At 71.5% G+C, this 56637-nt stretch carries 49 protein-coding genes and 1 pseudogene (1 of these 50 only partly in view); 18 read left to right on the forward strand and 32 right to left on the reverse strand.

Annotated features, from left to right (window positions below; all coding sequences use genetic code 11):
* Positions 1-360, reverse strand: the 5' end (the start) of a protein-coding gene (locus ABZ707_RS07385) for an ATP-dependent Clp protease ATP-binding subunit (RefSeq protein ID WP_360169231.1). The gene continues 2220 nt to the left of window position 1, outside the view; 360 of the gene's 2580 nt are visible here — the first part of the coding sequence; the start codon lies at positions 358-360; its stop codon lies off the left edge, out of view.
* A gap of 444 nt (positions 361-804) precedes the next feature.
* On the opposite strand from ABZ707_RS07385, the gene ABZ707_RS07390 reads away from it, so the two are divergent.
* Positions 805-1995, forward strand: a complete 1191-nt coding sequence (locus tag ABZ707_RS07390; protein WP_360169234.1) for a lycopene cyclase family protein — start codon at positions 805-807, stop codon at positions 1993-1995.
* Positions 1996-2042: 47 nt separating this feature from the next.
* Positions 2043-3656 carry an FAD-dependent oxidoreductase gene (locus tag ABZ707_RS07395; protein WP_360169237.1) on the forward strand — a complete coding sequence of 538 codons (1614 nt, stop codon included), beginning with the start codon at positions 2043-2045 and terminating at the stop codon, positions 3654-3656.
* Positions 3657-3711: 55 nt separating this feature from the next.
* On the opposite strand, the gene ABZ707_RS07400 is transcribed toward ABZ707_RS07395, so the two are convergent.
* The 5 genes from ABZ707_RS07400 to ABZ707_RS07420 form a co-directional block, all read right to left on the reverse strand.
* Positions 3712-4716 (reverse strand): DUF5914 domain-containing protein, encoded by a 1005-nt coding sequence (locus ABZ707_RS07400; RefSeq protein WP_360169240.1) that lies wholly within the window; start codon positions 4714-4716, stop codon positions 3712-3714.
* Complete coding sequence (locus ABZ707_RS07405; protein ID WP_360169243.1) at positions 4713-5714, reverse strand: phytoene/squalene synthase family protein; 1002 nt, start codon at positions 5712-5714, stop codon at positions 4713-4715. The genes ABZ707_RS07400 and ABZ707_RS07405 overlap by 4 nt, the downstream gene beginning before the upstream one ends.
* Positions 5711-7240, reverse strand: a complete 1530-nt coding sequence (crtI, locus tag ABZ707_RS07410) for a phytoene desaturase family protein (protein WP_360169246.1) — start codon at positions 7238-7240, stop codon at positions 5711-5713. The genes ABZ707_RS07405 and crtI overlap by 4 nt, the downstream gene beginning before the upstream one ends.
* Positions 7241-7254: 14 nt before the next feature.
* A complete protein-coding gene (locus ABZ707_RS07415; protein ID WP_360169249.1) occupies positions 7255-8586 on the reverse strand; it encodes a polyprenyl synthetase family protein in 1332 nt (443 codons plus the stop codon).
* A gap of 485 nt (positions 8587-9071) precedes the next feature.
* Positions 9072-9521 (reverse strand): SRPBCC family protein, encoded by a 450-nt coding sequence (locus ABZ707_RS07420; protein ID WP_360169252.1) that lies wholly within the window; start codon positions 9519-9521, stop codon positions 9072-9074.
* A 340-nt stretch (positions 9522-9861) separates the two neighbouring features.
* On the opposite strand from ABZ707_RS07420, the gene ABZ707_RS07425 reads away from it, so the two are divergent.
* From ABZ707_RS07425 to ABZ707_RS07435, 3 genes are all read left to right on the forward strand, one after another.
* Complete coding sequence (locus tag ABZ707_RS07425; protein WP_360169255.1) at positions 9862-11208, forward strand: GAF domain-containing SpoIIE family protein phosphatase; 1347 nt, start codon at positions 9862-9864, stop codon at positions 11206-11208.
* Between the two features lie 281 nt (positions 11209-11489).
* Complete coding sequence (locus tag ABZ707_RS07430) at positions 11490-12587, forward strand: Dyp-type peroxidase (protein ID WP_360169258.1); 1098 nt, start codon at positions 11490-11492, stop codon at positions 12585-12587.
* Entirely contained in the window at positions 12568-13377 is an 810-nt protein-coding gene (locus tag ABZ707_RS07435) for a family 1 encapsulin nanocompartment shell protein (protein WP_360169261.1), read from the forward strand. The genes ABZ707_RS07430 and ABZ707_RS07435 overlap by 20 nt, the downstream gene beginning before the upstream one ends.
* Positions 13378-13435: 58 nt before the next feature.
* On the opposite strand, the gene ABZ707_RS07440 is transcribed toward ABZ707_RS07435, so the two are convergent.
* The 4 genes from ABZ707_RS07440 to htpX form a co-directional block, all read right to left on the reverse strand.
* Complete coding sequence (locus tag ABZ707_RS07440; RefSeq protein ID WP_360169264.1) at positions 13436-14674, reverse strand: threonine synthase; 1239 nt, start codon at positions 14672-14674, stop codon at positions 13436-13438.
* A 259-nt stretch (positions 14675-14933) separates the two neighbouring features.
* Positions 14934-15962 (reverse strand): class I SAM-dependent methyltransferase, encoded by a 1029-nt coding sequence (locus ABZ707_RS07445; RefSeq protein ID WP_360169267.1) that lies wholly within the window; start codon positions 15960-15962, stop codon positions 14934-14936.
* A gap of 256 nt (positions 15963-16218) precedes the next feature.
* Complete coding sequence (locus ABZ707_RS07450) at positions 16219-16803, reverse strand: hypothetical protein (RefSeq protein WP_360169270.1); 585 nt, start codon at positions 16801-16803, stop codon at positions 16219-16221.
* Between the two features lie 65 nt (positions 16804-16868).
* Positions 16869-17774 (reverse strand): zinc metalloprotease HtpX, encoded by a 906-nt coding sequence (htpX, locus tag ABZ707_RS07455; RefSeq protein WP_360169273.1) that lies wholly within the window; start codon positions 17772-17774, stop codon positions 16869-16871.
* 275 nt (positions 17775-18049) lie between these two features.
* On the opposite strand from htpX, the gene ABZ707_RS07460 reads away from it, so the two are divergent.
* Positions 18050-18655: a response regulator transcription factor gene (locus tag ABZ707_RS07460; RefSeq protein ID WP_360169276.1), complete on the forward strand. Its 606-nt coding sequence runs from the start codon at positions 18050-18052 to the stop codon at positions 18653-18655.
* Positions 18656-18671: 16 nt separating this feature from the next.
* On the opposite strand, the gene ABZ707_RS07465 is transcribed toward ABZ707_RS07460, so the two are convergent.
* The 4 genes from ABZ707_RS07465 to lanKC form a co-directional block, all read right to left on the reverse strand.
* Entirely contained in the window at positions 18672-20462 is a 1791-nt protein-coding gene (locus ABZ707_RS07465) for an ABC transporter ATP-binding protein (RefSeq protein ID WP_360169279.1), read from the reverse strand.
* Complete coding sequence (locus tag ABZ707_RS07470) at positions 20459-22285, reverse strand: ABC transporter ATP-binding protein (RefSeq protein ID WP_360169282.1); 1827 nt, start codon at positions 22283-22285, stop codon at positions 20459-20461. Before ABZ707_RS07470 ends, ABZ707_RS07465 begins: the two co-directional genes overlap by 4 nt.
* A 167-nt stretch (positions 22286-22452) precedes the next feature.
* Positions 22453-22581 (reverse strand): SapB/AmfS family lanthipeptide, encoded by a 129-nt coding sequence (locus ABZ707_RS07475; RefSeq protein ID WP_360169285.1) that lies wholly within the window; start codon positions 22579-22581, stop codon positions 22453-22455.
* A gap of 62 nt (positions 22582-22643) precedes the next feature.
* On the reverse strand, positions 22644-25256 hold the full coding sequence (lanKC, locus tag ABZ707_RS07480) for a class III lanthionine synthetase LanKC (RefSeq protein ID WP_360169288.1): 2613 nt from the start codon (positions 25254-25256) through the stop codon (positions 22644-22646).
* 170 nt (positions 25257-25426) lie between these two features.
* Here lanKC and ABZ707_RS07485 point away from each other — a divergent pair, with 170 nt between their 5' ends.
* The 3 genes from ABZ707_RS07485 (at position 25427) to ABZ707_RS07495 (ending at position 27319) form a co-directional block, all read left to right on the forward strand.
* Complete coding sequence (locus ABZ707_RS07485; protein WP_360169291.1) at positions 25427-26416, forward strand: iron-containing redox enzyme family protein; 990 nt, start codon at positions 25427-25429, stop codon at positions 26414-26416.
* Positions 26417-26484: 68 nt separating this feature from the next.
* Positions 26485-27138 (forward strand): HemK2/MTQ2 family protein methyltransferase, encoded by a 654-nt coding sequence (locus tag ABZ707_RS07490; protein ID WP_360169294.1) that lies wholly within the window; start codon positions 26485-26487, stop codon positions 27136-27138.
* The gene (locus ABZ707_RS07495; RefSeq protein WP_360169297.1) at positions 27119-27319 is read left to right on the forward strand and encodes a CDGSH iron-sulfur domain-containing protein; all 201 of its coding nucleotides are present in this window, start codon (positions 27119-27121) and stop codon (positions 27317-27319) included. The genes ABZ707_RS07490 and ABZ707_RS07495 overlap by 20 nt, the downstream gene beginning before the upstream one ends.
* Positions 27320-27420: 101 nt before the next feature.
* Here ABZ707_RS07495 and ABZ707_RS07500 read toward each other — a convergent pair whose 3' ends face one another.
* On the reverse strand, positions 27421-30141 hold the full coding sequence (locus ABZ707_RS07500; protein ID WP_360169300.1) for a carbohydrate-binding protein: 2721 nt from the start codon (positions 30139-30141) through the stop codon (positions 27421-27423).
* Positions 30142-30739: 598 nt separating this feature from the next.
* Here ABZ707_RS07500 and ABZ707_RS07505 point away from each other — a divergent pair.
* Positions 30740-32365, forward strand: coding sequence for a M4 family metallopeptidase (locus tag ABZ707_RS07505; RefSeq protein ID WP_360169303.1), 1626 nt, complete (start codon positions 30740-30742; stop codon positions 32363-32365).
* A 336-nt stretch (positions 32366-32701) separates the two neighbouring features.
* Positions 32702-34225 (forward strand): MFS transporter, encoded by a 1524-nt coding sequence (locus ABZ707_RS07510; protein WP_360169306.1) that lies wholly within the window; start codon positions 32702-32704, stop codon positions 34223-34225.
* 10 nt (positions 34226-34235) lie between these two features.
* Here ABZ707_RS07510 and ABZ707_RS07515 read toward each other — a convergent pair whose 3' ends face one another.
* The 4 genes from ABZ707_RS07515 to ABZ707_RS07530 all read right to left on the reverse strand — a co-directional run bounded on the left by ABZ707_RS07515 (position 34236) and on the right by ABZ707_RS07530 (position 37701).
* On the reverse strand, positions 34236-35429 hold the full coding sequence (locus tag ABZ707_RS07515) for an MFS transporter (RefSeq protein WP_360169309.1): 1194 nt from the start codon (positions 35427-35429) through the stop codon (positions 34236-34238).
* Between the two features lie 63 nt (positions 35430-35492).
* Positions 35493-36179, reverse strand: coding sequence for a hypothetical protein (locus ABZ707_RS07520; RefSeq protein WP_360169312.1), 687 nt, complete (start codon positions 36177-36179; stop codon positions 35493-35495).
* A 206-nt stretch (positions 36180-36385) separates the two neighbouring features.
* Complete coding sequence (locus tag ABZ707_RS07525; protein ID WP_360169315.1) at positions 36386-37099, reverse strand: hypothetical protein; 714 nt, start codon at positions 37097-37099, stop codon at positions 36386-36388.
* 2 nt (positions 37100-37101) lie between these two features.
* Positions 37102-37701, reverse strand: a complete 600-nt coding sequence (locus ABZ707_RS07530) for a sigma factor-like helix-turn-helix DNA-binding protein (RefSeq protein ID WP_360169318.1) — start codon at positions 37699-37701, stop codon at positions 37102-37104.
* A 363-nt stretch (positions 37702-38064) separates the two neighbouring features.
* Here ABZ707_RS07530 and ABZ707_RS07535 point away from each other — a divergent pair, with 363 nt between their 5' ends.
* Entirely contained in the window at positions 38065-38874 is an 810-nt protein-coding gene (locus ABZ707_RS07535) for an SAM-dependent methyltransferase (protein WP_360169321.1), read from the forward strand.
* Positions 38875-38979: 105 nt separating this feature from the next.
* Here ABZ707_RS07535 and ABZ707_RS07540 read toward each other — a convergent pair whose 3' ends face one another.
* From ABZ707_RS07540 to ABZ707_RS07555, 4 genes are all read right to left on the reverse strand, one after another.
* The gene (locus tag ABZ707_RS07540; protein ID WP_360169324.1) at positions 38980-40011 is read right to left on the reverse strand and encodes a hemolysin family protein; all 1032 of its coding nucleotides are present in this window, start codon (positions 40009-40011) and stop codon (positions 38980-38982) included.
* Entirely contained in the window at positions 40008-41342 is a 1335-nt protein-coding gene (locus tag ABZ707_RS07545) for a hemolysin family protein (protein WP_360169327.1), read from the reverse strand. The genes ABZ707_RS07540 and ABZ707_RS07545 overlap by 4 nt, the downstream gene beginning before the upstream one ends.
* Positions 41343-41541: 199 nt before the next feature.
* Entirely contained in the window at positions 41542-42423 is an 882-nt protein-coding gene (locus ABZ707_RS07550) for a YhjD/YihY/BrkB family envelope integrity protein (protein ID WP_360169330.1), read from the reverse strand.
* 150 nt (positions 42424-42573) lie between these two features.
* Complete coding sequence (locus ABZ707_RS07555) at positions 42574-43491, reverse strand: NmrA/HSCARG family protein (RefSeq protein ID WP_360169333.1); 918 nt, start codon at positions 43489-43491, stop codon at positions 42574-42576.
* Between the two features lie 105 nt (positions 43492-43596).
* Between ABZ707_RS07555 and ABZ707_RS07560 the strand changes: the two genes are divergently transcribed.
* On the forward strand, positions 43597-44169 hold the full coding sequence (locus ABZ707_RS07560) for a helix-turn-helix domain-containing protein (protein WP_360169336.1): 573 nt from the start codon (positions 43597-43599) through the stop codon (positions 44167-44169).
* Here ABZ707_RS07560 and ABZ707_RS07565 read toward each other — a convergent pair.
* From ABZ707_RS07565 to ABZ707_RS07585, 5 genes are all read right to left on the reverse strand, one after another.
* Positions 44141-44815 (reverse strand): DUF1796 family putative cysteine peptidase, encoded by a 675-nt coding sequence (locus ABZ707_RS07565; RefSeq protein WP_360169339.1) that lies wholly within the window; start codon positions 44813-44815, stop codon positions 44141-44143. The genes ABZ707_RS07560 and ABZ707_RS07565 overlap by 29 nt on opposite strands.
* 19 nt (positions 44816-44834) lie before the next feature.
* Positions 44835-46022, reverse strand: a complete 1188-nt coding sequence (locus tag ABZ707_RS07570; RefSeq protein WP_360169342.1) for a hypothetical protein — start codon at positions 46020-46022, stop codon at positions 44835-44837.
* A 189-nt stretch (positions 46023-46211) separates the two neighbouring features.
* The gene (locus ABZ707_RS07575; protein WP_360169345.1) at positions 46212-47276 is read right to left on the reverse strand and encodes a hypothetical protein; all 1065 of its coding nucleotides are present in this window, start codon (positions 47274-47276) and stop codon (positions 46212-46214) included.
* Between the two features lie 287 nt (positions 47277-47563).
* Positions 47564-47728, reverse strand: a complete 165-nt coding sequence (locus ABZ707_RS07580) for a hypothetical protein (protein ID WP_360169348.1) — start codon at positions 47726-47728, stop codon at positions 47564-47566.
* Between the two features lie 27 nt (positions 47729-47755).
* Positions 47756-48112 (reverse strand): PRC-barrel domain-containing protein, encoded by a 357-nt coding sequence (locus ABZ707_RS07585; protein ID WP_360169351.1) that lies wholly within the window; start codon positions 48110-48112, stop codon positions 47756-47758.
* 336 nt (positions 48113-48448) lie between these two features.
* Here ABZ707_RS07585 and ABZ707_RS07590 point away from each other — a divergent pair, with 336 nt between their 5' ends.
* Positions 48449-48937 carry a GNAT family N-acetyltransferase gene (locus tag ABZ707_RS07590; RefSeq protein ID WP_360169354.1) on the forward strand — a complete coding sequence of 163 codons (489 nt, stop codon included), beginning with the start codon at positions 48449-48451 and terminating at the stop codon, positions 48935-48937.
* A gap of 46 nt (positions 48938-48983) precedes the next feature.
* On the opposite strand, the gene ABZ707_RS07595 is transcribed toward ABZ707_RS07590, so the two are convergent.
* Together ABZ707_RS07595 and ABZ707_RS07600 are read right to left on the reverse strand one after the other, a co-directional pair.
* Positions 48984-49694 carry a phosphatase PAP2 family protein gene (locus ABZ707_RS07595; RefSeq protein ID WP_360169357.1) on the reverse strand — a complete coding sequence of 237 codons (711 nt, stop codon included), beginning with the start codon at positions 49692-49694 and terminating at the stop codon, positions 48984-48986.
* Positions 49691-50305, reverse strand: a complete 615-nt coding sequence (locus tag ABZ707_RS07600) for a phosphatase PAP2 family protein (protein WP_360169360.1) — start codon at positions 50303-50305, stop codon at positions 49691-49693. The genes ABZ707_RS07595 and ABZ707_RS07600 overlap by 4 nt, the downstream gene beginning before the upstream one ends.
* A 43-nt stretch (positions 50306-50348) precedes the next feature.
* Between ABZ707_RS07600 and ABZ707_RS07605 the strand changes: the two genes are divergently transcribed.
* A complete protein-coding gene (locus ABZ707_RS07605; RefSeq protein WP_360169363.1) occupies positions 50349-50819 on the forward strand; it encodes a BlaI/MecI/CopY family transcriptional regulator in 471 nt (156 codons plus the stop codon).
* Between the two features lie 42 nt (positions 50820-50861).
* Here the strand turns inward: ABZ707_RS07605 and ABZ707_RS07610 are convergent.
* Positions 50862-51269: pseudogene (locus tag ABZ707_RS07610) on the reverse strand (hypothetical protein); the annotation flags it as partial.
* Between the two features lie 390 nt (positions 51270-51659).
* On the opposite strand from ABZ707_RS07610, the gene ABZ707_RS07615 reads away from it, so the two are divergent.
* From ABZ707_RS07615 to ABZ707_RS07625, 3 genes are all read left to right on the forward strand, one after another.
* Complete coding sequence (locus ABZ707_RS07615; protein ID WP_360169366.1) at positions 51660-51977, forward strand: metalloregulator ArsR/SmtB family transcription factor; 318 nt, start codon at positions 51660-51662, stop codon at positions 51975-51977.
* On the forward strand, positions 51974-52828 hold the full coding sequence (locus tag ABZ707_RS07620) for an SRPBCC family protein (protein WP_360169369.1): 855 nt from the start codon (positions 51974-51976) through the stop codon (positions 52826-52828). Before ABZ707_RS07615 ends, ABZ707_RS07620 begins: the two co-directional genes overlap by 4 nt.
* Positions 52829-53040: 212 nt before the next feature.
* On the forward strand, positions 53041-54141 hold the full coding sequence (locus tag ABZ707_RS07625) for an acyltransferase family protein (RefSeq protein WP_360169372.1): 1101 nt from the start codon (positions 53041-53043) through the stop codon (positions 54139-54141).
* 96 nt (positions 54142-54237) lie between these two features.
* Here the strand turns inward: ABZ707_RS07625 and ABZ707_RS07630 are convergent, their stop codons facing one another.
* Positions 54238-56211 carry an ABC transporter ATP-binding protein gene (locus ABZ707_RS07630; protein ID WP_360169375.1) on the reverse strand — a complete coding sequence of 658 codons (1974 nt, stop codon included), beginning with the start codon at positions 56209-56211 and terminating at the stop codon, positions 54238-54240.
* Positions 56212-56637: the final 426 nt, after the last annotated feature.

A 56637-nucleotide genomic window follows, 5' to 3' on the forward strand; every position in this document is an offset into this window, starting at 1 on the left:
CGGGGTGACCGCGACGGCCTTCTGCAGCGGTCCCGTACCGACGCTGCGGTCGATGTCGGCCGCCAGCGCGTCCGGGTCCGCGCCGGCCCGCTCCACCAGACCGCGCGTCGGTTCGGCCGCGAGGGCCGCCCGCAGCAGGTGCTCGGTGCCGAGTTCCGCGCTTCCGTGGTTGGCGGCGTACGAGGCCGCGGCGGCGATCATCTCGCGGGCGGCCTCGCTCATCAGACGGGCGATGTCCGCCTGCTGCGGCACGGGCCGCGCCCCGCCGGAGGGCTCCGCGTCGCTGCTCAGGAAGCGGGCGAGGAAGTCGCCGAACGAGTCCGGGCGCCGGCCCTCGGGACCGGTGGATCCGTTGCTCATGAGTGTCCGTTCCGCTGCCACGGCGGCGCCGCGCCAACTGTGTCGCGGGGGCCCCGGGGCGTCCGCACCGGCTCGCCCGGCCGGACGTTGGCCATGGACCCGTAAGACCCCACCGCTTGAGGAGCTCTGTCCCGGTGGGCCGGGCGAGTGGCGGCCCGGGGCCGGGGCCGCGTCTCCCTCTCTTTACGTTACACATAGCGCTCAAAGGGGTATTTTTCGGAATCCGGCGATGTGATCTTGGAGCGCCGCCGTGACGGCGGCCGGAGACCGGAGCGGCCCGGTTTTCGCCGCTGCTGTCGGGGCGCGTGTCGCGCGCCGGCGTGAGCGGGGGAGCTGGGCGAGGATCGGCAGGGTCGCGACGCGCGCGTGGCGCAGTCCGCCCGGAGGGTGTCGCCTGCCAGAACTTTCGAAACACCCCCAGCACGGCGCGGGGAAGGAGACACGGTGCCGGACGCGGACATCGTCATCGTGGGTGCCGGCGCCGCCGGACTGTCGCTCGCCCACCGGCTCTGCGACCCCTCGCACCCCGGCCGCCGGCCCTCGGTGATCCTTGTCGACGCGCCTCGCGGCCCGCTGAGGCCGCCCCGGCGCACCTGGTGCTACTGGGAAGGGGCCGACGGCGAGTACGACTCCGTGCTCGCCGCCTCCTGGCCCTCTCTGCGCGTGCGGGGACGCGACGGGACCGCGACCGTCGGACACCCGGCGCCGCTGCGGTACAAGATGCTCCGGTCGGACGCCTTCGAGCGGCTCGTCGGCGAGCGGCTGGCCGGGCCGGGCGGCTGCCACCGGGTCGAGGCCGTGGTGGAGTCCGTACACGATGTGCCCGGCGGCGCCGAGGTGTCCGGGCGCGACACGGCGGGCCGCCGTACGGTTCTGCGGGCACGCTGGGCCTTCGACTCCCGGCCGCCCGCTCGCCTCCCACCGGCCCGCACGACGCTGCTGCAGCACTTCAGGGGCTGGTTCGTACGCACCAGCCACCCGGCGTTCGACCCGTCCGTGGCGGACCTGATGGATTTCCGCACCACCCAGCCCGCGCACGGACTCTCCTTCGGCTATGTCCTGCCGCTGAGCCCGCACGAAGCGCTCGTCGAATACACGGAATTCTCCCGTGAGGTCCTCGACAGCGCCGGATACGACCGGGCGCTGCGCCACTACACCAGGGACGTCCTGGGCCTGGGCGAACCGCGGATCACGGCGTGCGAACAGGGCGTCATCCCGATGACGGACGCGCGCTTCCCGCGCCGCGCCGGCCGTTCGGTGTTCCGCGTCGGCGTGGCCGGCGGCGCGACCCGTCCGGCCACCGGCTACACATTCGCCGCCGTGCAGCGGCAGACCCGGGCCCTGGCGGCCGACCTTCTGGCGGGCCGCCCGCCCAGGCCGCCGCCCCCGCACCGGGCACGCTCCCGGGCCATGGACGCCGTACTGCTCCGGGCCCTGGACAGCGGCCGGATCGACGGAGCGGAGTTCTTCACCGGACTGTTCCGCGACGTACCGACACAGCGGCTGCTGCGCTTTCTCGACGGCCGCTCCCGGATGGCGGAGGACCTCCTGATCGGCCTGCGCACCCCTGTGATGCCCATGCTGCGCACCGTCGCCGAACTGCCCCGCCTGCGCCGCCGCCCCGCCGCCCGGTGACGGATCCAGGCCCGTCCCGCGCCGTCCGACCAGGAAGGACAGAGCAGATGACCTTGCCACGCGTCGAAGAACGGGCCGAGGCGTCCGACCGCCACGGGCGGAACGGAGGCGCACCGGCGCGAGGCCGGGACCGGCGGGCGCGCCGGGTGGAACCACCGGGCGGCCGCCCCCGTGTCGTCGGACCCCCGCCCGACGTGGGAGTGATCGGCGGCGGCATCGCGGGCCTCGCCGCCGCCACCGCGCTGGCGGAACGCGGTGTCCGGGTCACCCTCTACGAACGTGAACCCACCCTCGGCGGACGGTTGGCCGGGTGGCCCGTACAGCTCGCCGACGGCTCGTCGGCGACCATGAGCCGGGGCTTCCACGCCTTCTTCCGGCAGTACTACAACCTGCGGAGCCTGCTGCGCCGGGTGGATCCGGGGCTGGGCATGCTCACCGGACTGCCCGACTACCCGCTGCGGCACAGCAGTGGGCTGTACGACAGCTTCGCGCGGGTGCCGCGCACGCCGCCGTGGAGCGCCCTCGGGTTTGTCGCGCTGAGCCCCGCCTTCGGCTGGCGGGACCTGCTGAGAATGAACCCGGCTGCCGCGCTCCCGCTGCTCGACGTCCGCGTACCGGAGGTGTACGAGGCGCTCGACGGACGCAGCGCCCGGGACTTCCTGGCGGAGATCCGCTTTCCCGAGGCGGCCCTCCATCTGGCGTTCGAGGTGTTCTCGCGCAGCTTCTTCGCCGACCCTTGTGAACTCTCCGCCGCCGAACTCGTGATGATGTTCCACATCTACTTCCTCGGCTCCAGCGAGGGCCTGCTCTTCGATGTGCCGGACGAGCCGTTCCCGCAGGCCCTGTGGGAACCGCTGGCCCGCCGCCTGGAGCGCCACGGCGCCGAACTGCGCACCGTCACACCGGTGGAGGGTGTCGAGCCCGCGAACGGCGGCGGCCTGACCGTCGCCGCCGGGGACCGGACGAGGCGTCACCATGACGGCGTGGTGCTGGCGCTGGACACCGAAGGACTGCGGCGTGTGGTCGCGGCCTCGCCGCGGCTGGGGGACGAGCGGTGGCGGGCCCGGATCGGCCGGCTGCGTACCGCGCCGCCTTTCCTGGTGTCCCGGCTGTGGCTGGACCGGCCGGTCGCCGCGGACCGGCCGGGATTCCTCGGGACCAGCGGCTTCGCGCCGCTCGACAATGTCAGTGTGCTGGAGCGCTGGGAGGGGGAGGCGGCCCGCTGGGCGCGCGGCACCGGCGGCTCGGTGGTGGAACTGCATGCCTACGCCGTCGGACCGGCCGTCGGCCGCGACACCGTACAGGAGCGGCTGGTCGCCCAGTTGCGGCGGGTCTATCCGGAGACCCGAGACGCGCGGATCGTCGACGCCCGGCACGAGTGGCGCTCCGACTGCCCGCTCTTCCCGGTGGGGGGATTCGCCGGCCGGCCCACGGTGCGTACCCCGGACCCGGCCCTGATGGTGGCCGGTGACCTGGTGCGTACGGAGCTGCCCGTGGCCCTGATGGAGCGTGCCGCGACAACGGGGTTCCTCGCGGCCAACGCCCTGCTGGAGCGCTGGGGCGTACGCGGCCAGACACTGTGGACGGTTCCCGGCGAAGGCCGCTCGGCCGCACTGCGGGGTCTGGCGCGGCTGGCGGCGCGCCGCTCCCAGGGCCGGTGATCCGACGACCGCAGCCGGTGGCAGTCGCTTGCGGCCGGTTGCCGTCGCGGCCGGCTCAGCCGGGGAGGCGGCCGGTGGCGCGCAGTTCCCAACGGCGCTCCGCGTAGGCGAGATCGTCCCGCCAGAGGCGTCCCGCCGCGGCGCGCATCAGCGGCCGCAGCAGCGGCGCGGTGGCCCGCGCGACGGCGAATCCCGGACGTGCGGAAGAGGCGACGACCGCCTCGGTGACGGCGGTGCGCGGCCTGCCTCCGGCGTCGGGACCGAGCGGGGTCGCGTGCGTCTCCACCACCGAACCGGCCCCCTCGCCCTCCGTGATCCGCATGACGACCGTACGGGGTTCCGGCGCCGTGAAGACGGCCCTGACCGGCACCACCAGCCGGCCCGCCACCTTGAAGGACACGTCCACGGCGAAACCGTCCTCGCCGCCGTCCCCGGGAGTGCTCACCACAGCGAGATCGACGAAGGAGTACGGGTGGAACCACGCGCCGTGCCAGGGATCGAGGCGATTGGCGACCACATCCTCCGGTTCGCAGACGCCCGTGCCCGTGTAGACGGACTCCACGGCTCCGGCCGGACGCGGCCGGGCCGGTACGACCGGCCGCTCCAGCGGGTCCTCGCCGCCCGCCCGGTCCAGGCGCACCCACACCAGGACCCCGTCGTCGTGGGCCGGGAACGGCTCCCAGCCGGCGAACGGACCACCCCGCAGGGCCAGTCCGTGCCAGTGGCAGACGAGGGTGCCGCAGCGCACCCTGCTGTCCTTGAGCGGCGCGCCGAGGTGCGGACAGGCGCCGGGACCGGCCAGCACCCGGCCCGCACTGTCCCGCCAGGCCACCACTTCCACTCCGGCGACGGTGCGGCCGAACGGCCGACGGTTCGTGATGTCCCGTGCCGAGCCGATCACGTACCAGTTGCCGGAAGGTCGGGCCAGGGCGTGCTTCAGGGCCTCGTCGATGAGCGCCGGCCTGGCCTCGCGCCAGGTGGGACGCTGGCGCTCCCAGGGCACGGCCCCCTGCCGCAGCCGCAGCAGCCGCAGCAGCCGCCTCCCGCCCCGGCCGGTCATCGCGTCGCCTGCCGTACGAGCGGCCGATCCGAGGGCGCCGGTGCGGGCCGGGCCGCCGTCGTACACGCCGCGCGGATCCGGGCCGCCGCCACCCGGGCGAGGCCGTCGAGCGCGACCGCCGCCCGTCGCCGCCGCCGCACCACGGCGCGGCGGTGCAGCACGGAGTATCCGTCGTCCTCGACGGCCCGCAGGATGCCGCCGTACAGCACGAACGCGGTACGGACGCACGGCCGGGACAGCGGATCCAGTATGGCCACACCGGGCAGTGCCTCGCGGTAGACGCCCCGGGTGAGGTCGGCGGCGGCGCGCAGCGCGGCGACGATACGCGGATCGCGGGCCCCCGTGGCCCTGCTCCACCGGAGCAGTTCCCGGTCGACTCCGTACGCCGCGATCAGATCGGCCGGCAGATAGACCCGGCCCCGGTCGAGGTCCTCGCCCACGTCCCGCAGGAAGTTGGTGAGCTGGAACGCGACCCCGAGGGCCGCCGCGTGCGGAGCCGCTTCCTCCCGGGGCCCCACGGTGCCCAGCACCGGCAGCATCTGAAGGCCGATCACGGCCGCGGATCCGTGCATGTAACGGCGCAGATCCTCGTAGGTCGGATAGTCCGTCACCTCCAGGTCGCTGCGCATGGCGGTCATGAAGTCGGCGAAGTGCCGGTGGTCGATGGCATAGACGGCCGCCGTGTGGGCCAGCGCCCGCACCACCGGTTCCGTGCTGTCACCGAGCCGCAGCCCCGTGTCCAGCCGCCGCTGCAACGCGCCGAGCGCGTCGCTCCGTTCTGCCGTGGTCGCGCCGCCGTCCAGGTCGTCGACGATGTCGTCGGCCCACCGGGCGAAGCCGTACAGGGCGTGCACGGCCGGCCGCCGTTCCACCGGCAGCAGCCGGGTGGCGAGGAAGTACGTCTTGCCGTGCCGGGCGTTGAGCCGGCGGCAGTGGGCGTAGGCGGTGCGCAGGGCGGGCTCGGTGATGCCCGCCGCGTCGAGTTCGCGTTCGGTCATGCCGGGGTGCCTTCCGGTGCGGTGCGGGCCGGCGCGGCGCGCGGTGTCCGGAGGCCGGTGACACGGGCCGCCGCGAGTTTCCCGGAGATCAGTACGGTCGGCACCCCGACGCCCGGAGTGGTACCGCATCCCGCGAGTACCGCGTTCTCGGTGCCGCGCACCAGGTTCCGGGGGCGGAACGGACCGGTCTGCGGAAAGGTGTGGGCGGCGGAGAACGGCGTACCGGCGGCGTGTCCCCGGGCCGTCCAGTCCGCCGGTGTGACAAGACACTCCTCCTCGATCGCGGCGCCGATCCCGGCGAGGCCCCGGCGTTCGAGTTCGCTGAGCAGGCTGTCGCGGTAGCGGGGCCCGAGTGCCCGCCAGTCCCGGGGGCCGGGGCCGATGTCGGTGTTCGGGCAGGGCGCCAGGACATAGTGCAGGTGGCGGCCGGGAGGTGCGAGAGAGGGATCGGTGGCCGTGGGCCGGGTGATGAGCAGCGAGGGGTCGGTCATCAGCCGTCCGGTACGGGTCAGCTCGCGGAAGGTGGACTTCCAGGCGGAGCCGAACGAGATGGTGTGGTGGCCCAGTCCTGGCCAGGTGCGGTCGGTGCCCGCGTGCAGGATCACGGCGGACGGCGAGTGACGCAGCCGCAGCGGGCGGCGCGGCCGGTGTCCGAGCAGCCGGTAGGCGACCGGCAGATCCGGCGTGAGCACCACCGCGTCGCAGGGGAGGCGTTCCCGGTCGGTGACGACGGCGGTGATCCGCTCGCCGGACCGCTCCAGCCGCACCACGTCGTGGCCGTAATGGAAAGTGGCCCCGGCGTCGGCCGCCGCGTCCGCCATGGCCCGCGGCAGCGCGTACATCCCGCCCCGGGGGAAGAACACCCCGGCGACCGTGTCCATATAGGCGATGACGGCGTACGCGGCGAGGGCGCGGGCGGGCGGCACCCCCGCGTACAGGGCCTGGAACGAGAACACCCGGCGCAGCCGTTCGTCGGAGACGAACCGGCCGATCCGGGCGTCGAGGCGGCCGAAACCGCCGAGCGCCGCGAGGCGGGCCAGATCGGGATGGAGGAGCTGGAGCGGGGAGTCGAAGTTCGCGTCGATGAAGCGGCGCATCTGGACCCGGTACAGCTCTTCGAGCCAGGCACGCAGCCGCCGGTAGCCGAGTGCCTCACGTCCGCCGGCCAGCCGTTCGACCTCCGCCTCCATCGCCGCCGCGCCCGTGTGCACGTCGATCGCGGAGCCGTCCGCGAACCGGGCCCGGTAGGCGGGGTGCAGCGGTAAGAGCTCGACGCGGCCCCGGAGTGTGTCACCGACGGCGGCGAACGCCTCCTCGGCCAGGTCCGGCATGGTCAGGACGGTCGGCCCGGTGTCCAAGTGGTAGCCGTTGCGCACGGTGCGGCCGGCCCGGCCGCCGGGACCCGCGTCCCGCTCGACGACGGTGACCCGGCGTCCCGCGCCGAGCAGATGCAGGGTGGCGGAGAGTCCCGCGAGCCCGGCGCCGACCACCACGACATGATCGGTGCGGCCCTTGAGTGTTTTCATCGTGCTCGGCGTCCTCATCGGAGTGGTCCGTCCTTCAGGAGGGCCCCCCGGCCGTCGTCCGGCGCCGTCCCCGGGCCCTGCCCGATGGCCGCCTGATCCCCGGCGACCGCGCTCAGCAGCCCGTGCAGCCGTCGTTCCGCGACGGGTTCGACCGAGGCGGCGGCGAGATGCCGGGTGGCGCGCGTCACCAGCCGGTCGATCTTGTTCTCCACCACCGCTCGCGCGCCGGTCGCCGCGAGTACGTGCCGTACCCGGTCCAGGCCCTCCTCGGAGAGGGAGGCATCACCGAGGGCGTTCTCCAGGACGGCCAGCGAGGCGCGGTCGTCGTTCGAGTCGGCACGTGCCCGCGCCAGGCTCACCAGATAGGTGAGTTTGCCCTCGCGGATGTCCTCCCCGGACGGCTTACCGGTGTGGCGCGGGGCGCCGAACACGCCGAGAAGGTCGTCACGGAGCTGGAAGGCGATCCCGGCGCAGCGGCCCGCGGAACGGAGCGCCCGGGTGGTGCGGTCGTCGGCGCCGGCCAGGGCGGCGCCCAGCGCCAGCGGGCGCTCCACGGAGTAGAGCGCGGTCTTGAGACAGGCGGTCCGCAGGGCTTGTGAGGTCGAGCGTGACCGGGTCACCTGACCGCGCAGATCGAGGTACTGGCCCGCGACCATCTCGGTCCGCATGGCCCGCCAGATCGCGCGCACCTGACGGCGGCCCGCCGCGGGAAACTCGGTGTCGGCGACGACATCGTCCGCCCACGCCAGCGCGAGGTCGCCGACCAGGACGGCCGCCGCCTTGCCGAAGTGCTCGGCGTCGGATTCGGGGAAGTCGCCGTACTGCTCGGTCAGCGCGGCGTGCACGGCGGGTCTGCCGCGCCGGACAAGGGAGCCGTCCATCACGTCGTCGTGCACCAGGGCGCAGGTCTGGATCAGTTCGAGCCCGGCCGCCAGCCGGAGAGCGGGGTACGCGTCCGCCGCGTCCATCCCGGGCGCGCAGGCCCGCAGCCCCCACCACAGGAACTGGGACCGCATGCGCTTGCCGCCCTGGAGGGTGAAGAGCGCGAGACGCTCGGCGAGGTCGAGGGCGAACGCCGGGTCGGCCGCGCGGGATTCCGCGAGCGCCTCGTCCAGCACCTGGCCGAGTACGCGTCCCACGGCGGCGGGGACATCCGCGTCGACGGTCTCGGGACTGCCGACGGCCTCGGGACCGCGGGCGTGCGGCCCCCCGCCCGCCGGTGACGAGACCGGTGCCAGGAGCGTCCGGCCGACGCCTTCCGGGCCGGACGGAGACGGCTCCGGGCCGGGGTGCGCGTCGGCCCGGCGTCCGGTGGACGCGAGCTCCTCCAGCCCGGTCGGGCGCATCGGTTCTCCTCTCCTCGCGGGGTCGGCCGGGCCGTACGGTCCGGCGGTGCGGCTCCCCGGACGCCGCCGGTCCCGCTGCCGTGGGGCCGATGGGGAGTGGTGAGAGGCGGAGCCGCGCCTGAACGGCGGCGGAGCGCGTCCTCGCGTCAGCCGTTCAGCGGTGTACCTGCCGGTCTCCCACAAGGCCGGGTGGCCCGGTCGACCGCTACAGGCTACGGGTCTCCCGGCCCGTTCCGTCCCTTCCGTCACGTTTCGCTGACGTACCTCGACTTCCTTGCCGGGCCCGGCTTGACACCTGTGTGGCCGCTGTTCCATCCGGCTGGGGGCCCCGGTCCCGGCCAACTTCCCCCGTAAGGCGGCCGGATCCTCCGCCGCACGAGGCGCGCCCGGCGCCCGTCGGCCTCCCTGGACGGGAAGCGCCGGGCACCGGGCGCGTTGCCGGAGTCACACGTACGCGGCTGCTCTCCCGCGCACGCCCGCGCGGCTCAGGCCTGGCCGCGCCAGGCGCCGGTCTCACTGCCACGGGCCTCGATGAACTTCTTGAAGCGTTCGAGGTCGCCCTTGGCCTGGCGGCGCACAAAGCCGAGCTTGTCGCCCACGGTGTCGGCCACACCCTTCGGGTCGTGGTCGAGCTGCAGCATGATCTTGGTGTGTACGTCGTCCAGCCGGTGGAAGGTGACGACCCCGGCCTGGTGGACATCGCCGGCCACGGTGGTCCAGGCGACGCGCTCGTCGGGGAGCTGTTCGGTGATCTCCGCGTCGAACTCCCTGCTCACGCCGTCGACCCTGGTGACCCAGTGGGTCAGGGTGGATGTGCGCTGCTCGATACGCTCGACACCGTCCATGAACTGCGGGAATTCCTCGAACTGCGTCCACTGGTTGTAGGCAGTGGTAACGGGGACCGCGACCTCGACGGATTCCTCGATCTTCGACATACCTCGCTCCTCGTTTCGGTGTGTGACGAGTGTTCTCCCCGCGTGCCCGCGCACGCTGTCCCCACACACCGCGCCTCCGCACCCGGGGCCGCCCGTCGGTTCACCGTGTGCGGACCGCCGCTCCTCTCCGGGCCCCGTCCGGTCGGTCTTCGGGGCCCTTCGGGGGCCCGGAACGCCCGGCACGGCACCTTGCGCCGCCAGCCGGATCCCAACGAAAGACCCTAGGGTGTCACTGAGGGATATCTGATGTTTTGCTCAACGATGTACCGCCCAGCCCGAACACCGGGCGGCCGGAGCGCGGCGGGCTCATCACGCCGCGTGTGCGAGGGAGTGGTGACCAGTGGACCCGGAAGAAGGCCGCGACGGCGCGGCCGGACATCCCGAGGTACGTCTGCCGCTGGACGACGACCTCCGGCGCATCGGGGAGAAACTCACCGAGCTGGGGCAGGCGCAGGAGAAGCTCCAGATCCTGCTGACGGCGATGCTGGCCCTGAGCCGTGAGACCGAGCTGGCTGTCCTGCTCCGCCGGATCGTCACCAGTGCGATGGCACTCGTGCGTGCCCGTTACGGCGCCATGGGAGTGCTCAGCGAGGACGGCGGCGGGCTCTCGCAGTTCATTCCGGTGGGTCTGAGCGCCGAAGAAGTCGGGGATCTGGAGGGAGTCGAGCTGCCGCACGGCAGGGGACTGCTGGGCAAACTGATCCAGGACCCCGAGCCGCTGCGGGTCCAGGACATCGCCGGGCACCCGGCGGCGGCGGGCTTCCCGCCCGGTCATCCGGCCATGAAGACACTGCTGGGTGTCGCCATCACCGTCCAGGGCCGCGTCTACGGCAATCTGTATCTGTCGGAGCGGCTGGACGGACAGCCGTTCGACTCCCATGACGAGGAAGTCATCGAAGCGCTGGCCGGGGCGGCCGCCGTGGCCATCGAAAAGGCCAGTCTCTATGAGCGGGTCCGTTCGGAGGCCGAGCGGTTCCAGCGGCTACTGCTGCCGAAGCTTCCCGACCCCTGGCCGCTCGCGGCCGCCGCCGTCTACCGCCCGGCGGCCAAACCCAACCACCTCGGCGGTGACTGGTACGACGTACTGATCCTGCCCGACGGCGTCTGCGCCGCCGTGATCGGCGATGTCAGCGGCCATGACCTGACCGCCGCGGCCGCCATGTCGCAGACCCGCAATATGCTGCGCGCCCTGCTCTGCACGCAGCCCGAATCGCCCAGCGCCGTCCTGACCCAACTGGACTTCACGCTCAACGCCCTCGCCGCCGACCTGGTCACCACCGTGCTGGTGGCCCTGGTCCAGCCGCACGACGGCGCCTGGACGCTGCGGTGGAGCAGCGCCGGTCATCCTCCGCCGCTCCTCCTCGCTCCCGGCGAACCGGCCCGCTATCTCGGCATCGAGCCGTGTCTGCCCCTGGGAGTGGAGCCCGACGGGCCCCGGCACGACCGCACACACTTCCTTCCGGCCGCCGCCACCGTCGTGTTCTTCACCGACGGCCTTGTCGAACACCACCAGATCCCCATCGACACCGGTCTGCGCGCGCTGGCCGAGCTGGCTTCCGCCCATGCCGAGCTGCCCGTGGACGAACTCTGCCGGCTTCTGGCCGACGACCATCCCAGCGACGGGCACGACGACCTGGCGGTCCTTGTCGTCCGGACGCCATCGGCCGCCGGTGAGGGCGTGTTGTGACGGTCCGTCCGGCTCACATTGTGAAGGTCCCCGTCCGGCGCACAACGCCTGGCACGCGCGCTCGCCGGGCCCCCGGACCTCGGCTGTCACCGGATGCGGGGCGTGTGGCCCCGAAGGAGAATGAAGAAGGCCGGGGCGCCCGGTGCGCGCGAACGCGCCGAAGGCCCTGGACCGCCGGGCACGCCGGGCAGCAGCCGTCCCGGCCGACCCGTCGTGCGGTACGGACGTGGCCCGCGCCTCTGGGCCTGCCCCGCACCTGACGAGGGAGGAGGTGTCCGGCGATGGCCTCTCCCGCCCCGGAGCCGGTGCCGCAGCCGGTGCTGAGCCCGCTGACCGGAGCGGCGATCTTCCTGGTGGTGACGGTCGACACGGGCGGCGAGTCCGTCGTACGGGGGCTGCTGTCCGACCTGTCGGGGCTGCAGCGGGCCGTTGGATTCCGGGCGCCGCACGGGGAGCTGAGCTGTGTCGCCGGCATCGGCTCACAGGCGTGGGACCGGCTGTTCGCCGGGCCGCGCCCGGCCGAGCTGCATCCGCTCCGCGAACTGGTCGGCGCACGGCACCGCGCCGTGTCCACCCCCGGCGACCTGCTCTTCCACATCAGGGCGGCGCGGCTCGACCTCTGCTTCGCGCTGGCCACCCAGATCATGGACCGGCTGCGCGGCTCGGTGACGGTCTGCGACGAGGTCTACGGCTTCAAGTACTTCGACGTACGTGACCTGCTCGGCTTTGTGGACGGGACAGAGAATCCGGTCGGCCCGGCCGCGAGCGCGGCGGTCCTGGTCGGTGACGAGGACGCGGAGTTCGCCGGCGGAAGCTATGTGATCGTGCAGAAGTACCTGCATGATCTTGATGCCTGGAACGCCCTGCCGGTCGAGGCCCAGGAGCTGGTGATCGGCCGCTCCAAGCTGACCGACATCGAGATGGGCGACGACGTCAAGCCGGCCGATTCGCATGTCGCACTGAACACGATCACCGACCCCGATGGCACGGAGCGTCAGATCCTCCGCGACAACATGCCCTTCGGCAGCGCCGGGCAGGGCGAGTTCGGCACCTACTTCATCGGCTACGCGCGCACCCCCGCCGTCACCGAGGAGATGCTGCGGAACATGTTCCTGGGAAAAGGGCCGGCCGACCACGACCGGATCCTCGACTTCTCCACCGCGGTGACCGGCACGCTGTTCTTCGCACCGAGCGGCGACTTCCTCGACGACCCGCCGGATCCGCCCGCGCCGCCCGGTTCGGAGACCGGCCCGGAGACCGGTTCCGCGAGCGGGGGAGGGGCCGGGGACGGCCCCGCGGGACCTCTCACCGTGGACGACGACTCGCTGGGTATCGGCAACCTGAAGAGGAGCACCCCCGATGAGGAACCTGCACCGTGAACTGGCGCCCATCTCCGAGGCCGCGTGGGCCGATCTGGAGGAGGAGGCGCGGCGCACCTTCGAGCGCCATGTGGCCGGGCGCCGGGTCGTCGATGTGCCCGACCCCGCCGGCACCGGGATGGCGGCGGTCGGCACCGGGCATCTGACGGACATCAACCCTCCGGCGACGGGCATCGTCGCCCGTACGCGACGCTCGCAGCCCGTACTCGAACTGCGCGTGCCCTTCACGGTCGACCGCCGGCAGGTCGACGACGTCGAGCGCGGGGCCAAGGACGCCGACTGGCAGCCGGTGAAGGACGCCGCCCGGAAGATCGCGTTCGCCGAGGACCGCGCCGTGTTCGAGGGATACCCGGAAGCGGGCATCGCGGGCATCAGGAAGAGCACGTCCAACCCGGAACTCACCCTGCCGGCCGAGGTGCGCGACTACCCGGACGCCATCAGCCAGGCCGTGAGCACCCTTCGGCTCGCCGGTGTCGGGGGCGCCTACACACTGGCGCTCAGCGCGGACGCCTACACCGCCGTCAACGAGACGTCCGACCACGGCTATCCCATCCACAACCACATCGACCGGGTCCTGGACGGCGAGATCATCTGGGCGCCCGCCATCGACGGCGCCTTCCTGCTGTCCACGCGGGGCGGTGACTTCGAACTCCGCATCGGCGAGGACGTCTCCATCGGCTATCTGTCCCACGACGACACCAGCGTCCGCCTCTACTTCCAGGAGACGCTGACCTTCCTGATGTACACGAGCGAGGCCGCGGTGGCGCTCGCGGCGACCGGACGGACATGAGAGGAGCGCCGCGCGGGCGCCGGCGTGCTGCTGCCACCGGCGCACCGTCACGATCGCCTCAACGCGCCCCCGGCGCCCCGGGGATACGCCCGTGCACCGGCAGGGTGGGGACATCGACGGGGACGGTCTCGGGGTACTTGAGACCGGTGCCGGTGTTGAGCACGACCACGTTCTCGTCGCCACGAAGCCAGCCGGAAGCGCGGAGCTGGTCCACCGCGGCGAAACAGGCCGCGCCCTCCGGGCAGACGAACGCCCCCTCGACATGGGCCAGCGCCTCCTGCGCGGCCAGCAGTTCCTCGTCGGTCACCGCGATGGCGGTGCCCTCGGTCCGCCGGACCGCGTCCAGGACGAGGAAGTCACCGAGCGCCTTGGGAACGGTGATGCCGAAGGCCACCGTACGGGCGTCGGGAAAGGCCACGCTCTCGCTGTCACCGCGTTCGAAGGCGTCGACGATCGGTGCGCAGCCGGTCGCCTGCACGGCGACCAGCCGCGGCAGGTCACCGGTCAGCCAGCCGAGTTCACGCATCTCCAGCAGCGCCTTGTAGATGCCGATGATCCCGACCCCGCCGCCGGTCGGATAGAGGATGACGTCGGGCGCGCGCCAGCCCAACTGCTCGACGATCTCGTACCCCATCGTCTTCTTGCCTTCGAGGCGGTACGGCTCCTTGAGCGTGGAGACCTCCTGGAAGCCGTCCCGCTCGGCGACCGCGGCGGCCACCAGTTTGCCCGCGTCCCCGATCAGCCCGTCCACCAGATACAGCTCGGCGCCGGAGACCACGCACTCGGTACGGGTGATCTCGGGGGCGTCGACCGGCATGGCGATCAGGCTGCGCAGGCCGGCCCGGGCCGCGTACACCGACCACGCCGCACCGGCGTTGCCGTTGGTGGGCATCGCGATGCCCCGCACACCGAGCTCCGCCGCCCGGGAGACGCCGACGGCCGCTCCGCGCGCCTTGAAGGTGCCGGTCGGAATGAGCCCCTCGTCCTTCATCCGCAGCCCCGGCACACCGACGCTCGCACCGTAGCGGCTCAGCTCCAGCAGCGGTGTCATCCCTTCGCCAAGGGTGATCACATTGCGCTGCTCCCGCACCGGCAGCAGCTCCCGGTAGCGCCAGAGATCCGGCGCGCGGCCCGCGATCTCCTCCCTGCTCACGGTGGCCGCGACCCGTTCGAGGTCATAGCGGGCCAGCAGGGGCGCGCCCACCTCGGAGGTCCCCTGCACCACGTCGGCGTCGCTGACCGCGCCGGTCCGCGAGCACTCAAGATGGGACAGGGCCGAGAAAAACGCGGTCGGCATAACACTCCTCAGACGATCGGGATACCGCCGGGGGCCGGCGTCTGGATCCGAGGAGATCCCACAGTGATCGTTTCGTCAAGACTGGAGCACGGTCCAGCGGGCCCTCGCTCCCGCGCTCCGGTCGCCCGGCCCCGCGCCTCCGCCGGACCGGGCCGGACCGGGGAGCGGTGCCGGGGCACCCGTATCGAGCGAGATCCGTCCCCGGACAGGCCCGCCGGCACGGTCAGGAGAGGCGGCGGTCCGCGGGCCGACCGGCAGATCAGCGGAGTTCGTCGCGGTGGCCTGCCGGCATGTCCTCGGTCGACCGGCGCGGCAGCGGCAGCAGGTTGCCCTTGATCCGGGGGACACAGCGGTCGAGGCTCGCGCCCCGCCCGGCCAGGACGCGGAAGCCGGTCGGGCGCAGCCGCAGCTCCAGCGCCCGGACCCGGTCGAGGCTGCCGAGCGCGGCGAGCCGCACGCGCAGGGCCGCGTCCCCGATCAGGCTCTCGGGACGTACGTACTGGTCGTCGTCCGGTTCGATGCCGTCCAGGTCGATGAACTTCACGCCTCCGGGGAAGTAGACCCGGTCGGCGGCCAGCCAGTCCATGCCGAGGCCGTCGAAGAGCGGGGGCAGGTCCCCGAAGCGCAGGGGCCGGACCACGGGGTTGACATAGGCGTCCGCGTCGAAGACGTCCTGCTCGGCCTGGCTGAGCGCGGAGCCGGTCCAGCCCGAGGGGAAGCCGTACTCCGCGAGGGGCAGGGTGAGCCCCAGTTTGCGCACGGTGTCCAGCCCGGCGGCCGGGCCGCCGGGCGGTGCCAGGAGCTGGACGAGCTCACGGTCGAGCATGCGGCCGTGCTCGCCGAGGGCGTGGTACAGCCACAGGTGCAGCAGGCCGTCGGTGTTGAGGTGCTCGGTCAGCCAGCTCAGCCCGGCGCGGGGGTCGGGCAGGTGGTGCAGCACACTGAAACAGATGATCAGATCGAAGCGGTCCGTCAGACCGAGCTGGGGCATGGTGCCGTGGACGAAGTCGACATTGGTCGCCCCATGGCGCTCGGCGAGGTGGCGTGCGACGCCGAGGGAGCGCCGGCTGGCGTCCATTCCGGTGAAGTGTGCTTCCGGGTGCCGCAGGGCGAGCGCCACCAGGGTGTGGCCCGTGCCGCACCCCGCGTCGAGCACACGCCGGCCGTCCAGCGACGCATCGCTCAGCACGAGCGGCATCTCCCGGGCCACCACGTCGATCAGTCCGGATTCCGGTTCCGGGGACGGAAAGGGAAAAGCCTCATAGAGGCGTGCGACCTCACTCGTCATCGCGAGCTGACCCCTGTTCTTCGGCGACGGGCGTGACATGTCCCCGGGGTTGGAAAGCCCGGGTAAACGCTGCGGAAGGCTATAGGCGCTCTCCGGCGACGGACAATGCCGGCCCACGTTCGGGTGAGAATGTTCGGCCGGACGAGCGAACGAACCCTCCTATGGCGCGGAATTGCCGATGCCCATGACCGACCGGACGAATGGATTGTCAGCGAACGGCGGGAGAGAAAGCCCGCCCGGGCCTCGCGCCGGCCGGTCAGAGACCTGGCGCTCCCCAGACGGGGAACCAGCGGGCGAGGTCCTGCTCCATTCGCAGGTCTTCTCCCAGCACCGCTCTGACTTGCAGCTCGCGCTGATTGTCCCGCTTCTCGGTGCTTCCGGGCAGCGGCGCGAAGGGATAGAAGGTGCCGCGCTTGTAGAGATAGACGAGTGCCAGCGGCCGTTGTTCACCGTCCCGGAAGCCGAGCAGGGAGCAGAGGAGCTGCGGGCCGAAACCGCCGTCCTGGAGAAGCGTATTGACCGCGTGCAGATCATTGACGAGACCGGCCGTGTCGTCGGGCGCCTGCCGGACGAGCAGCCAGGTGTAGCCGTACGAGTCCGTCGTGAACTCCACGGGGGAACCCGCCCGCTCGGAGTCCGCGTCCAGTAGATCCTGGACGTCCTGCCGGATCCGCGCGAACCCGCCGCCCTCGACGCCCGCGAAGCACACCGAGCCGAGGCCCGTGGGGGCGAAACCGGCCCCGGCCTGGAGGGTGAGGGCGGCGGACGGCAGGGCGAAGAGCTGGTCGAGATCGGGGCACACCGGTTTGCTCCGGCCGAGAATGGTGTCGAGAAGACCCACGGGACAAGCTCCTCGCTGGTCGGTGCCGGGCGGTGCCGCTCAGTACGGCTGTCGCGCCCCGGCGGTCACGGGCGGGCGAGTTCCACGGAGATACGAGCGAGCTGCTCCAGCCGCTGTTCCAGGGTCGGGTGCGAGGAGAGCAGACGGCCCAGGCTCTCCTTCGACGCGAAGGCGGGCACGAAGAAGAAGGCGTTGTACGGTTCCGCCTTGCGGAGGTCCTCGGTGGGGATGCGCGCCATCTGTCCGCTGACCTTGGTGAGCGCGGAGGCGAGGGCCGAGGGGCGGCCGGTGAGCAGGGCCGCGGCGCGGTCGGCGGAGAGCTCGCGGTAGCGGGAGAGCAGCCGGGTCAGCAGAAAGCCGATCGCGTACACCGCCGCGCTCACCAGCGGGATCAGCAGAATCGCCAGTCCGGCGGGGCCCGCGTTCCTGGCACTCCTGGCGAGTCCGCTCCACAGGGCTATCCGGGTGATCAGACCCGCGAGTACCCCCAGGAACGAGGCGATGGTCATCACGGCGACATCGCGGTGCGCGACATGTGACATCTCGTGTGCGAGGACGCCCTCCAGTTCCTCGGGTTCCAGTCTTCGCAGCAGCCCGGTGGTGGCGCAGACCAGGGCGCTGCGCTCGCTCCGCCCGGTGGCGAAGGCGTTCGGGATGTCGCTGTGGGAGATCGCGACCCGGGGCTTGGGCATGTCGGCCAGGGCGCAGATCCTGTCGACGGTGCCGTGCAGCTCGGGTGCCTGCTCGGGGGTCACCACATGGGCGCCCATGCCGAACGCCGCGATCTTGTCGCTGAACCAGAACTGGGCGATGAAGAGGACGCCGACGACGATCAGGATGACCGGCCACGCGCCGCGCACCACCGCCAGCAGCACACCGACCAGAACCACATACAGCAGACCGATCAGGAACATGGTGGTCACCATGCGGGTGGTCAGTCCGTGGTCCGAGGTGTAGCGGGTTCTTGTCATCGTCGCCTCCAGGGCTCTCGGGTCAATTTTCCTCCTTTTGCGGAGAAACGGAGTAAGAGCGATATATGGAAGGCGGATCCCGCCGTCCCGGGGCGGCCAGAGGGGGCGTGCGGTGGTGCGCCGCCGCGCGCCGGGGGCTTGCGTGACCCCGGAAAGTGCCTCCCGTGCTACCGGAGGTCTCGTTCCTTCTCGCTTTGCAGGGGCATTCGGCTGTGTGCGGTGACCACGAGCGACGACAATGCCTTGCCGGTGCATCGCTTCATGAGGGGGTAGACATGATCCGGGTTCTTGTCGTGCACAGCGTGGGCTTGTTCCGTTCGGCCCTGGTGGCCTTGTTGCGTTCCGAGGAAACGCTCGACGTGACATCGTTCACCGGCCGGACGGTATTCCACGGCACGAAGGGCGGTGCGCCGCAGGTCTGTGTGGCCGACATCGATTGTCTGGATTCACCGGCGTATGACGGAGGCGCGGGTCCCGGCCCCGCCGACATGGGCCGTGGCCCGGCGCTGCTGGTACTCGCCACCGTGCGGAAGCCCGGGGCGCTCCGTAAGGCCTTTGACGCCGGAGCACTCGGATACGTCAACAAGGACGGCGAACCGGGGCGATTAGTCGAGGCCATTCACACCGTCGCGCAGGGCGAGCGATTCATTGACGAATCGCTCGCCCTGGATTTCCTGCACGCGGCGAAGATGCCATTGACGCCGAGGGAACTCAGCGTTCTCGCGCTGGCGGCCGAGGGGGCACCGATCGCCGACATCGCGAGATCGCTGCATCTGGCCAGCGGGACGATACGCAACTACCTGGCCGCCGCGATTCGGAAGGTCGGCGCGCGCAACCGGCTGGACGCCATTCGGATATCCCAGGGCGCCGGCTGGCTGTGACCGGCCCCGCCCGCCGTCAGTCGGACGACCAGTGCCCCACCAGGTCGCGGTAGAGCGCCGACCGGGTCAGCAGCTCGTCGTGCGTCCCGTACGCGGGCCTGGTCCCGTCCAGTACGAGGACACGGTCCGCGCGGCGCGCGGAGGACAGCCGGTGCGCCACGACGATCAGTGTGCCGGGGCGTCCGGCGAGCGCCTCTTCGGCCCGCGCCTCGGCGACCGGATCGAGGTGACAGGTGGCCTCGTCCAGCACCATCAGCGGCGCGGGGGACAGATGGGCGCGGCAGAGCGACAGCAACTGGCGCTCGCCCTGGGAGAGCGCGGCGGGGTCGACCATGGCGTCGAGGCCGCCGAGCCGGGCGATCAGGTCCTCGGCGTTCAACGCGTCGACCGCCTCGCGGAGGTCGGCGGACGAGGCGCCGGGGCACAGATACAGCAGATTGTCGCGGACCGTGCCGGTGAACACATAGGACTGCTGCGGGATGAGTACCCGCAGCGCCGCCAGACCGGCCGCGCCGCGGCCCCGCACCGGCTCCCCGTCCAGGCGGACCGTTCCCCGGCCGGGGGTGAGCAGGCCGGAGATCACACCGGTGAGCGTGGACTTGCCGATACCGCTGGGCCCCACCACCGCCACATGCTCACCCCTCTCGACGACCAGGTCGAGCCCGTCAAGCACCGGCGGGGAGCCGGGGCCGTACGCCAGGGTCACGGCACGGAGCTCCACGGCCGGTGGCGGCCGGCGCGGCAGAGGTACGGCGCGGGCGGGTACGGGGACTGCGGCGCTCACCCGCCCCGCCGGAGTGTCCGCCGGGGCCTCCTCGAACCGCTCAAGCACCACAAGGAGCCGGGTACCCGCCGCGCCCAGGGCGGTCATCAGCGTATGGAGGGCGGGCAGCAGGGCCTGGACGAGATACGCCAGCGCGCCGATCAGGGCGCCCGCCGTGACGCCCTGGCGCAGCAGCCAGGGGGTTGCGGCCAGCAGCAGCATCACCGGAAGCTGACCGGTCACGCCCAGCGCCAGGGTCCGGACGGCCGCCCAGCGGGCCAGGACGCGTGCCGTCCGGGCGCCCTCGTCGATCAGCCTCCCCGTACGGTCCGCCACCTCCGCCTGTGTCCCGCAGGCCACGATGTCGCGCAGCCCGGCGCCGATCGTCCCGGCCCGGTCGGCGATCGCCTCGTCGGCGTCCAGGAACGCGCGCTGGGCCCTTGCCATCGGTGCCAGTGTGGCCAGGAACAGCAGCAGCCCCAGGGCCAGTGGCGGCACGACCACCAGCAGGAACTGCGGCGCGAGCGCCAGCAGTCCGGCCAGCGCCCCGGCCGCGGTGAAGACGAAGGACCTCGCGGTCAGCACCAGTCCCGCGAAACTGTCCCGGACGATCTCGGTCTGATGGGTGAGCCGCGAGACCGCGCCGCTGTCCGCGCGCGCCGGATCGGCCACGGCCCGGCGCAGCGACTGTGCCACCGCCCTGCCGACCAGGGCATCGCGCAAGGGCTCGACCAGCGCCGCGAGCTGGCTGAACACCCCGCGCACCAGGCGCCCGCCGAGCAGGATCGCGACCGCTGCCACGGCCAGCCAGCGCAGACCGGTCCCCGGCTGTCCGGCCAGGAATCCGCGGTCGAGCGCCCGCGCCAGGCAGTAACCCCCGAGGAATGTCTGCGCGGACTCCAGCAGGGACCAGCCGGCGAGCCGCCAGAGGACCCCCTTCCGGCGCAGCAGGAAACGGCGGCCCCGGGCGAGCGTCCGGCGGTGCGTTCCCGGGGCCGCCGTTTCCTGCCGCGCCGAGAGACCGGCCGGCTCCGGCGCGCTCATGGGCCGGGCCGTTCGGGCCGTTCCGACGGCGCGGCCGGTCCCGGCCCGGTCGCGGAGGGTACGAGGCCCCCGGCGCGGTCCCCCGGCGCGGCCGGGGCCGTGCCGGGCACCGCGAAGACGGCGCGGTAGCCGGGGAAGCGCCAGAGGTCCGCATGCGGTCCCACCGCGCGTACCCGTCCCGCCTCCAGCCAGATCACCAGATCCGCCCGGACGGCGGAGGAGAGCCGGTGGGCGACGATCAGTCTGGTGCCGGCCCGGACGTCCCGGGCCAGGGCACGGTCCACCTGGTGTTCGGTGACGGTGTCCAGACTGGAGGTCGCGTCGTCGAGGATCAGCAGCCGCCCGGCGTGTGCGAAGGCGCGCGCCAGCCCGAGCCGCTGGAGCTCGCCTCCGGACAGCGGAGCGTCGGCGGGGGGTGTCTCGTACCCCCGTGGCAGCAGCCGGACGAAGGCGTCCGCGCTCGCGGCCCGCGCCGCCGAGCGCATCCGGCAGGCCGGGGCCCGTTCGGCGCCCCACGAGAGGGCCTCGCCGATCGTGTCACCGAACAGGACGGGCCGTTCGAACGCGTAGCCGACCTCGCGGCGCAGCCGCCCCTGCTCGACGGTTTCCAGCGGTACGCCGTCGAGCAGGACACGGCCCTCGTCCGGATCGGTGAGCCGCCCCGCGACGGCGGCCAGCGTCGACTTGCCCGCTCCCGAATGCCCCACCACGGCGGCCGACACACCGCCGGGGATCTCCAGGTCCACATCGGTCAGGAGACACCGGCCGTCGCGTACGACCCGTACGCCGCGCAGTTCGAGTGTGCCGTTCCCGTCCGGCGGCAAGGACCCCTCCCCGTAGGTCATGGAGGGCAGAGCCACCAGCTCGGCGGTCCTGCGCGCCGCGGAACGGCTCCGTACCAGCGAGCCCAGCAGCCCGGCCACCGCACCCACACCGGCGGCCAGGGCCGCGTACCGGGAGGCGGCCAGCAGCTCGCCCACGCTGATGCGGCCGGCGGCCAGCCGCGTCCCGCCGACCGCCAGCACCGCGGTCGTCAGCAGGGGCATCAGGACCCCGGCGCGCGCCACGGCCCTGCCGTGCACCTTCCACATACGGCGGCCCTGAACGCCCAGTTTCGGCAGGGGAGCGAGCACACGGGAGCGGTCCCGCTCCACGGTGCCGGCGGCGGCGATGGTCCGGGCTCCGCCCAACGCCTCGACCAGGCGCGCCGCGATGTCCGACTGCACCCGCTGGTAGCGCGTGACGCTGTCGGACGAGTCGCCGGCGAAGGCGCGCAGCACCAGCACCAGGAGGGGGAGACCGGCCAGGAAGGTGACGGCCGTCCACGGATCGATGAGGAACAGCGCGACAACAGCCCCGGCCGGGGCGAGAAGCGAGGCCGCGAGGGCCGCTCCGGTCACCGGCGCCGTACCGGCCTCGGTCGCGTTGGCGGACAGCCGGGCCGCCACCTCACCGGGGGAGAAGCGGGCGCCGTGTTCCGGCGGCGCCGCGAGGAACCGGGCCAGGGCCCGGACCCGCAGCCAGGCGGTCGACCGGGCGTCGGTCGTGCCGCTCAGCAGTGCCACCAGGGAGTCCAGCAGCACCTCCGCGCTCACCACGACGGCACACAGGACGACCCAGGAACCGGCCGCGCGCTCCCGGTCGAGCAGCAGGTCAAGAGCGTGGCCGAGGACGGCGGGCTGGGCGAGTGACGCGCCGGCCGACAGGGCGGAGCAGACGAACACGGCGGCGGTGCGGCCCGCGCTGTGCCGGGCCGCACCGAGAAGAAGGCCCGTACGCGCCGTGGCCGGCGAGTCGCGGGCGCCGCGACGCGGATACACCATCCGGAATCCTCCTTCGGGCGGGACGACGGACGGGCCCGGCGCGACGGGAAAGTCCCGGGCGGCGGACCGCCCGGGACTTCGTCGACCGCCGTCCCGCGGGCGGTGCTACTCGTGGTGCGCGCCCCGTGAGCGCCACCCGCGGGAGAGGGCGTCCGTCAGATGTGCTGTCAGCGACAGGTGGTGATGCTCAGGCTGCTGTCACCGCAGAGCAGCAGGCTCGCGCGGCTCCCGGTGGCGACGTCGCCGGTCGCCTCTTCCTTGGGGGTCTCCATCGACTGCAGGTCGAGAAGGTTCATGTGTCTTTCCTCTCCTTCATGGGGACTGTGTGTTTCCTTACGGCTCCCGGTGGGAGCCGGCTCTAGGGCCGCCGCAGCGGCGGGAGGAACGGCAGTTGTGCCGATTGGCCGGGCGAGGCGGCGGCGAGTGCCAGCAGGCAGCCGGCGGTGCCGGTCGAGAGGTCCATGGACAGCCGCATCATCTGCTCCCCGGGGAAGGCGAGTTGCCCTCGGTACGGCAGGGCGTGCCAGGCCAGGGCGTCCATCTGGCGCCGTACGTCGGCCTCTTCGGTGCCGGGTCCGCCGGCCGTCGTACGGCTCAGGTACAGCACCATGCCCGCGGCGCCGCGGAAGAGGCCCGGCTGCGCGTAGAAAGTGGCCTGCGCGGCTTGTACGATCTCGCGGCGCGCCCGCTCGAACTCGTCGTCCGGACGGTGGGCGAGATAGTCGTCGAGCACCATTCCGATGCCCACACTGCCCGCGCCCAGATACGGCATTGTGCGCCAGCCCTCGTTGACCTGGAGGGTTCCTCCGGCGCCCCGCGTACACCGGGCCAGATCGCGGCGCAGCGCGTCCGCCGCGAGGTCCAGCAGGGCCGTGTCACGGGTGCGCTCGTACAGCCGGACGAAGAGCAGGGCGACTCCCGCCGCACCGTGCAGCAGTCCGGCGCGGGGCGGCCCGCCGCCGGGGCCGGCCGGCATGGCACGGGCCGCGAGGTCCGCACAGCGCAGAGCGGCGTCACGCAGGGCCGGCTCTCCCGCCGTTCCGGCCAGCGCGTCGAGCGCGAGACCGAGGCCGGCGGCCCCGCTGTGCAGATCGGGCGGTAACTCGTCCCAGTGCTGATCAAGCGTCAGCTCGGCCAGTTCCAGGGCGCGTTGCCGATGGCCGAGCCGGTCCAGCGTCCAGGCGAGCCCCGCCAGACCGTCGTAGAAACCGAGCGGAGTGCCGGAGGCCGGGTCCTTGGTCCTCAGCAGCAGCCATTCCTCGGCCGGGGTGCACCGGCCGGCTCCGCTCTCGGCCAGCGCGTACAGCACACCGGCCGTCCCGTGGCCGAAGGTCAGACCGCCGCCCTCGGTGGCGAACTGGGCGATGTCACCGGGAAAGAACCGGTCGTCGCGCTCGGGTGACGCCGACGCGAGGATGGCGTTCACCATGGAGTCCCGGCTGTGGGGCCAGTCGGCGGGCTCCGCCGGCAGATAGGAACGCGCGGGCCCGGCGGCACGGTCCGGACGTGTGCGGGCTCCGGGCTCCGGCCGCCGGTCCGCCGGGGGATCGCGGAGTATCTCGGCCACGGCCTCGTCCAGGAAGGCGCGTTCGACCGGGAACTGCCGTGCCACCACGTCCGCCAGATGCGCGGCCTTGGCACGGTCGACGGCGAGGAGACTGGTCAGCGGTATGAAGAGCGCCAGGCGCAGACAGGCGAGGGCATAGCGGTCGACATCGAAGCCGCGCCGGTCCGGCGGAGCGACAAAGGCGGGATTGGCCACGGTCTGGCGCCCGTTGTCGTCGATGTGCGCGGCGGCCTCGAAGTCGAGCAGCACGACCGACGACTCGTCCTCCGCGACCATGATGTTGAACAGATGCAGATCGTTGAAGACCACTTTGCGCCGGTGCACTGCCGCGACGGCCTCCTCGACCAGCCGGTGGATCCGCAGTGCCCAGGCCGTGTACTCGGCGAGCCGCGCGGCGCCGGGCCCCGCGTCGATCAGCGGGTGGCGGCGGGCGAAGAAGGAGTTGAGGGGTTTGCCCTCGATGTACTCCAGCACCAGGAAGTGATGGCCGCCGAGGACAAAACCGTCCAGGACCTCGGGTGTGCAGCGCAGACCCGACAGCCGCTCCAGGGCGTCCCGTTCACGCCCCAGCCGGGTCACGGCGTCCGCCCCGTCGGCGGCCAGCCCGGCGTACGGCCGGGCCTCCTTCAGTACGACCTTCTCGCCGGTCCTGCTGTCCCGGCCGATGTACACACCACCGCCGTTGGAGAAGTGCAGGGCCTGTTCGATCGTGTAGGGCAGATCGGTCAGGGTCGTGGCGCCGCGTGCGTCGAGGTGCGCGCGGAGAAACGCGGGCGGGTCCACCCAGTCGGGTATCCGGAAGGCGGGCCCCCGGAGATCCGGCACGAGCTTTCCGGCGGAGTTCTCGACGGCCGGGCGGAGTTCTCCCTCGGCGTCGTAGCAGTGCCGCTGGGTGAAGCTGCCGTAACGGAGATACAGCGGCCCCGCACCCCAGCGCAGATCACTGAGGATGTACGGTCCCGCCTCGCCGGCCAGCAGGGCGTCCAGTCCCTCCGCCGTGGTGCGGCACTCCTCGTCGTCCGCCGGATAGACGGTGATGAACTTGCCGCTGGCGGCGCGGTCCGCGTACTTGGCGTTGCGGGTGTGCAGCAGATATCTGCTCGGCACGAACTTGAAGGCGATACCCCGCGGTACGCAGTAGTCCATGACCCGGCTCAGCACCGACTCGGCGTTGTCCAGGCACGCCGACACATGGATCTTCCAGCCCTGGGCCGGCAGCGCGCTGTCGAGCGGGCGCCAGGCCAGCCAGTCACCGGTGCGGTGCTGCTGCCATCCGGCGGGCGCCGGGCGCAGGGCGGCTGCCCAGAGACCCTCTCGGCCGGGGCCGCCGGCGGCCGGCAGCCGGTGTGGTGCGTCGTAGAAGTGCCGGTCCGCATCGCAGAATGCGGCATAGCCCTTGTTCACCCGCGCTCCCTCGGTCGGCGACAGCGCCAACGGTGTCACGGCGCCGGAACCGCGAGACAGTCGCCGATGTCACCGGCTCGCCATGGGTTACGCATGAGTAACCAGGCCGCTTTTCCCTTCCTGACGCCGTGGGCCGTTGCGGGGCTGCGCTCTCCGGGTACATCTCCTGCATGGCCATTGACCAGCGAGGACCTGTGCTGCCGGGTGACCGCGGGGGACTCTCGGCGGCGGTGACCGGCCGGCTGCGCGACGGCGCGGCGCTGCCCGGTGAAGCGGCGGTGCGCCGCGCCGATCCCTATGGGGACGATCTTCAGCTCGCCCTCTACGTCTGCTACGAACTCCACTACCGGGGGTTCGCGGGCGTCGACACCGCCCACGAGTGGGACCCGGAGCTGCTGCGGCTGCGCGCCGCCCTGGAGCGACGGTTCCTCGATGCGCTGCGCGCCGACGCCACCCGCCACGACGACCCCGCGGCGGCGCTGGCGGAGCTGCTGGTGGAACCGGTGCACGGGACGGGCGTCTCCCATTTCCTCCAGGAGGAGGGAAAGCTCTGGCAGGTGCGTGAATACGCGGCCCAGCGGTCGCTCTACCACCTGAAAGAGGCCGATCCGCACGCCTGGGTGCTGCCGCGCCTGTGGGGCAGGGCCAAGGCCGGGATGGCGGCCGTCGAGTTCGACGAGTACGGCGGCGGCCGGGCGGAGCGCGTACACGCGCGGCTGTTCGCCGACCTGATGTCCGACCTGGAGCTGGACACCTCGTACGGCCGCTACCTCGACGCCGGATGCGCGCAGATGCTCGCCACGGTCAATCTCATGTCCCTGCTGGGACTGCACCGAAGCCTGCGCGGAGCGCTGGTGGGCCACTTCGCCGCCGTCGAGGTCACCTCCTCGCCCGGGTCCCGCCGCCTCGCGCTCGCCATGAAGAACACCGGGGCGGGCCCCGCGGCGGAGTTCTTCTACACCGAGCATGTCGAGGCGGACGCCGTGCACGAACAGGTCGTACGCCGCGAGGTCATCGGCGGCCTGCTGGAGGAGGAACCCCATCTGGCGGCAGACATCGCGTTCGGTGTCGACGCCACCGGCCACCTGGAGGACCGCCTGGGAGAGCACCTCCTCGCGCGCTGGCGAGCCGGGGAAACCTCACTGCGGGTAGCCGTCTGATCCGGCTCCGTCGTCCGCTCGGCGCGAGAATTACCGATCATCCCGGTACATTCGGGCTTGAGGCCCCTGTGACTCTCATAGCCCTGCCGGGCGTTTACGCCCCGCAAGACGACACGGCCCTGCTGGCTGAAGCGCTGCGAGCTGAGGCGCTTCCCCCGCGGGCGGAGACCCTTGATGTCGGCACCGGTACCGGAGCGCTCGCCCTGGCCGCCGCCCGGCGAGGCGCCGTGGTGACGGCCGTCGACATCTCCTGGCGGTGCGTGCTCAGCGCCCGGCTGAACGCCCGGCTGGCCCGCCTGCCGGTCCGGGTGCTGCGCGGAAATCTGCTGGCTCCCGTCGCGGGGCGCAGCTTCGATGTCATCCTGGCCAACCCGCCCTATGTGCCCGCGCCCTCCGGTGCCTGGCCGGGCCACCGCGCCGCCCGCGCCTGGGACGCCGGGAACGACGGCCGGCTGCTGCTGGACCGTATCTGCCAGGAGGCGCCCCCGCTGCTCCGCCCCGGTGGCGTCCTGCTGATCGTCCACTCCGCGCTCTGCGCGGAGGACCCCACCCTCCTGCGGCTGCGGGCGGCCGGGCTGCACGCCGCTGTCATCGAGCGGCGCCAGGTGGCGTTCGGCCCCGTCCTGCGCGGACGGTGGAGCTGGCTGCGCTCCCAGGGCCTGGTGGAAGAGGGCCAGAACAAGGAAGAGCTGGTGGTCGTCCGTGCCCGGCGCACCTCGTGAGCCCCGGCGCGTCACCGTCCAGCGGGACGGTCCCACGCTGGTGGAAGGACCGGTCGAGATCACCCTGGAGGACGGCACCACCGTCACCTCCGACCGTTTCTGCGTCGCGCTGTGCGCGTGCGGGCGCAGCCGCCGCTATCCCTGGTGCGACACCAGCCACCGCCGCCGCACCCGCGACTGAACGGATGACGGCGGTGGGTCCCGGCATCCCTGCCGGGGCCCACCGCCGCGTGCCGTTCGGAGCGCCCGCACACGCAGAGCGCCCGCGTGCCGTTCAGCGCGTCATGGAGCGATACGGAAGGCGTCGATCATGCCGACCGAGGTGGAGCGGTTGACGATCCTGATCGTGTGCGAACCCCGGCTGAGCCCCGATTTCTCCCAGACGACCTGTTGTGCCTGCCGCGCGCCGGTGATTCTCAGGTTCACGGTGGCCTGGAGGACATTGTCCAGATAGACGTCGACCGTCCCCATGTCCCCATTGCGTTCGGAGAGGTACTGGACCCCGGTACCCGTGAAGGTGTACTGGGCGGTGGCGCCCACCGTGGTGCTGTGATGGGTGTCGTCGTTGTAGTCGCCGTAGCCCCGGCCGGTCGTGAGGTGCCAGTTGCTGTCGTAGGTCACCGAGGTGTTGTTGACCATGGGGTTCGGCGTCGAGCCGAGGCCGAGCGTGGAGTTGGTGCCCGCCAGCGACTTCGCGTCCCGGTTGGCGGTCCCCGTCAGCCGGGTCGAGCTGTACGAGGTGAGCGGCTTGGCGGTGCGTTCCACCACGTACACCGTGTTGGCGGCGGTGCTGAGGGAGAACTCGGCGGCGCTGGTGGTCAGGACCGTCGCGTTGTCGGAGACCCGGCGGACACGGACCTGCTGGGTTCCCCACGGATTCACGATCCGGGTGCTGTTCCCGTACAGGCTCTTCAGCCCCACGTACTTGACCTCGCCCGCCTCACGCTCCGAGCTGACCGTGAAGCCGCCCTTGGCCAGCAGGCTGAACTTGCCGACGAACGAGGAGTCCGAGGGCACGGCGGGGAACACCCGGATCTTGTCGTTGTACGACTGGAGCAGCGACTCGTTCATCGCCGACAGATGCACACCGAGATACTCGAAGACGCCGTTGGTGTTGGCCGTCAGGCCGTTCGGATAGTTCTGGTACTGGCGCAGCATGGTCTTCATGCCCTGGAAGGTCTGGTCTCCCAGGCCGAGCCTGGCCGCCTGCACGGCGTCGTTCGCCCACACGTTCCCGTACGGGAACGGCCGGCTGTTCCAGGTGTTGATGGCCTTCTGCTGATCGGGGTATCCGATGCCGGTCACGTCGTAGGGCCAGATGAGCTCGGCGGCGACGTTCTCGTTGTTGCGTGTCTGCGCGATCGGAGGCGTGTGCGGCAGATATGTGTTCGCGTCGGACGGGTACGGGATCAGGTTGTCCAGGATCCCCTGCCACTGCGGACGGAGGTCGGCGTCGAGGCCGAGCTGCTGCCCCACCTGGATGGCCAGCGGGAACAGATTCCGTACGGCGGCCAGATCGGTGATGGCGTTGGGTACGTCCCAGTACGTCTCGTGCGAGTTGGACGAGGCGACGTAGTACTGGCCCGTGGAGCTGTTCCGGGACAGTTTGGCCTGGTAGAACTTGGCGACCTCGCGCATGAACGGATACGCGGTGGTGCGCAGGTAGTTGGTGTCGTTGGTGTACTTGTACTGCAGGTACATGTTGTACGCGGCTTCGGCGCCGGTCGACCAGATGTCCTGCGTGTACTCGCTGTTGACCGTGCCGCGGGCGTTGCCGTCCCAGCCCATGGTCTCCGGGACCCAGATGCCGTCCACGTTGTATCTGGTCCGGGTGTATGCCTTCAGTGTGTCGAAGTTCCGGCTGTACAGCCGGTTGAATCCGGCCAGCAGATCGGTGTGGTTGGACGCCAGGAACGAGTTGTAGACGTCCCGTTGGTTCCAGTACCAGTACGAGTTGCTCCACTTCGTCGAGTCACCGGTGGCCCGGAAGGCGCCATTGATGAAGTGGAAGGGATAGTTGCCGTACCCGCCGGCGGCGATCATGTAGGTGCTGAGGTAGTAGATGTTCTCCATGTAGTCCGCTTCACCGGACCCGTTGGAGTACTGCACGAACGACTTCTCCCAGAACGCGTGCCACCAGTTGCGGAAGTTGTTCAGGGTGTTCGTGTATCCCGTGCTCTTCACCGAGTTCAGCGCGTTCTTCGCCTGTGTGACGGAGTTGTGGCCGGGCGCGTTCAGCCGGCTGCTGGCGGTGAACCAGATGGTGTAACTGGAGGACGGCGTGATCGTCAGCCGCACCTTGCGGCCGTCGATGACCTGCGCGGTGTACGGGGCGCCCTCCACGGTCGCCGCGAGTGTGTAGCCGAAGTTCTGCGGGTCGGCCTGGCCGCGGCTGAGGCCGGCGCCGCCGGCGTCCGCATAGGTCGACACCGTCTTCCAGGTGTCGAGGTTCGGTACATCACCGCTGTTTCCCAGCGAGCCGACGTCCCACAGGCTCAGGTCCAGCGCGATGCTGGACACCCCGCCGCGCGTGTCCTCGACATGGACACCCATGACCTCGGAATTCGGTGAGCCCATCACCGTGACGGTCCGGTTGTTGTCGTACTTGGTGGTGAGCGTCCCGTCGTACAGCGAGAGGCGCTGCTGGAACGTGGAGTATCCACTGTCCATCGCCGGAGTGGTGGCCAGATTGAGCATCCCGGCGCCGAACGCGGTCTGCTGCGAGGTGTCCACCCCGGACACCTGCATGGACAGACCGTTGTTCTGCCATGCCATCGCGCCCATGCGGCCGTTGCCGACGGTCAGGCCGTGCTCGGGGTTGGTGTTCGGCCGGTTGTAGACGATGTCGTGCTTGGAGAGGTAGTTCCCGTAGTCCACGTTCAGCGCGCCGGTGGTGGAGTTGAAGGCGGCGTCGGTGGGGGAGGCGGAGGCCGGCGTACCGGCGAGGCCGCTCATCAGACAGATGGCGGCGAGGGCGAGGACGAGCAGTCGGGCGGGTCTCATCGAGGGTCACTCCCACGGGCGGCGAGGGGGGTGCGAGGACGCGACAGTGTGGATCACCGGTCAGGACCGGTGATCCACGAAGCAGCGTGGTGACATGTGCGCAACACGCAGTGAACATCGGAGGTTTGGGGTCGTCAAGTACTGGCGCCGAACTATTCGAGAGGTCGCCCCACGTCCGGTCCGTACGCGGCCCCGTCGACGTATGGCTGGTTCGGGCCGCCTCCGGTGATGCCGCTCCGGATCCCCGCTGGAGCCAGGCGGAGATCCGCATTGATCGGATCTTCCCCCGCTGCTGGCCCAACTCGCCCTGGATGTGCGGCTGCTGGGCCCCCGTCCGCCCCGAGGGCCGTACGACTACGACCGTTTGATGACTGAATGCCGTACTCAACTGGCAACACAAGGTCAAATTCTGGTTTCTGATCTGTTCTAACAAGACCGATCGATGTCACTCTCTGGACGGCTCACCGCGCGTAGACCTCGCGGTGAGTCTGCTTGTGGCACGCGCACAACTCAGCACCAAAGGGCGGCAGTCCCACCCCGGGCAGCCGCTTCCCCACACAGGGCCGCTCACCGGTGGCCCGACTCTCTTGGAGACTGAGTGAGACTCGTAGCTTCCACCCCCCGCAAGAAGACCGTCCGTGTCGCGGCGCTTGTCGCCTCCGCCGCGATGGTGGTCGTCGGTGTCCAGACCGGCTCGGCCAGCGCTCAGCCCGACCCGGCCCGGGAGAGCGGCGCCACCGCCGTCGCGCTCACCCCGAGCCAGCGCGTCGAGGCCATCAAGTCCGCCCAGGCGGACACCACGAGCGAGGCCAGGGCCCTGGGGCTCGGCACACAGGAGAAGCTCGTCGTCCGGGACGTCATCAAGGACGCGGACGGCACCGTACACACCCGCTACGAGCGGACCTACGCCGGTCTGCCCGTCCTCGGCGGCGACCTGGTCGTCCACGAGGCCCCGTCGGGGGCTCGCAGCCTCACCGAGTCGACCACGGCCCGAATAGCCGTGGCGACCACCGACGCCGCCGTCCCCTCGGCCACCGCGAAGGCCACCGCGCTGAAGGCGGCTTCGGCGGAGAAGACCGCAAAGGCCGAGGCCGGCACCGCGCCCCGCAAGGTGATCTGGGCGGCCTCCGGCAAGCCCGTGCTGGCCTGGGAGACCGTCGTCAAGGGCGTCCAGGCCGACGGCACCCCCAGTGAGCTGCATGTCGTCACCGACGCGGCCACCGGCAAGGAGCTGTTCTCGGAGGAGGCCATCGAGACCGGCACCGGCACCGGTGACTACAACGGCACGGTGACGCTCGGCACCACCAAGAGCGGCAGCACGTACAACCTCACCGACGCCGGTCGCGGCAACCACAAGACGTACGACCTGAACCAGCGCACCTCGGGCACCGGCACGCTCTTCACCGACGCGGACGACGTCTGGGGCGGCGGCCGGCAGAGCGCCGGTGTCGACGCGCACTACGGCGCCGCGGAGACCTGGGACTTCTACAAGAACGTGCTGGGCCGCAACGGCATCAAGAACAACGGTGTCGCGTCCTACTCGCGCGTCCACTACGGCAACAGCTATGTGAACGCGTTCTGGGACGACAGTTGCTTCTGCATGACGTACGGCGACGGCTCGGGCAACGCCAACCCGCTGACCTCGCTGGACGTGGCCGCGCACGAGATGAGCCACGGTGTCACCTCCGCCACCGCCAACCTGACCTACAGTGGCGAGTCCGGCGGTCTCAACGAGGCGACCTCCGACATCTTCGCCACCTCGGTCGAGTTCTACTCCAACACCGCGAGCGACCCGGGCGACTACCTCATCGGCGAGGAGATCGACATCAACGGCGACGGGACGCCGCTGCGCTACCAGGACAAGCCGAGCAAGGACGGCGCGTCGAAGGACTACTGGTCGTCCACCCTGGGCAACCTCGACGTCCACTACTCCTCGGGCCCCGCTAACCACTTCTTCTACCTGCTGTCCGAGGGCAGCGGCGCGAAGACCATCAACGGCGTGAGCTACAACAGCCCCACGTCGGACGGTTCCAAGGTCACCGGAATCGGCCGGGACAAGGCCCAGAAGATCTGGTACAAGGCGCTCACCACCTACATGACGTCCAACACCAACTACGCGAAGGCGCGTACCGCGACGCTGAGCGCCGCCGGCGCCCTGTACGGCACCACCAGTGCCGAGTACAAGGCGGTGGGCGCGGCCTGGACCGCGATCAACGTCAAGTGACTCCGGCGGTCTGACCTCCGAGTGAGGTGACGTCCGGTCCGAGGTGACGGGTGGTGGTGCCGGGTCACGTCGGGGACGGGACCACCACGGCACATCCGGGCCCCGGGACACGGGTCCGCGCGTCCTCCCCGCGCGGGCCCCTGCCCGGGGCGCGCCGCGTTCCGGCCCCGGCGCCGGGCCGCCGGCTTCCGGCGCGGATGCTTACGCCCGGCCGGCTTCCGGCGCGGATCCTTACGCCGGTCGGCGCGCTCCGGATGAGGGACCGGTGCGCGCCCACTAGGGTCCGATCCACCGGCCGCCGCCGAGGTCAGGACCGGGCACCGAGAGGACATTCCGATGGCTCCGCAGTCCGCGAGTGAACCGGAGCCCGGCCGGGCGGGCCGGCCGGACGGTCCCGGGCGGGCCGGGGACGGCGGAGAAGCGGCGCCGGACCCGCGGCGCTGGAAGGCACTGGCGGTATGCCTGGTGGCCGGATTCATGACACTGCTGGACATCTCCATCGTCAATGTCGCGCTGCCCTCCATCCGGGAGGGCCTGCACACTCCGACCTCGGATCTTCAGTGGGTGCTGTCCGGTTACGCCCTCGCCTACGGACTCTTCCTGATCCCCGCCGGACGGCTGGGTGACGCCCGTGGCCGGCGCGTGGTGTTCATGGTGGGGCTGGCTCTCTTCACACTGGCGTCCGCCGCCTGCGGCGCCGCCCAGTCCAGCACCTGGCTGGTGATCTCCAGACTGGTCCAGGGCCTCGCCGGGGGAGTGGTGACGCCCCAGATCTCCGCGCTGATCCAGCAGATGTTCTCCGGAAGTGAGCGGGGCCGGGCCTTCGGCATGTTCGGCACGGTGGTCGGTATCTCGACCGCCGTCGGCCCGCTCCTGGGCGGTCTGTTGATCCAGGTGGCCGGTGAGCGGGAGGGATGGCGGTGGGTGTTCTATGTCAATCTCCCGCTGGGCATCGTCTGCCTGGCCCTGGCTCGGCGGCTGCTGCCGGACACACCGGCGGCCGGCCGTGTCCGCGTACGTGAGCTCGATCCCTTCGGGGTGCTGCTGCTCGGCGCCGGAGTACTGACCCTGCTCCTGCCCTTCGTCCAGGAGCAGCAGTGGCACGGCAGGCTGAAATGGCTGCTGGTGCCGCTCGCCGCGGTGGTGCTGTTCGGCTTTGTGAAGTGGGAGTCCCGGTGCACGAAGGGGGGCACCCAGCCGGTGCTGAACCTGTCGCTGTTCCGGGTCCGTTCGTTCTGGCTGGGCTGTCTGCTGATTCTGCTGTACTTCGCCGGGTTCACGTCCATCTTCTTCATCACCACGCTCTATCTGCAGAGCGGCCTGCACTACACCGCGCTCCAGGCCGGGCTGGCCATCACCCCCTTCGCCCTGGGCGCGGCCGCCGCGGCGGGCGTCGGCGGTCGGCTGGTCGGCCGCTTCGGTCGGCCGCTGGTCGCGGTCGGTCTGACGCTGGTGGCGGCCGGTCTGGTGATGACCGCGTTCGCGGTGCAGCATGTGCCGGGCCGCGGTGTGGGCTGGGCGATGGCCGTGCCGCTCCTGGTGGCCGGTCTCGGCAGCGGTCTTGTCATCGCGCCGAACCAGACGCTGACCCTGTCGCGGGTACCGGTGCCCATGGCGGGCAGTGCGGGAGGCACACTCCAGACCGGACAGCGCGTGGGCTCCGCGATCGGTATCGCCGCCGTCGGATCGGTGTTCTTCGCGCAGGTGGCGGGCGACGGGTGGTCCGCCGCGTACGACCACGGGCTGATCGTGGCCGTGGCGTTCACGGTGGCGGCGCTGATGGTCGCGCTCGCCGATGTGGCCGCCGGCCGCCGGGAGAGGAACCGGACGGGGGAAGGGGTGTCCCCCCGGAAGTCCTGAGCGGCGCCGGTCAGTTCTCCGCCGGGGGACGGCGCAGTACGTACACCCCGGCGCACGCCGTGAGCACCGCCACGCAGGCGGTGAAGATCAGCCCGGCGTCCCGCAGACCCACCAGGAGCGTCAGCGCGCCGACGCCGATGACCGGCAGCGAGATGCCGATGTACGCGGCGACGAAGAGGGCGGAGATCGTGCCGCCCCGGTGTTCGGGCGGAGCCGCACCGCTGACGGCGGCCATGGCGGCGCGGAAGGACAGCCCCTGGCCGAGACCGCTGACAAGCGCTCCCACCACCAGCAGCGCCAACGACTCCGCCGCGAGGGAGGCGCCCACCAGCACCAGACCGGCCACCAGCACCAGACAGCCGGCCGGCAGCGCCCTTCGTACGCCGAGGCGTCCCATCAGCGACTGCCCCGTCGTGGAGGCCAGGAAGACGGAGAAGACGATCGTTCCCGACACGGCCAGATTGCCCTCCCGGAGGGTCTGGGACAGGAACGCGGGCGTCACCGCGGTGAACAGCCCCAGCAGCGCGAAGCCGGCGAACGCGGCGAGCGCCGACGCCGCGAACACGCTCCGGACCTGAGGCGGCACCACCAGCCCCCGTGGGCCCAGCTCGGGCCGCCTCTTCCGGTTCTCGACGGTCTCCGGCAGCGACCAGGTCACCGCGCAGGCCACGGCCACCAGTGCGAGATGCGCCAGAAAGGGCAGGCGCAGCGGCCACGGCGCGTACTCGGCGAGCAGCCCGGACAGCAGAGGGCCGCAGCCGAGGCCGCCCATGTTCGCCGCGGTGGCGGCGAATCCGGCCCGTGCCTCGTGTCCCGGTGCGGCCAGCTCCATCACGGTGGCCGTGGCGGTACCGCTGAACAGCCCCGCGGAGAAGCCGGACAGCAGCCGGCCCACGAACAGCAGCGGCAGCCCGCCCTCGAACAGAAAACACAGCGCGCTGGCCGACGACAGCCCCAGGGCGAAGAGCAGCACCGGGCGCCGGCCGATCTCGTCGGAGACGTCGCCCGCCAGCAGCAGCGAGGCGATCACACCGGCCGCGTAGACGGCGAAGACCAGGGTCACCGTCAGTTCGGAGAAGCCGAGCTGCGCGCGGTAGAGGCCGTACAGCGGCGTGGGCAGGGTGGTGCCGGCCATGCCCACGGCGAACACCCCGGCGGCCGCGAGATAGCCGGGGCGCCGGTTCCCGCCACTGTGAACGATCATGCGAGCCACAGTACGAGCCGGGCGGCACCGGCGCCGTGACCGCCGCCCCGGGCGCGGACGGTGCTACTTCCGCGCCCCGTTCCGGCCGTTCCCGGCCGTTCCGGCGGATCGCTGGTGGTGTATCAGCGCCGAGCCCGCGAGGACCGCGGCCACTCCGGCACACAGCACCGCCACCGCTCTGGCCCAGGCGGAGGCGGCGCCCAGACCGCTCTCCAGCAGCTCGACCCCGCCGATGCCCGACAGCGCGTGGGCGGTGACGATCCAGACGGCGGTCGTGGCGCTTCCCGCCCAGACCAGGGAGGTGTCCTGGACGGCCAGCCAGACGCCGAGCGCCAGACAGAGAAAGGTGATGACAAGGCCCAGCGTGTGGGCGGAGCGGCCGGAAAGCGGATCGCCGAATTCGGTCGGCAGATGGATGACGCCACTCACACAGAGCGCAGCCGCCGTCGGCCACCGCAGCACGGAACGACAGGCGACCGGTCCCGCAGCCCGGTTCTGCCGCCCTGCCGCCGGAACCGCACGCGGCGCTTCGTCCCCGGGGCCCGGAATCCGCCCTGTCCGCTCCAGCAGGCTTATCAGCGCCGCCAGTTCGGCGAGCGGGCGGCCGGTCGAGGCCGTCCAGAGCTGGGTCCGTATCCGCTCGTCGCCACGGTCGGCGACCGGGGCCCGGGTGCCCGCCCTGCCGGGGTCGGCGGAGCTCGGGCGGTTGTCGTGGCGGTCCTCGTCGGAGGGTGGGGGGTCAGAAGACATGGCGGCTCCCTTCGCCGGACTCCATGGACGGACGCACAGCGATGTTCACCGGACGCCGTGCGGCGTGCGGTCCGTGACATCAAGCGCTTGTTCCATCCAATGCCCAGCCATGGCCCGTCCGCCAGCCGGAGCGGGCATAAGGGGAGAGGCCGCCGCCCGCCGTGCCGGGGTCGCGGGCCCCGGCACCCCCCCCACAAAAGGCTCAGCTAGCTGTGGCGGCCGCCGGTCTCCCGGGTGAGGTCGTCGGTCAAGCCGACGGCGGGCTGAGGGACTTCGCCGAAGTCCTCGTCGGGCGTGCCGACGCGGAGACGGTTGATGACCGCTTCCAGCGGCGCCGGGAGAGTGGGGTGGTGACCGTGGCGGCACTGGCTGAGGAGATCGTGTCCGACCGTCTCGGGCAGCAGCGAGGACAGTGTGGCCGGAGTCCGCGGCCGTCCCGGTCCGGGAAGACGGCGTGACTGCGTGCGCCAGTAGGCGGCGTCCCTGAACTCGGCTCGTTGCTGGTGGGCCAGGAAGAGACAGAAGGCCGCCGTCCGGTTGCCGCCGCCGGCCGCGAACTGCCACCAGAACTGGGCCGCGTCCCGGTGGCCGGTCAGATGCAGGAGGGCGCCGAAGACGACAGCGCCTTCGGGATCGATACGGTCGTGGTCGACCAGGCGGGCCAGACTGACCGCCGCCTCCGGCGCGTTGACCACCAGGGAGACGGCGAGGCTGAGGTCGTGCGCGGCCTGTTCATGGGCGGAGCGGTAGCGACGGGGCGCGTCGTCCGGGCCCGGCGGGCGGCTCGTCCTGTCGGCCGCACGCCGGGCGGCGATGCGCCGGCGGGCGGCCTCGGTGTCGTAGGAGTCGTACTCGTCGGTGAGGACTTCGGCGTCGTCCAGCAGCCCCTCGACGGCGGCGGTTTCGTCGGTGCGGCCCACGTCTACTCTTCCGTCTTGGTTTCTCGTACGTCCAGGTCCCGGGCCAGACGTCGTCTGGCGTGGCGTACATGGGAGCGGACGGTGGCCACCTCGATCCCCATGTACTCGGCGACCACTTCGTCCGGTATCCGCAGGACATAGCGGAGCACCACGACGTCGTACTGCCGCTCGGGCAGCCGGGAGATGGCCGCGTAGAGGCCGATCTCACCCTGCAGAACCGCGAATTGGTCGCGCATCTCGTACAGGAGGAGCTTGCGGATCGCGGCGAGGAACGCGGCGGTGTCGACCAGGACCGGTTCGAGATCGTGCTCCCCCAGCCACCGGGCCACCTCTTCCTTGAGAATCGCCCAGGCGTACTGGGGGACCGATTCCTGGACCAGGACATGGGGCCAGTCGTCCAGCAGCCGGGCGCACAGGGCGTCCACCACTGCCTCGGCGGCGGCCCTGCTGCCCACCTGGGTGTGCGCGTAGCGCAGCCAGAGCGTGTGGTGATGTGCGTCGAAGGCGTCGAAAGTCAAGGCCAGCCGCCGCTCGGGCCGGTCGGGAAAACGCTGTAAGCCACGGTCGTCGACGCCCCGGCCGCCATTGACGGCGCGGGCCATCAGACGCAGCCCCCTTCGGCGGCGCACCGGACGGCCAGAGTCTCCAGATCGGCTTGCACGGACGCTCCGTTCTCTGGGCACCGCGCCTCTCCACGGCGGAGGGCGCCGGCGCGAGAGGCGTGCCCTCTCACCTGTCAGCCAACCGGAAGAGCGCCCTCGTCGTGCAGGGCACTCTCAGGGTTTTTTTGCGGACGGTCATCATATGATTACTTAATCTCGGGGCGGGGCGCGTTTCGTCAATTCACGCCCCTCTTCCCCATCAGGCCCGCCCGTCACGGCAGTTGGCGCGTCTCGTACGGTTGTGCGTGCGGAGCGGTGGGCAGCAACAGGCTGTCATCCGGCAATGAGGACGGGGGTCGCAAAGTGGGGGACGACAGCACGGTGGATCTGGAGCTGGACCGGGCGCACTCGGCGCGTATGTACGACTACTACCTGGGCGGGACGACCAACTTCCCCGCGGACCGCGAGGCCGCGGGCCGCGCCATGGCCGCGTTCCCGTCCATCCTGGCCACGGCCCGGATCAACCGCCGTTTCATGCACCGCTCGGTCCGCCATCTGGCCCGGGACGGGATGCGCCAGTTCCTCGACATCGGGACGGGCATCCCCACCTCGCCGAACCTGCACGAGGTGGCGCAGCGGGAAGTCCCGGACGCCCATGTCGTCTACACCGACAACGACCCGATCGTGCTGGCGCACGCCCGCGCACTCCTCCACAGCCATCCCGCCGGGCGCACGGCGTACGTACACGCCGATGTCACCGCCCCCCAAGCCTTGCTGGCGGCCTCGGAGGTACGCGAGACGCTCGACTTCAGCCAGCCCATCGCGCTGAGCCTCAACGCGCTGCTGCACTTCGTCACCGACGAACACGGCGCCCACGAGATCGTCGAGCACCTCAAGGACGCCCTGCCCTCGGGCAGCACTCTCGCCATCGCCCATGTCACCCCCGACTTCGACCCGGAGGGCATCGCGCGGCTCACCGCCGCGTACCGCGCCTCCGGCACGCCGGGGCAGGCCCGCACCCGCGCGGAGATAGCCCGCTTCTTCGACGGCTGGGAGCTTCTCGACCCCGGGATCACGCCCTCGCACCAGTGGCGTCCCGATCCCGACGACCAGAACGAGAACGTCACCAACAAGGAAGCGGCCTGCTACGCCGGTGTGGCCCGCAAACCCTGACCGCCTCGGGACGTGGGGAGCGGCCGGTGCCCGGGGCGGGGCACCGGCCGCTCTTCCGCCGCGATTCCGCCTCGCGGGCGGACGGCGCTGCTCCTGAAACGCGCCTCAGGCGGCGGACCTTGGGCCGGCGGCGGGGCCGACCAGCTCTGCGAGAACGTCCTCCATGGTGACGAAGCCGATGACGGTGCCCTTGTCGCCGGTGACGGCGGCGAGATGCGTACCGGCGGAGCGCATCGCGGTCATGGTGTCGTCGAGCGGCGTGTCGATCTCGACGCGGATCACCGTGTGCAGCGCGCCGCGCGGGAAGGGACGGGTGCGTTCGGCGGCGCCCAGGGCGTCCTTGATGTGGAGATAGCCGAGGATCGTGTCGTCGGGGCCGGTGACCGGCAGCCTGGAGAAGCCGGAGGACGCGGCGGCACGCTCCAGCTCCTGCGGGGTGATCCGGTGGTCGACGGTGACGGTCCGGTTGAGCGGGACCATCACCTCGCCCGCCGGACGGGTGCCCAGCTCCAGGGCGTCACGCAGCCGTTCGCCGTCGGCCGGATCCAGCAGGCCGGCCTCGCTGGAGTCCTTGACCAGCCGGGCGAGCTCGTCGTCCGTGAAGACGGAGGCCACCTCGTCCTTGGTCTCCACCCTGAGCAGGCGCAGCAGGACATTGGCGAACGCGTTGATCCCGTGGATCACCGGACGCAGCGCACGCGTGAGCGCCACCAGCGGCGGACCGAGCAGCAGCGCGGTCGGGACCGGTGCGGCGAGCGCGATGTTCTTCGGCACCATCTCGCCGATCAGCATGTGCAGATATGTCGCCAGTGTGAGCGCGATGACGAACGCGATCGGATGGATCAGCGCCTCGGGCACCCCGAGCGCGTGGAACGGCGGTTCCAGCAGATGGGCGATGGCCGGCTCGGCGACGGCGCCCAGCACGAGCGACGAGATGGTGATGCCGAGCTGGGCGGTGGCCATGGCGGCGGACAGATGCCGCAGGCCCCACAGAGTGGTCTTCGCCCGACGGCTGCCCCTGAGGGCCTGCGGCTCGATCTGGCTCCGGCGTACGGATATGAGAGCGAACTCGGCGCCGACGAAGAACGCGTTGGTGAGCAGCGTGAGCGCACCGACCGCGAGTTGCAGCACGGTCATCGGACATCCTCCGCGAACTCCGCGGACCGGGCGGGAGCGGTGATCCTGACCCTGTCCGCACGGCGGTGCTCGACACGCAGAACGGTGAACTCCCAGCCGTTGACCTCAAGGGTGTCGGCCGGCAGGGGGAGTCGTTCCAGCCGGGTCGCGAGCAGCCCCGCCAGCGTCTCGTAGGGACCTTCCGGCGCGCGGAGCCCGATCTCCGCGAGCTGGTCGAGACGGACGCTGCCCTCCGCCTCCCAGACGCGGCGGCCGTCCGCGGCCGTGTCGACGGCCACCAGGTCGGGGGTCTCGTCGGGGTCGTGCTCGTCGCGCACCTCGCCGACGACCTCCTCGACGATGTCCTCCACGGTGGCGACCCCGGCGGTGCCGCCGTACTCGTCGATGACCACGGCCATCGTCCTCGCCTCCCGCAGCCGCCGCAGCAGCCGGTCCACCGGCAGGGAGTCGGGCACCAGCAGCGGACGGGTGGCCAGCTCGGTGACCGGGGTGTCGTCGCGCCGGGTCTCGTCGAGGGCGAGGACATCACGGATATGGACCGTCCCGATCACCTCGTCGAGACTGTCGCGGTACACCGGGAAGCGGGACAGGCCGGTGGCCAGCGTGAGCCGGGCGGCATCCGCGGCGGTGGCGCGGGCTTCCAGCGCCCGGACGTCCACGCGGGGCGTCATGACGTTCTCGGCGGTCAGCTCCGCGAGATGCAGTGTCCGCACGAACAGCTCGGCGGAGTCCTCCTCGATGGCGCCCTCCCGCGCCGAGTGCCGCGCCAGGGCGACCAGTTCCTCGGGGGTACGGGCCGAGGCCAGTTCTTCCGCGGGCTCCAGACCGAATCGCCGTACAAGACGGTTGGCGGTGTTGTTGAGATGCCGGATCAGCGGGGCGAAGGCGGCGGTGAAACCGCGCTGGGGGCCCGCCACGACCTTGGCCACCGCGAGCGGGCTGGAGATCGCCCAGTTCTTCGGGACCAGCTCGCCCAGCACCATCAGCACCACGGTGGACACGGCGACACCGAGCAGGGTGGCGACGGTGGGGACCGCTCCGCCGGGCAGACCGAGGGCCTCCAGCGGGCCGCGCAGCAGCACGGCCAGGGACGGCTCGGCGAGCATGCCGATCACCAGCGATGTCACGGTGATACCGAGCTGGGCGCCGGAGAGCTGGAAGGTCAGCCGCTTGGCCGCCACCAGCGCGCCGGCGGCTCCGCGCTCGCCCGCGGCGGCGGCGCGTTCCAGCTCACCGCGCTCGACGGTGGTCAGGGAGAACTCGGCCGCGACGAACACCGCACAGGCGAGGGTGAGCGCGAGGGCGAGGATCAGCAGGAGCACTTCGGTCACCGTGCCACCTCCGGCCCATACGCCGACGGGTCGGAATTGGCACGGCTCGTACTGGGAGGCTCACCCATTGCGGGAACGCAGCTCCTTCTCGGATCAGGCGGACGGGCGGGGTGGCCACCCCGCCCGTCAATAGTAAATTAATCGCAAAGCAAAGCAATGTGGCGATCGCCACCCGAGGCTCCGCACCGCTCCTTGACGGCTATTCCGCGCCACCGCCGGCGCTGTCCGCCGCGTCGGCCTCCCTGAGCTGTCGTTCCAGACGCCGGTGTGTGCGGTGCTCGTGGACGAGGCGTCCCACGAGCGCGCCGCCGTAGACGACGAAACCCACCCCGACCAGCCAGGACTGGATGACCAGGACCGTCCCGAACGGGCCGTAGGTGACGGCGTTCGAGGCGATCAGCGGGGAGAAGACGAGACGGGAGAAGACCCTCAGCCCCAGGAGTCCCAGCGAGATGGCGACAGCGCCGGGAAAGAGGGCGCCCCAGCGCACACGGCCGGCCAGCAGCACATGCTGGGACCACCAGAAGAAGAGAAGTGTCCCGATCACATCGCCCAGGGTGGCGAACGCCGTCTCGACGACGGACTCGGAAGTGACCGGTGTATTGACGAAGATGACCAGATAGACCACGAGGATCGCGAGCCAGAGGACGTGCCGCCATATGGTGTGCCAGCGGGCCGTCGGCAGTTCCCAGACCCGCTCGTAACCGGTCTGTACGGCGGATCCGAAGGTCAGACCGAACACGGCGAGCGCCGCGAGGCCGAACGCGGTCGTGCGCTGGAGGGCCTGCCCCGGTCTGCCGAAAAGCTGCTCGATCTCTTCCTGCGAGGACGGCGCCACCCCAAGACCCTGGCCCAGCCAGCGGGCGAACCCCTGGCCGCTCGCCGGGTCGGCCGCGGCGACCAGGATCAGCAGCGGTACGAGGGTCAGGAAGCCGAGGGCGGCGAAGCTCATGGCCCGATGCATCAGTTCCATCTCGCGGCCCCGGCTCCAGGCGAGCATCGCGGGAGAGGCGGCGATCCTGCGATACAGGCTCTGGAACCGGGACGTGTCCGCCGGCGCACCGAGACGCTTTCGGGTCATGTGTCGTCTACTACCCCGGCGCGCGGCCGGCCCCGTGCACCGGCCCCCGGATGGGTGCCGGTCCGTCGCCGCGGCGAGCCCGCCGGACCGCGGGGGTCAGGGGTTTCGAAGGCCGCGGCCTCACACACACGACGTGCGGCCCGGCCGGTGTCAGACGGTGGCCCGCAGGTGCTCCGCCGCCCATTCCTCGAAGCTGGTGAGCGGGATGCCCAGGGCCCGCGCGTACCGAGGGCGGGCCGGCTGGCCCACCACGTTCATCCACTCGTGCGAGACGCCCGCGGGCGGCAGACCGGCGGCGACGGCTTCCTCCAGGGTCATCTCGGGCGTGGCCAGCTCGGTACCCAGCGCGCGGGAGAGGATCCCGGCGATCTCGGTCATCGTCAGGTAGTCGCTCGCCAGCTCCAGTTCGACCCCGTCGAAACGCTCCGGCTCGGCGATGGCGGCGGCGGCTGTTCCGCCGATGTCGTCGACCGCCACGAGGGACAGCGCGGTCCCGGGCTTCAGGACGCTCACCAGGCCGCCCTCGACACCACGGGGCAGCAGGAATGCCTCGGAGGGCAGGAAGTTCTCCATGAAGGTGCCCGGTTTGATCAGTGTCCAGTGCCGGAAGCCCGCTTCACGGACCCGGTCCTGGATGCCGGCCTTGGTGGCGAAGTACGGCTCCAGTACGGCCCAGCGGCCTTCGGCCCAGCCGGGAGCCCCGGTGTGCTGCCCGGCTCCGGAGACGGACGTGTGCACGAACTGCGGCACACCGGCGGCCCGCGCGCCCTCGATCAGATTGACGGCCTGGGCCAACTCGCCCTCGAAGGCGCGTCCTCCCATCTCGGGCATCTGTACCGAGAAGACGGCGCGCGCTCCTTCGGCGGCCCGGGTCAGGGAGTCGCGGTCGTCGAGGTCGCCGGTGACCAGCTCGGCGCCGAGCGCCTCGACCGCCTTCGCCCGGTCGGTCGCGGGATCACGGACCAGGGCCCGGACCGGAACGCCCGCCGCCAGCAGGGCCCGCGCGGTGGCACCGCCCTGTCGGCCGGTGGCGCCGGCGACCAGGACGGGTGCGGATTCTGAAGTCATGGTGTTTCCTCGGGTGGTGACGCGCAGCTAAGTGGCGAGGCCCGCCACTTACATTCCGGTACGATACGGAGGGCCCCGCCACTTAGCAAGCTCGGAGATGACGCCATGACGGTTCAGCGCGCGGACGCCCGGCGCAACTACGCGCGGATCCTCGCCGTGGCCGAGGAGGAGGTCGCCGCGCACGGCGCCGACGCCTCGCTGGAACGGATCGCCCGCATCGCCGGAGTCGGATCGGCCACCGTGCGGCGGCACTTCCCCGGCCGGGCCGCGCTGCTGGAGGCGGTGTTCAGCGAGCGGATCGAGGCGCTGTGCGCCCGCGCCGCGGAGTTGGCCGGGGCGGCCGACGCGCGGGCCGCGCTGCTGGACTGGCTGGGCGCGCTCACCACGTACGCCGCCTCCGCCCGGGGCATGGCCGACGCGCTCGTCCAGGACGGGATGACCGACCCGGAGCATGTCAACGCCTGCTCGGTGAAGCTCACCGGGGCGGTCGACCCGCTGCTGCGGCATGCCGCGCGGGCCGGCGCGGTGGCCCCGCACGTGACCGCCGCCGACCTGCTCACCCTGGTCACGGGCATCGCTCTGGCCACCGAGCGGCACCCGGACGCCGCCGCCGAGGCACACCGCCTGCTCGGCCTGACCATGGAGGGAGTCAGCCCGGGGAAGTGCCCGGGGAAGTGAGGGGGAGGCGCGGTGCCGGGACGCGCGAGTCCTGCCCGGGGCCCGCGACGGAGACACCGCGGAACGCGGCGTCCCACTCGGCGTCGTCGCCCTGCCACCGCCCGGGGGCCGCCGCCACCGTGCCCCAGGTGATCCCGGGCCCCAGGGCGTCACCGTCCTCGGGCGGGGTGCGGCGCAGCCAGAGCAGATCGAACCGGTGGCCCGGGTGCGCCGTCGCGATGACCAGCCGCAGCCGGCGCAGATCGGCCGCCGTGGCTTCGTCGAAGGCGTCATGGTGGACGTACAGCACATACGCGGCCGACTGGGCGAGTGCGCGCCAACGGGCGGCCAGTGCCTGGAACTTGGCCCGCACGCCGGTGAGCTGCCGGTCGATGTCCGTCTGGCTGAGCGTCTCGCCGGAGGACGGGTGGAAGTCGTGGAAGAACCGGATGTCGGTACCACGGTCCAGTGCGCAGAGGCCGTCACTGAACGGTTCGACCAGGCCGGGCCTGAGGACGCCGGCGAAGTCGTCGGCCATCAGCCGCACAACCGCCTCGAAGTCGAGATCGAGCCAGTCGAAGAAGTGCGCGCGGTCGTTGCCCGTGATCCGCCGGATCTGATGGGTGGACTCGCAGTGGTAGCCCAGCCCGACACAGGTGTCGTACATGTCCGCTCTCCCGGCCGGTTCAGGAAGTGGTGCGCCGAAGGAGCAGGCCCACGCTGCCTCGCTTGCTGAGATAGGCGCGTCCCGAGCACACCGTCTCGACGCGTGGCGGCACCAGGACGACCTCCTCCTCCGCGCGCCAGTTCGCCGACCGTTCCAGCCAGGGGCGTATGTACAGGCCGAGGGCCTCCGGTTCGAGCGCGACGAACACGCGGTCCGTGGCCAGGTCGTCGAGGAGCGCGGGGTCCTGGCCGTAATAGAACATCTCGATCAGCAGATGGGCGTCGGCGCGGGCGCCGGTGTCCTCCTTGGCCAGTTCGGCGAGGCCCTCCCCGTCCACCGTGACCGTGTCCGCACCGGCGAGCGCGGCGGCGAGCCGAGGCCGGAAGACCGGATTCGGCTCGGTGGCGCGGACGGTGAAACCGGCGGCGGCCAGCCGCCGGGTGAGCGCTCCCTCGCACGCGCCCACCTCGACCAGCGTGCCGCCGGCGGCCGGGCACCGGTCCCGCACCCAGGCCGCGGTGGCGTCCAGCCGCTGCGCCTCGTACGGCGAGGTCGCGAACTCCCACGGGTCGACGACGGAGGCCGCCTCGTCGTCCAGGCTGGCGAGCAGGGCGTAGAGCCGCTCGCGCTGCTCCGGATCGGCGTCGAAGAAGCGCTCGGTGGCCGGGATGTGCGGCGTCTGGACGAGGTATTCGGGGTTCTCCTCGGTCAGCAGATGTCCGCAGGAGTGATTGACGAAGTCCAGCTTGGCCTCGATCCGCCGGGGCCCCAGCGGACGGTCGAGATCGCTGACGAACTGGAGGTACGGCGAGTACCCGACGGCGTGGCGCACTTCTGGGCCGGCCCCGTGCCCGGCGGCGGACGCAACGGCCGCCGCGGTGTCACGGCCGAGCCGGCCCCGGCCGCGCCGGTTGTCCGCCGGGGAGTGTGTCCAGATCCGGACGGCCCGCCCGGCCCGGGCGCCCGCCTCGCGGACAAGCCCGACGAGGACAGCCGGCTCCGGCGAGCTGAGTTCCCGCGGTGCGGGCCCCACATACGGCGCGAGGAGGGCGAGGCGCTCGGCCGTGTCCGATCCCGCGGGGAGGGTGACCGTCTCGGCGCGGTCGCCGAGGACCACCCGGGTCTCGCCGCCACGGTCGTCGGTGAGTACGGACAGGAAGTCGAGGACGGCGTCCTCGGCCCGGAGTACGACAACGATATCGATCACGGACTTCGGTCCTTGGAACGGAGCCGACAGAGGGGAGCGGGACGGGGTGAGGCCGGTCGGGGGAGGCTCGTACGGGTGTCGGCTGGCAGGGACCTTAGCGGTCGGCCCCCATGTGGTCCAGACCAATCGGGTGAGTGATCGCTGAATTTCGGCCACGCGGAAGCGCTCGCGCGGACACGGGGCGGGCGATCAGGAACTGCGCAGGGTGTCCCCGCAGGTCGCGACCCGGCTGAACCTCGGTCCGCAGTACTCGTCGCCGGGCGGCCGGGTTCTCGCCGTCAGGGCCTCGGACGGGGAGAGCCCGCTGCCGAGGGCCGCGGCCGTCAGCTCCGTGGCCGCGGACCGGACGGCGTCCCTGGCGAACTCGTAGACGCGGTACGGGTCCGCGGCGCGGAACGCGTCCGGCGCGTAGTGCTGTATGGAGGCCGCGATGGCGGCCCCGGCGTTCACCAGGGGGGCGGGCAGATGGACGATGCCCCGCCGGTGCAGGACTCCGGTGGTGACATCCTCGTCGGCGAGCACGGCGCTCGCCGCGCCGATGACCGCGCCGCAGCGCAGCCGCCGGGCGAGCCGGACATCGATGAGATCACTCACCGAGCACGGCACCAGTACGTCGATCCGCTGCCCGGACCAGTCGGCCACCGGCCGGCAGCCCGGCACCTCAGCGGCACGGGGATCGGTGTCGCAGGTCAGGACGGTGGCACCGGCGGCGGCCAGCTCCCCGGCCAGGACGCCCCCGACCTTGCCGGTGCCGTGCACCAGCACCCGCAGCCCCGCGACGGGCCCCCGGGCCCAGGCCTCCACCGCTCCCAGCACCCCGAACGCCGTGGCCGTGCTGGGGTCGGGACCCCCTCCGGCCGCGCCGAGCACATACGGCGTCATCTCCGACAGGGCCTCCAGGTGGCGGGGCGTCACCCCGAGCCCGGCACCGGCGTACAGCGTGCCCGCATGGCCGTTCAGCATCTCCGCTATCGCGCGCAGGAGATCGTTGTCGACCGTGTCCGCGCCGGTGACCACGATCTTCGCGCCCCAGAAGCCCGTGCGGTGCGTCTCGTGCCCCACCAGGGTCTCCCGGGCGAGCCTGCGGCTGAGCCGGCGCGCGTCCGGTTCGTGGGCCGGCCCCGGCCTGACGCGCAGCGCTCCGCCGGCCGGCAGCCGCCGCCGTGGACTGCCCTGCGCGAGCGTCAGATGAAAGGTGCTGCCCCGGGGGCCGCGAAAGCGCCTGACCTGTATGAGCCCGGTGCGGCAGGTCATCGCGGAGCCCGCGCGGCCCGACCGCCGCATTCGGCGGATTCCGACGACTTTCCCACCCGGCCACCTCCGGTCACGCCATCTCGGCCCGTACGGACGTCCCATCCCTCCCCAGCGCTCCGCGCGGTGAAAATCGGCTGGGCGGGCGCGAAGTGGCACACCGGAGACTCCCCGCACGTCGCACGCCCGGGGAAGCACCGGCGCACGGGGACAGGACCTCATGGGTGACGTGCCTCCCGCGTCCCCCGAGCCAGGGGTTCCGGGCCCACCGAGATCGACCGGACGGGGGTCTAACGGGTGACGCGCCTGCCGCGTCCCCAGCGGGCGCCCAGGATCACCAGATCGGCGATCAGCACGATCACGGCGACGACCAGGAGGAACGACAGCCCGCTCAGGGTCATGCCGGTGATCCCCAGAGCCACGGCGAGCAGGAGCAGAAGAAGGAAAGTGGTCATCGTGGAGCGCTCCAGTCCCGTCGTGCTTCAGCGCCGGCCGAGGCGGCGTTCGCCGTTCAGGCCGGTTTTGTACGGCAGACCGTAGTGCGCGAAGACACGCGGTTCGTCCTCCGCCAGCAGTTCTCCGTCGGTGTCGATCGAGGGCGCGTCCTTGGCCAGTTTCTTGTCCCACGGGACCTTCAGATAGCCCGGGCCGACCGTGGCCTCGGCCAGCGGCACAAAGATCAGGCGCCGCTTGGTGGGAAGACCGATGGTGACCGTGGCGAACGACGGATCGTCGGTGGCGGTGTCGACGTACACGGCCTCCAGCGAGCCGATCTTCTTTCTGTCGGCGTCGACCACGTCGTGGCCCCGCCACTCCCGAATGTCTTCAGCTTCGAACACGGGTGATTCGCCTCTTATCCGCTGGATGGTGCGTGCGTCGTCCGACCGCCGGACATCCTTGTATGCCGGGTACCCCTGTTTCCGGGCGCGGCACCTCGGCGGGCCGGGGAACGTCCGGCAGTCCGGTCCGGACCGGTGCTCCGTGTGGGCACCGGGAGCGCCCGGCAGGCGCGGAGCAGCCGGATGTCCCAGTTTTCCGTTTCCGCCGATTCCGGGACCCACCCGGTGGCGCGTGTCGCGCCGATCTCTTCCGATCGGCGGCAGTTTCCCCGTGTGTCCCGCCCCGTCGGGAAAGGGGCTGGCGCCCGCGTGGAACGAGGCGGCATCCTGATTCGCATGCTGATCAGGGAAGCCACCACGGAGGACTGGGCCGCCATCTGGCCGTTCTTCCACGAGATCGTCGCCGCGGGCGAGACGTTCACCTACCCGCCCGGCCTGAGTGAGACCGAGGGCCGTGACTGGTGGCTGCTGACGGCCCCGAACCGTACCGTCGTCGCCGTCGACGAGGACGGCGCGGTGCTGGGCACGGCGAAGATGAACAACAACCACATGGGTAACGCCGCGCATGTCGCCGGCGCCAGCTACATGGTGGACCCGGCGCACGCGGGACAGGGCGTGGGGCGGGCCCTGTGCGAGTACACGATCGAGTGGGCCCGTGCGGCGGGGTTCCGCTCGATGCAGTTCAACGCCGTCGTCGAGACCAATGTGCACGCGGTCGCGCTGTACCGGTCGCTCGGCTTCGAGGTGCTGGGCACCCTGCCGGAGGGTTTCCGGCACCCGACGAAGGGCTATGTCGGGCTGCACATCATGCACCGCGCGTGGTGAACCCTCCCGCTCGGACCGCCGCCGGCCTCGGCCGTAGGACATCCCGTCAGCCGGCCGGGGGCCCATCGCTCTCTCTGATGGCTCCGGCGGATCTGACAGGACCCTGCCGCGCGCGGGGAAGAAGGACCGAGGCGAAGCCGAGGTAGGCGACGGCGAACAGCCAGCCCCCGAGGACATCGGTCGCCCAGTGCACACCGAGATAGATCCGGCTCAGCCCCACGGCCACGGCCCAGCAGACGAGCAGGGCGCAGAGCAGGTACGCCGCGGCCGTACGGTCCCGGCGGGTCACGCCCCAGATCAGCAGCCCCGCCGCCACCGCCGAGGTCGTGGTGTGTCCGGACGGGAAGGCGAACACGGAGGCGTGGGTCGCCCAGTCCGCCATGGGCGGCCGGGGACGGCCGAGGGCACGCATCACGCCGTATCGCGCGGCCTGCTCCACCAGCAGGAAGACCAGCGTGCCGGCCGCGGTGAACACCCGCTGTCGTACACCCCGGCCCGCGAGCAGACCCGCGGCGACGGCGCACAGATACGGAAGGGGGCCGGATCCGGTGGACGTGACGGCCCGCGCCGCCGCGAGGGCCACGGCCGGGCGGTGCCGTACCGACCAGGTGTGCGCGCTCTCGTCCAGGGGGAACGGCGCACCGTGCCGGCCGCTCACGACCACGGCGAGTGCGGCGAAGAGCGCGGCGCAGCCCCCGGCCACGACCAGCGTCGTCCCGCGCCACGACCGGCGGGGCTCCGGCGCGGGCGGTGTCACCGTGAGGCCACCAGCGGGCGCAGCCTGGTCTCCCGGAGCCGCGCCACCAGAGGCGCGGAGCGCCGTGCGGCAAGCATCAGGACACCGGCCACACAAGCCCCCACGAGCAGCCCGAAGACCACGTCGTGCGGATAGTGCGCGCCGACCCACACCCGTGACAGGGCCATCAGAACAGCCGCGGGAAGAGCGGCGGCCGCGAGCCGGCGGTCGGTGAACAGGAGGGCCACGGCGGCCGCGGCGGCGATGGTGGCGTGATTGCTCGGCAGCGACCAGTCACCCGGCGGTGGACATGCCTCGATGGTGACCGTCTGCAGGACCTGGCAGGGCCGCCGTTCCCGCACCAGCTCCTTGAGGGTGCCACTGGCCCCGTAGGACGCGAGCACCACAAGAGGCGCCGCCAGCGCCATCGCGGTCCTGGCCGGGTCCGTGGCCCGGGCGCGCCACCACGAGGCGAGCAGGAACACGGCGAACAGGGCGAGGCCGTACGCGGACCAGACGGAGATCGTGGTGTCCAGCCAGCCGGGGGAGCGGTGCACCAGTTCGGTGACATCGGTGTACATACCGTCGTCGAACCAGCCGTCGCCGTGGGGGGCCGCCGGGGTCTCGGGCATCAATGGATCACTCCTTCGGGCGCGCGGAAGGGAGGCGCTCGGAGTGTCGCTCGCCCGCACCACGGTCACCACGATTCTGTCGCGGCTGTACGGGAAGGGCAGTGTTGACCGCGTCCGGTCGGGGCGGGGTTCCGCCTACATTCCGACCGAGGACGCGCCGGGTCCGACAGCGCGCCGTATGCACGCGGGGCTGGCGAAGGACGATGACCGGGGCGCGGTCCTGGCCCGTTCTGTCTCCCCGCTCGACGACGCGGACGAGCGGTTGCCGCGTTCGCTGCTGGACCGGTGCGAGGGCCGGGGAAAAAAGGCGCTAGCCCCGGGGAATGGCTGTTCGGAACCGTGCCGTGAGCCGTACTCAGCTACGCCGTCGGCGCCATCCCTGAATCACTTGTACCGTCTGTCCCAACTGCAAAGTGTCGCCCGACACGGAGGGGGCGACAGGGGATTCCTCTCTCGCCGCCCGGCGTCCGGAATCGGCGGCGTTCCCCCGGTACTCGTGTGTGGCGCTCCGTGAAGTTGTGGCCAAAGGACGTTCCCGGCGATAAGAGTCCGGCATCGCGGCGGGGGTGATCAGAACCGGAAGTGCCCGGTCCATTCGGAGCGCGTCCACCGATTCCGCCAGCAGTTCGTATTCGGTGGTGTCGTCGCGTGTGGCGAAACGAATGAGCCGACCGGCGGCCAGGTGTTCCGCGACCATTTCCTGGTGGGCCACGTCGTCGCGCCATGTCCGGAGCGTCGTCGGCACGTCCGGCACGGTCTCCGCCACCGGAGCGAGCGCCTCGGCCGGGAAATGAACGCTGTCCGGACTGGGGTCGAGCCGCTCGGCGATCCATGTCGCGCGGTCTCGCAACCACCACAGTGCAAGTGCCAGAGTGGGAGCGCGATAAGTGCCCAGGGGTACGCCGACACGCTGTCCGCCGCAGATTCCGTACGCGGTGACATGGCACAGGAATTCGTCATGCACGGCCGCTCTCCTTGCGCCGTTCTGTGGGGGCCGGATGGCCGGGGCCGTAATGGTGGGGCAGTGACGTCATGCGGTGCCGAAGGGCGATTTCCGGGAGAAGCGCGATGGCCCCTCTGGTCGCCCCAAATTACAATTATGGATGCCTTGTTGACGCGCTGTCACGACGCCATTTTGGCCAGAATGGCGTTTCGGCCCCGTGGCATGGCCGAAATTCACGGCCTGGCGCGAAAATATGGCGCTCCATGACCGCCCGGCCCCGCGGGGCCCCGGTCAGGACCCGGCTGTCCCGGCCGGTGCGTCCGGTGCGTCGCTCTTCCGCACCCTGGGTCCGGATGGGGACACACTGTATATTTCCGTAGGATTATATAGCTGATGCGGTATGTTCGATTCATGCCCATACCGTTCGACGTCCTCGCGGAGCCGAACCGGCGCCGGATTCTCGACCTGCTGCTTGAGCGCCCGCACCGGGTCGGTGAACTCACGGAACGCCTCGGACTCAGCCAGCCCGGCACCTCGAAGCATCTGCGAGTGCTGCGTGAGGCCGGACTCGTCCGCGTCCGGCAGGACGCTCAGCGCCGCTGGTACGAGCTGCGGCCTGAGCCTCTCGCGGAGCTCGACGCCTGGCTCACTCACTACCGGCCTCTCTGGTCCGGCGCTCTCGGCACGCTCGAACGGCATCTCGACGCGATGGAGGACGGCTCCCCATGAACACGAATCCGCACGACGACACCCTGACCACCGCCGACGGCCGTACCGCGCTGCGGATGGAACGCAGGCTCGCTCATCCTCCCGAGAGGGTGTGGGCGGCGATCACCGAACCCGCCAGTCTGCGGCAGTGGTTTCCCTCCGAGGTGAGTGTGGAACTCGCACCGGGCGGCGCGATGGGCTTCCGCTTCCCCGGCGTCAGCGGGCCGGGGATGACCGGCACGGTCACCGATGTCGACGAACCGCGCCTCTTCGCCTTCACCTGGGGCACCGACCATTTGAGCTGGACCATCGCCCCCGACGGCGAGGGTTCGCTGCTGACCCTGGTGCACACCTTCGACGATCTCCCGGGGGCCGCGAGCTTCGCCGCCGGCTGGCATCGGTGCGTCGCGGCGCTCGGGCGGCTGCTGGACGGCGCTCCGGTCGCGGTCGGCCGGGACACCGGCGAACTGCACGAGACGTATGTGCGCAGGTTCGGCCTGGGCCGGGGCTCCGTCGACAACGAGGCGGGCGTCAAACGGATCCGTCTGGAACGCCAGCTCGTGCGGCCGGCCGAGACGGTCTGGGACGTGCTCTCGGCGGGCATCGAGCCGGTGGCGGGGCTGCCCGTCCCGGAGGGTTTCACCGCCGAGAAGGTCCCGGCCGGCCATGTCACCGAGGTCCGGGCGCCGAAGTTCCTCACCTACACCTGGGACCCCGACGCGGCGGTGAGCTGGGAGCTGGGCGAGGGCACGGGCCACGGGGCGCGGCTCGTCGTCACCCAGACCGGACCGCCGGACGCCGACACGGACGCGGCCCTGGCCGCCTGGCGGACCCGGATCGACCGGCTCGCGGCGGAGCTGCTCGAACAGTAGGCCAGGACGGCCGGCGGCGGAGCCGCCATGGGACGCGTGACGCGGGGTAGGCGGAGACGGGAGGCCCGGCGACCGGCTTCCCGGTCCGTGCCCCCGCGTGAACGGAAGGTGGGAGCCCGCGTTAGGGTGCCTTGAATGTTTGCTCTCTGCTCTCCCCCCACATTTCTGCTAAGAGGCACATGCACGGCCCGGGGTTCCGCTCGGGAGGCGACATGACGCAGATCACTGAGCAGTCGTCGCGGGTCGTGCCGGGCGAGAAGACGGCCGAAGCGGCAGCGCCCGCGCCGCCCGCCAAGAAGCGGGACGCCTTCTTCGACAACGCCAAATACCTGGCGATCGTGCTGGTGGCCATGGGGCATGCCTGGGAGCCCCTGCGAGACGGCAGCCGGGCGGTCTCCGCGCTCTATGTCGTCGTGTACGCCTTCCACATGCCGGCGTTCATCATCATCTCCGGCTACTTCTCGCGTGGATTCGACTTCAGGCCCGACCGCGTGCGGCGTCTGATCACCGGCATCGCTGTGCCGTACGTCCTGTTCGAGCTGGCCTACAGCCTCTTTCACCGATGGGCCGACGACGACCCGTCCATGCCGGTCAGCCTGCTCGACCCGTGGTATCTGACCTGGTTCCTGCTCGCGCTCTTCGTCTGGCGGATGACGGCGCCGATCTGGCGGCTGGTGCGCTGGCCCGTCCCGCTGGCCCTGGCGATCGCGGCCCTCGCCTCCGTCTCGCCGGACATCGGTGACGACCTGGACCTCCAACGGCTCCTGCAGTTCCTGCCGTTCTTCGTGCTCGGACTGCGGCTGCGGCCCGAGCACTTCCAGCTCGTCCGCCGCCGGGAGGTGCGCCTGCTGGCCGTGCCGGTCTTCGCCGCGACCGCCGTCTTCGCCTACTGGGCCGTCACCCGGATGAACATGGCCTGGTTCTTCCACCGCGACAGCGCCCAGGAACTGGGAGCGCCCTGGTGGAGCGGGATTCTGATGACCTTCGCGCTCTTCGGCTGCTCCCTCGTGCTGACGGTGTGTTTCTTCGCCTGGGTGCCGGGCCGGCGCATGTGGTTCACGGCGCTGGGCGCCGGCACGCTCTGCGGGTATCTGCTGCACGGATTCCTCGCCCAGAGCGCGACCACCTGGGACTGGTACGGCGCGGACTGGCTGCACGGACCTTCGGGCGCCGTGTTCGTCACCCTGGTCGCCGGCGTGGTCGTCACCCTGCTCTGCACGCCGCCGGTCCAGCGGGTCTTCCGCTTCGCCCTGGAACCCGAGATGGCCTGGGCGTTCACGGCGGAGCCCGCCGGACGGCGCGGCGGCGGCTGACGCCCGGTACGGGGAAGTGACGCGGGGCGGTGGCGTTCGGCCACCGCCCCGCACACATACCGGCACCCGCTCGGCGGCCGGACCCGGCGGGCAGGGCTATGTGTCGGACAGGGCCTGGGCCGGCACCCCCGGCCCGCCCGTCCGGTACTGCTCGGACTGCAGCGAGAACAACTCCCGGAACAGCCCCGGGCCTTCATGGCCGTCCGCCATCAGCGTCGGGAAGTCGCCCGCCTCCACCAGACGTCCCCGGTCCAGCACATAGATCACATCGGCCGACCGGACGCTGTGCAGCCGGTGCGTGACGAGGATGACCGTCTGCCCCTCGCCGGCGAGATCACGGATCTGCTGGAACGCCGCGATCTCGGCCGCCGGATCCATGCTGCTGGTCGGCTCGTCGCAGATCAGGACGGCGGCCCGCCGGTAGTACGCGCGCGCCAGGGCCAGCCGTTGCCACTGGCCGCCCGACAGATCCACTCCGCCCTCGTAACCCTTCTCGCACAGGGTGTCCCAGCCGCGCGGGAGTTCACCGACGACGGTGTGCGCGTCGGCCAGGTCCGCCGCCGCCTTCAGGCGTCCGGGGTCATGGATCTCGGAGGGACGGCTGATGGCCACATTCGCGCGCGCCGTGAACGGCCACCGCTGGTAGTCCTGGAGCACCAGCGCCACCTGGCCGAAGAGCTGGTCGCGGTCCAGCTCGCGCACATCCGTGCCGTCCCAGCGCACCTGCCCCTCCGAGGGCAGATAGAGGCCGGCCAGGAGTTTGCTGAGCGTGGTCTTGCCACTGCCGTTGACCCCGACGAGAGCCACGATCTGGCCCCGGCGGATGGTGAGGGACACCGCGTCGAGGGCCGGGGTCTCCCGCCCGGGATAGGTGAAGGAGACCCGGTCGAACTCGATCAGCGCCGGCGGTCCCGGCACCGGCTTGCCGCCGCTCGGAATGGCGCGCAGGAGTGCCTCGTCCCTGGCCTTGATCAGATCGGTCATGAACAGCGACTGCTCGTAGAGCTGGTGCATATGAGTGACCATGCGGCGCAGGCCCGCGGTGCCGTTCGTCAGCGCCAGCGCCGCCGTGGCGCCCGAGGCGAGCGGCATGTGGCCATGGGTGAGCAGCCAGGCCAGCAGCCCGTACGTGACCCCCGCGGTCAGCCCGGACAGCGCCGAGGTCACCAGGTCGGTGCGCGCCTCCCGGTGGGCGAGCCGGGTCTGCTCCTCGGCCGCCTCGACCCCCATCCGGTCGAACTGCTCCAGCAGGAAGGGGCCCGCCCCGTGCACCCGGAGTTCGGGCCCGGCCTTCTGCGAGATCAGCAGTCGGCGCAGCGCGCCCTGCTGCCGTACATGCTCGATCCACACCTGCACCGACTCGTAGGCGCGCCGGGCGGCCCTGACCGTGCCCCAGGCCTTGGGCACCACGACGGCGATCAGCAGGGGCAGCAGCACCGGATGCAGCAGGGCCAGGACGCCGCTGACCGCGGTCAGCGCCATCAGCGACTCCACGACGCCCAGCGTGTGCTGGATCAGCCGGCGGGCCGCGGTCTGGCCGTGCTGCCCCGAGTCGAGGATCTTGTGGAAGTCGGGCTGCTCCAGATGCTCCATCTCCACCCGGATCACCGGGGTGAGCATGGTCAGCGCGGCGACCCTCTCGACCTTCGGCTCCAGCCTGCCGGTGGCACCGAGGGAGACCGCGCGCAGCGTGGCGGCCACCGCGCCCGCGCCGCCGACCCAGAGCAGGGCGGGCAGCGCCTCCGCGATGCGTTCGGCGGTGGGGCCCGCCGTGAAGAGACTGACCAGGACCCGGTTGGTGGCGAGCAGCCCGAAGACGGTCGACGCGGCCTGGCCGAGCTGCGCGAGCGCGACGACGAGCAGTGCGACACGGTCGGCGCGCCAGGCCAGGGACACCGTGTGCCCGATGAGCCTCGGGATCTGACGCAGGATCGCCCAGAACGATGTCTGGAGGCGGGCACCCTCATGGGCGGTCCAGCCCCAGGAACCCCTCAGACGGCCGCCGAACAAAAGCTGTTCGGGCGGCGAGTTCTGGGCGTACGGCTTCCGGCCGAAGCGGAACGAGCTCATGCCGCGGCACCGCCCTTTCCGTCAACCGGGCGTACGGTCACCGTGAGCACCGCTCCGCCGCACTCGAACGCGGGATGTGCGCCGACGCGGCCAACGGGAGTGGGAACGGGATGCATAAGTCCTCCTGAGCAGACGACGACGTGTACAGGCGACCGGACAACGGACCTGATCAAGGGCGTGTAACGGGAGGCGAGGGGCGAATCGTCGGACAGAGTTTCGAGTACGTCCCGTACTCGGTGCGGGCTCGGGCCCGACCGCGAGTCATGCCGCGTTCGAATCACCCGCGAGGGGTGCGTTCACTCGATCGGGGGATTGTGTTGCGGCCGTGAAGTCGTGGCCCCGGAGTGGTCCGTGACGCACGGGGAGCAGGAGCCGGGCGCCGGACGGAGAAGGTGCCCCGGACCGCCCGGCCCGGCGGCGGAGGGC

This window comes from Streptomyces sp. NPDC006923 (assembly GCF_040635655.1).
Taxonomy (GTDB): Bacteria; Actinomycetota; Actinomycetes; order Streptomycetales; family Streptomycetaceae; genus Streptomyces.

Excerpts from the sequence above, each read along its gene's own strand:
- ABZ707_RS07395 (WP_360169237.1), top strand. The coding sequence starts at position 2,043 with ATGACCTTGCCACGCGTCGAAGAACGGGCCGAGGCGTCCGACCGCCAC.
- ABZ707_RS07400 (WP_360169240.1), bottom strand. The coding sequence starts at position 4,716 with ATGACCGGCCGGGGCGGGAGGCGGCTGCTGCGGCTGCTGCGGCTGCGG.
- ABZ707_RS07405 (WP_360169243.1), bottom strand. The coding sequence starts at position 5,714 with ATGACCGAACGCGAACTCGACGCGGCGGGCATCACCGAGCCCGCCCTG.
- crtI (WP_360169246.1), bottom strand. The coding sequence starts at position 7,240 with ATGAAAACACTCAAGGGCCGCACCGATCATGTCGTGGTGGTCGGCGCC.
- ABZ707_RS07415 (WP_360169249.1), bottom strand. The coding sequence starts at position 8,586 with ATGCGCCCGACCGGGCTGGAGGAGCTCGCGTCCACCGGACGCCGGGCC.
- ABZ707_RS07420 (WP_360169252.1), bottom strand. The coding sequence starts at position 9,521 with ATGTCGAAGATCGAGGAATCCGTCGAGGTCGCGGTCCCCGTTACCACT.
- ABZ707_RS07430 (WP_360169258.1), top strand. The coding sequence starts at position 11,490 with ATGGCCTCTCCCGCCCCGGAGCCGGTGCCGCAGCCGGTGCTGAGCCCG.
- ABZ707_RS07435 (WP_360169261.1), top strand. The coding sequence starts at position 12,568 with ATGAGGAACCTGCACCGTGAACTGGCGCCCATCTCCGAGGCCGCGTGG.
- ABZ707_RS07440 (WP_360169264.1), bottom strand. The coding sequence starts at position 14,674 with ATGCCGACCGCGTTTTTCTCGGCCCTGTCCCATCTTGAGTGCTCGCGG.
- ABZ707_RS07445 (WP_360169267.1), bottom strand. The coding sequence starts at position 15,962 with ATGACGAGTGAGGTCGCACGCCTCTATGAGGCTTTTCCCTTTCCGTCC.
- htpX (WP_360169273.1), bottom strand. The coding sequence starts at position 17,774 with ATGACAAGAACCCGCTACACCTCGGACCACGGACTGACCACCCGCATG.
- ABZ707_RS07460 (WP_360169276.1), top strand. The coding sequence starts at position 18,050 with ATGATCCGGGTTCTTGTCGTGCACAGCGTGGGCTTGTTCCGTTCGGCC.
- ABZ707_RS07465 (WP_360169279.1), bottom strand. The coding sequence starts at position 20,462 with ATGAGCGCGCCGGAGCCGGCCGGTCTCTCGGCGCGGCAGGAAACGGCG.
- ABZ707_RS07470 (WP_360169282.1), bottom strand. The coding sequence starts at position 22,285 with ATGGTGTATCCGCGTCGCGGCGCCCGCGACTCGCCGGCCACGGCGCGT.
- ABZ707_RS07475 (WP_360169285.1), bottom strand. The coding sequence starts at position 22,581 with ATGAACCTTCTCGACCTGCAGTCGATGGAGACCCCCAAGGAAGAGGCG.
- ABZ707_RS07485 (WP_360169291.1), top strand. The coding sequence starts at position 25,427 with ATGGCCATTGACCAGCGAGGACCTGTGCTGCCGGGTGACCGCGGGGGA.
- ABZ707_RS07500 (WP_360169300.1), bottom strand. The coding sequence starts at position 30,141 with ATGAGACCCGCCCGACTGCTCGTCCTCGCCCTCGCCGCCATCTGTCTG.
- ABZ707_RS07510 (WP_360169306.1), top strand. The coding sequence starts at position 32,702 with ATGGCTCCGCAGTCCGCGAGTGAACCGGAGCCCGGCCGGGCGGGCCGG.
- ABZ707_RS07515 (WP_360169309.1), bottom strand. The coding sequence starts at position 35,429 with ATGATCGTTCACAGTGGCGGGAACCGGCGCCCCGGCTATCTCGCGGCC.
- ABZ707_RS07520 (WP_360169312.1), bottom strand. The coding sequence starts at position 36,179 with ATGTCTTCTGACCCCCCACCCTCCGACGAGGACCGCCACGACAACCGC.
- ABZ707_RS07530 (WP_360169318.1), bottom strand. The coding sequence starts at position 37,701 with ATGGCCCGCGCCGTCAATGGCGGCCGGGGCGTCGACGACCGTGGCTTA.
- ABZ707_RS07540 (WP_360169324.1), bottom strand. The coding sequence starts at position 40,011 with ATGACCGTGCTGCAACTCGCGGTCGGTGCGCTCACGCTGCTCACCAAC.
- ABZ707_RS07550 (WP_360169330.1), bottom strand. The coding sequence starts at position 42,423 with ATGACCCGAAAGCGTCTCGGTGCGCCGGCGGACACGTCCCGGTTCCAG.
- ABZ707_RS07555 (WP_360169333.1), bottom strand. The coding sequence starts at position 43,491 with ATGACTTCAGAATCCGCACCCGTCCTGGTCGCCGGCGCCACCGGCCGA.
- ABZ707_RS07560 (WP_360169336.1), top strand. The coding sequence starts at position 43,597 with ATGACGGTTCAGCGCGCGGACGCCCGGCGCAACTACGCGCGGATCCTC.
- ABZ707_RS07565 (WP_360169339.1), bottom strand. The coding sequence starts at position 44,815 with ATGTACGACACCTGTGTCGGGCTGGGCTACCACTGCGAGTCCACCCAT.
- ABZ707_RS07575 (WP_360169345.1), bottom strand. The coding sequence starts at position 47,276 with ATGACCTGCCGCACCGGGCTCATACAGGTCAGGCGCTTTCGCGGCCCC.
- ABZ707_RS07580 (WP_360169348.1), bottom strand. The coding sequence starts at position 47,728 with ATGACCACTTTCCTTCTTCTGCTCCTGCTCGCCGTGGCTCTGGGGATC.
- ABZ707_RS07590 (WP_360169354.1), top strand. The coding sequence starts at position 48,449 with ATGCTGATCAGGGAAGCCACCACGGAGGACTGGGCCGCCATCTGGCCG.
- ABZ707_RS07600 (WP_360169360.1), bottom strand. The coding sequence starts at position 50,305 with ATGCCCGAGACCCCGGCGGCCCCCCACGGCGACGGCTGGTTCGACGAC.
- ABZ707_RS07615 (WP_360169366.1), top strand. The coding sequence starts at position 51,660 with ATGCCCATACCGTTCGACGTCCTCGCGGAGCCGAACCGGCGCCGGATT.
- ABZ707_RS07620 (WP_360169369.1), top strand. The coding sequence starts at position 51,974 with ATGAACACGAATCCGCACGACGACACCCTGACCACCGCCGACGGCCGT.
- ABZ707_RS07625 (WP_360169372.1), top strand. The coding sequence starts at position 53,041 with ATGACGCAGATCACTGAGCAGTCGTCGCGGGTCGTGCCGGGCGAGAAG.
- ABZ707_RS07630 (WP_360169375.1), bottom strand. The coding sequence starts at position 56,211 with ATGAGCTCGTTCCGCTTCGGCCGGAAGCCGTACGCCCAGAACTCGCCG.